Origin of the sequence: Bradyrhizobium sp. 76 (genome assembly GCF_023073025.1) — a bacterium.
Taxonomy (GTDB): domain Bacteria; phylum Pseudomonadota; class Alphaproteobacteria; order Rhizobiales; family Xanthobacteraceae; genus Bradyrhizobium.
Genome location: NZ_JADPIS010000035.1, coordinates 567,890 through 625,560 on the forward strand (window position 1 = coordinate 567,890; position 57,671 = coordinate 625,560).

Here is a 57,671-nt window from a genome sequence, read left to right on the forward strand (position 1 = left end):
GATCGGCGGCCTTGCGCTCGCGCTCGGCGGCTTCTTCATGGTGCGCTATTCGATCGAGGCCGGCCTCGTCGGCCCCGGCGTGCGCGTGTTCCTTGGCGGCGTATTCGCGCTGGCGCTGCTCGGGGCCGGCGAATGGTCACGCCGCAAGGAGAGCATCTCCAATATCGCCGCGCTGCCGATCGCCAACATTCCCGCGATCCTCACCGCTGCCGGTACGGCGGTGGCATTTGCGACCATCTACGCGGCTTACGCGCTCTATGGCTTCCTCGTCCCCGCGACCGCCTTCGTGCTGCTCGGCCTCGTTGCGCTCGGCACGCTGGCCGCGGCGCTCTTGCACGGGCCCGCGCTCGCGGGCCTCGGCGTGGTCGGCGCGTTCGTGACGCCGATCCTCGTCTCCAGCGGCAAGCCGGACTATTGGGCGCTCTACATCTATCTCGCGATCGTCACCGCCGCGAGCTTCGGCCTCGCCCGTATCCGGTTGTGGCGCTGGCTTGCAGTCACCACCATCGCCTTCGCCGTACTCTGGATCTTCCCGGGGCTCGATACCAGCGACTTGCAGGTCGCGCCGCACGCTTTCCATGTGATCGCAGGCTTCGTTCTTGCCGCTCTTCTCGTGGTCTGCGGCTTCATGTTCGGCCCGACGATCGAGGACGGCGAGATCGAACCGGTCTCGTCGGGCTCGCTCGGTGCCTATCTGTTCGGCGCGATGCTGATCGTGCTGTCGAGCGCGCATGTGGACCTGGCGCTGATCGCCTTCGCGCTACTGGTCGGCGCGACGCTGCTTGTCGCTTGGCGCGCGCCGGCGGCCACCGGCGCGCTCGGCGCAGCCGCCGCGACCGTCTTCGTCGTGTTCGCCGAATGGGCGGTGCGCGCCAATCCCGACATGCTGGTGCTGCCGGGCGGCCCCATCGCCGGCATAGCACCGACGGCGACCGATAGCGCGGTGACGCTGCATCTGGTGATGGCGGCGATCTTCGCCGCCGGCTTCGGCATCGCGGGCTTTCTCGCGCAGGGCCGTTCGAACTCGGCGATCATTCCAGTGGTGTGGTCGGTCGCGGCTGTCGCGACGCCGATCGCGATCCTGGTCGCGCTCTACGCACGCATCGCGCATCTCGACCGCTCGATTCCGTTCGCCATCCTCGCGGTGCTGCTCGCCGCCGCCTTCGGCGCTGCCACCGAGGCGCTGGCGCGCCGCGAGACCCGGCCGGGCGCCATGATCTCCACGGCCTTGTTCGCGACCGGCACGCTCGGTGCGCTGGCGCTGGCGCTGACATTTGCGCTGGAGAAGGGCTGGCTCACGATAGCACTCGCGCTGATGTCGCTCGGCACCGCCTGGATCTCGATGCAGCGGCCGATCCCGTTCCTGCGCTGGCTGGCCGCGATCTTCGCAGGCCTCGTCACCGCACGGATCGGCTATGACCCCCGCATCGTCGGCGACGCCGTCGGAACCACGCCGATCTTCAACTGGCTGTTGTGGGGCTACGGACTGCCGGCGGCATCGTTCTGGGCGGCGAGCCTGTTCCTGCGCCGACGCGCCGACGACGCCCCGCTGCGCATGGTCGAGAGCGCCGCGATCCTGTTCACCGCGCTGCTTGCCTTCATGGAGATCCGCCATTTTGCGACCGGCGGCGACGTGACGTCGGCACCGTTGCTGCTCGAATGCGCGCTGCAGGCCTGCGTCGCGCTCGCCATGGCGATCGGGCTGGAGCGTCTGCGGCAGCGCAGCCGCAGCATCGTGCACAATGTCGGCGCGGTCGTGCTCACGGTGATCGGCGGGCTCGTCGGTGTGTTCGGCCTCCTGATCCTGGAGAACCCGCTGCTGTGGCGCACTGACGTTGGCGGCGCCGTGTTCAACCTGCTGCTGCTCGGCTACGCACTGCCAGCGGTGTTGATGCTGCTGCTGTCCTATGCCGTGGTTGGCGAACGCGGCAAGGCCTACGCCAACACGATTGCGGGCGGCGCGCTGCTGTTTGCGCTTGCCTATGTCACGCTGGAGATCCGCCGTTTCTATCACGGCCCGATCCTCTCCGCCGGGGCGACGACGGGCGCCGAGCAATATACCTATTCGATCGGCTGGCTCGGCTTCGGCGTGGTGCTGCTCGGCGTCGGCATTCTCGTCAATTCCGAGCGGGCGCGGCTGGCATCGGCCGTCGTGATCGCGTTGACGATCCTGAAGGCGTTCGTCATCGACATGTCGACGCTGACGGGCGTCTACCGCGCGCTGTCGTTCATGTGCCTCGGCATCGTGCTGGTCGCGATCGGCTGGCTCTACCAGCGCATCCTGTTCCGGCGGCAGGTCGCACCGCCGCCGGCTCCGCAGACGAGCATTTGAGGATCAGGCCGCGCGAACCGATTCCAGGAATTGCGCGACCTCGACCTTGAGACGGGTGCTGTCCGTCGCCAGCGATTTCGCCGCCGACAGTACCTCGGTGGAAGCCTCGCCAGTCTCGATCGCGCCGCGCTGCACGTTGGTGATGTTCGACGAGACCTCCTGCGTGCCGACCGAGGCCTGCTGCACGTTACGCGAGATTTCCTGCGTGGCGGCGCCCTGCTCCTCGACGGCAGCGGCAATGGCTGCAGCCACCTCGGACAGCCGCTCGATGGTGCCGCCGATCTCCTGGATGGCACTGACCGATTCCTGCGTCGCCGCCTGGATGCCCGCGACCTGCGCCCCGATCTCGCCCGTTGCTTTCGCAGTCTGCTCGGCCAATGCCTTGACCTCGGACGCGACGACCGCGAATCCGCGGCCCGCTTCGCCGGCACGTGCGGCCTCGATGGTCGCATTCAGCGCCAGCAGATTGGTCTGGCCCGCGATGGTGTTGATGAGCTCGACGACATCGCCGATGCGGGAGGCGGCCTGCGACAGCGCATTGACGCGGTCGTTGGTCCGCGTCGCCTGCTCGACGGCCTCAGCGGCCATTCGCGCCGAGTCCTGCACTCGGCGGCTGATCTCGGTGATGGAGGACGACAGCTCCTCCGAAGCGGATGCCACCGCCTGGACGTTGGTCGAGGCTTCCTCGGAGGCGGCCGCGACGACGGTCGCGAGTTCCTGTCCGCGCTGCGCGGTGTTGGTCAGCGTCGAGGCGGAGGCCTCGAGCTCGGTCGAGGCCGAGGACACGGTCCCGACCACCTCGCCGATCATGGCTTCGAATTTGCGGGTGATGGCGTCGACACGGCGGCCGCGTTCGATCTTGGCTTCGGCATCGCGCGCAGCGGCCTCGTCGGCGGCCTTCTTGGCGATCAGCGCCTCCTTGAAGATCTGCAGTGCATCCGCCATCGATCCGATCTCGGTCTTCTCGCCGCGATGCGGCACCTCGGCCGAAAGGTCGCCCTCGCCGAGCGACTGCATCGGGCGGATGATTGAGGCAATGCCACGAGAAACGTCGCGCACGAGATAATAGGCGGCGCCGATCGCGATCACGACCGAGAGCACGATGATGCCGACCAGCACGCGGAAGATCATCGCGTAGCTATCGGCGGCCTGCTTCGTCTCAAGCTCGGCGCCGCGGTTGTTGAGCTCGATGCCCTTCTGAAGCAGGGGGTCAGCGGCCTGGGCCATCTTCGCAACCTTGGTCTGCAGTAGCTCGTTGGCGTCGGCCGGGAAGCGGCCGACATTCTTGCGCGACAGCGCCATCACGTCCTGCACGCCGTTCAGATACTCGGCCCACGCCGTGCTCCATTGCCCATAGAGCGAGCGCTCTTCGGCGAAGGTGATCAGCGGCTCGTAGACCTTGCGCGTCTGGTCGATACGCGCCCGGAGCGAGGCGAGGCGCTTCTCGGCGGCGTCCTTCCCCTCAACGCTGTCCTGCATCAGATGCAGACGCAGCGCGACGCGCAGCTCGTTGATGTCGGCGCGAAGCGAGCCGAGCGCGCGCACGCTGGGCAGCCAGCTCTCCGCGATCTCGACCGTATGGGAATTGATGTTCTGCATGGTGCCGATCGCCGTCACGCCGACACCGGCGAGCGAAAGGACGAGGATCGACAGCACGGCCAGAAGCTTGAAGACGATGGACAATTTCGACATCACGACAAATCCCGATGTTCACGCAAACCACCTGCGCCGCAAATCGCCACGAAGATGGCGAGACGGAGGTCAGTTCAACAATGCTGGCTGGTTCTTATCCCGTGAGATTGCACCTATAGTCGCAAGTAGGCGTTAACAGGGACCTACGTAAAATTACGGGACACTTCCGACAGTCGCAATTTCTCTTGCAACCATCTGTTGCAGCTCGCAGCCACCTCATGCTGCCACGCGCAGCCGGTCCGCTTGCGCCGCAACAAGCGACCAACGCGGCAGCGGCTGTCACGCCGCCCGTACCGATTCAAGGAAGCGCGCGACCTCGCTCTTCAGCCGGTTGCTCTCCTGCGACAGCGATTGCGCAGCCGAATGCACCTGCGCCGAGGCGGCCCCGGTTTCGCCTGCGCCGCGCTGAACGTCGCCGATATTTGCCGAGACTTCCGAGGTGCCGTGCGCGGCGTGCTGGATGTTGCGGGAGATCTCCTGGGTAGCGGCGCCCTGCTCCTCGACCGCGGCGGCGATGGTCGACGAGATCTCCGACATCCGTGCGATGGTGTCGCCAATCTCCTTGATCGCACCGACCGAGTCTTGCGTCGCGGTCTGGATCGCACCGATGTGCTGGCTGATCTCGCCGGTCGCTTTCGCAGTCTGCTCGGCGAGCGCCTTCACTTCGGTCGCGACCACGGCAAAGCCCTTGCCGGCTTCGCCCGCCCGCGCCGCCTCGATCGTTGCATTCAGCGCCAGCAGATTGGTCTGGCTGGCGATGGTGTTGATCAGCTCGACCACGTCGCCGATGCGGGAGGCGGCCTTGGTCAGCTCGGCGACGCGCGCATTGGTGCGCTGGGCCTGCTCGACCGCGACATCGGCGACACGCGCCGATTCCTGCACCTGGCGGCTGATCTCGGAGATCGAGGAGGTCATTTCCTCGCTCGCTGAAGACACCGACTGCACGTTCGCGGAGGCCTCTTCGGAGGCGGCCGCCACGACGGTGGCAAGCCCGTTGCCGCGCTCGGCGGCCTGCGTCAGCGTGTTCGAAGATGCTTCGAGCTCGGTTGCAGCCGACGAAACAGTATCGATGATCTCGCCAACCGCGCCTTCGAAATTATCCGCGAGCCGGTGCATGTCGGCCTTGCGCTGCTGGTGCCCGCGCGCCTCGGCCTCGATCTGCTCGATGCGCAGCCGCTCGGCCTCCGCCATGCTGGTCCTGAACACCTCGACGGCGCCGGCCATCTCGCCGATCTCGTCCCTGCGCCCGACGCCGGGGACGGAAATCGAAAGCTCGCCGCGCGCAAGCCGCGTCATCGCACCGACCATGCCGGCAAGCGACTTCGAGATCGAACGCCCCAGAAGGAAGCCGACCGCGGCGAGCACGACGACGGTAACGCCGAAGGCGACCATCATCCACATGCGCACGGCATCGCGGGTCGCAGCTTCCGCGACGTCGGCCTTCCTGTAGAGGTCTTCGACTGTATTGCGCACCTCGATCATGCCCGGTTCTAACCCACGGAACGTTTTCATCATGCTGGCGTCGAGGGCCGCAGTTTGCTGCGCCGTCTCCACCCACGCCGTGAACTCGGACTGGTATTTCTGCAGCTTGGCTGTGATGTCGTTCATCACTACCGTAGGGATTGCGACGACCTCTATCGCCTTGGAGAACTCGACTGCGGCCTTCTTCATCTCGGCGATGTATTTTGGGTCGCGCCGCAGCATGAAGTCCTTCTCGTGCCGGCGCATCATCAGCATCCAGCTGGTGGACCTGGGATCGTCGATCTCCTTGAGCTTGGCCTCGATGTCGTGCACGGCGGCGCGGAGCGAGCCGGAGAGGCCCAGAGTCTCGTTTAGGCCGAGCCGGGTCTCCGCGGCGACCAATGCGCCGAAGTCCGACGCGTATCGCTTGAAGCCGTCCTGGGCCTGCTTCATCCGGTCGGACAGCGCGCCCAAGCCGCCGGCCGACATCAGCCGCTCCACCTCGTCGAAATCGCGATTGATCGGCCCGATCAATTCGGCATGGGCCTTGGCGTAGCTCTCGTTGCGGCGCTGCTGAAAGTTCTTCTCGTTGCGGCGGGCCTCCAGCATCTCGATGGAGAGCTGCTTGTCGAGGTCAGCGATCGCGCGAGCGCGGTTGGCGACGGCACGGGAGGCATCCTGGGAGAGGCTGCCGATCTGGTAGATCGAGCCAAAAGCGACGAGGCCGACGAGACCGAAAAGTCCGATCGCCATGACCTTGTGGGTGAGACGGATGGAAAGGCCGCTCATGAGTGTGCTCCAATACGTCGATACGCAATACGGGAGGGCGACTCAGCGCCCGGAATATTGCGGGCATCATGACTGCATCGGTTTTCCGGAAGGTTAACCCTGCGCGGTCTTCGTCGCGGCTCCGCAATATGCACGCGCGCAAACGCCGCGCTTCTACGCGCGGCGGTTGCAGTTCTCTCATGATATGCGCCCGTCAGGCGGCGCGCACGGTGTCGAGGAACTTGCCGACCTCGAGCTTGAGGCGGTTGCTGTCGCCGGACAGCGACTGCGCGGCTGCCAGCACCTGCGACGATGCCGAGCCGGTTTCGCCTGCACCGCGCTGCACGTCGGTGATGTTGGACGAGACCTGATGAGTGCCTTCGGCCGCCTGCTGCACGTTGCGCGAGATCTCCTGCGTCGCCGCGCCCTGCTCCTCGACGGCCGCAGCGATCGTGGACGATATCTCGGACAGCTTTTCAATGGTGTTGCTGATGGCGCTGATGGCGGCGACCGAGTCCTGCGTCGCCGCCTGAATGCCGGAAATCTGCTGGCCGATTTCGCCGGTCGCCTTCGCGGTCTGCTCCGCCAGCGCCTTCACTTCGGAAGCCACCACGGCAAAGCCACGACCGGCTTCGCCGGCGCGCGCGGCCTCGATGGTCGCGTTGAGCGCCAGGAGATTGGTCTGACCCGCGATGGTGTTGATCAGCTCGACCACGTCGCCGATCCGCGTCGCCGCCCTGGACAATTCGCTGACACGCTCGGTGGTGACACGCGCCTGGCCGACAGCTTCGTTGGCCACGCGGGCCGATTCCTGCACCTGCCTGCTGATCTCGGTGATAGAGGACGATAGCTCCTCGGTCGCCGACGCCACCGCCTGCACGTTGGTCGACGCCTCCTCGGAGGCCGCAGCAACCATGGTCGTGAGCTGTTGCCCGCGCTCCGCGGTCGATGTGAGCGTCGACGCCGAGGCTTCGAGTTCGGTCGCTGCCGAGGACACGGTATCGACAATCTCCCCGATGGCGGCTTCGAAGCCGTCGGCCAGCTTCCGCATATCCGCCTTGCGCTGCTCGTCTGCCCGCCGCTCGGCCGCAGCGTGATCGCCGCGCATGCGTTCGACTTCGAGGCCGTTTTGCTTGAAGACTTCGACGGTCCGCGCCATCTCGCCGACCTCGTCACCTCGGCGGGTGCCTGGCACGACTGTCGTGAAGTCGCCATTGGCGAGCCCACCCATCGCAACCGAAATGGCTGATAGCGGCTTGAGGATCCGGCCAAAGGTGATCCAGAAACTGAGGCCAGCGAGCATCACCGAGGCGCAGAGCAACACGGCCGTGAAAGCGAAATTACGAGTGCTGCCTTCTGCCTGCATCGTGGCTTCGCGGTCAGCGGCCGCGCCAATGGCTTCACCGAGCTTCAGCACCGCATTGATGCCGGCAGTAGCCCGCGTGAAGTATTCGGGTCCGGTGATCTTGTAGTCCCCGCCTTCGCCACCGGCGAGCACAATTGCCCGCGTTTCGCCGTAGGCTCCAAAATAGGACTTCTCGACCTCCGTCATCGCCTCGCCGATCTGCACGGCGAGGTCGGAGCGCAGCCGCACCGGCAAAACCGTGTCCCATGCGAGTTCGACCTTGGCTCGCAGCGCCGAAAGGCGCTCATAGCCCTCCATCCCGAGCTTCGCGCGCGCACCGACGACCCCAGCCAGCAGGGCCCGCTCCCTTCCGGCATTCTCGGCCATCTGAGCTGTCAGATGTCGCAAGCCGATGAGCTGAGCCAGCCTTGCCACGGGCGGGCTGGTGAGCGTTTCGAGCGTCAGCCGCAAGCGGTTGCTCGCGACGTCGATCACCTCCGTAATTGTCGGCGCGAAGCCATCTACGAGGTCAGGCTCGCGTTCGACGCGCGGGCGCGACATTCCCGCATCGGCCTTCTCACGCAAGAGACGCAGCGCCTCAAATTTCGCCGCGGCGTCCGCAATCTGTCTTTGCCCCGCCGTCATTTCGGGAATCGCGCTGATATTGAGGGCGGCTTGGAGAAAGGCCTCGTCGGCCGTCGCGCGCGCCTTGGCGATTTCGGCACGGCGCTCGGGGCTGACGACATCAGGAGACTTCAGCACGGCGTTGGTCAGCCCGCGTTCAATCGCCCAATGTCCTGCGCTGCGCAGCAGCAGATGGGCAACTGCATTGACCTTCAGGAATGCCTCGGACTCTCGCCTCTTGAGGATGGCCTCATAGGCGATGAATCCAGCCGAGGCCAACCCCAGCAAGACCAGGGCAGAGATGATGATCGGCAAGATCGTGCCGATCCGAACATTTCCAAGCCGACTCCACGCGCTGGCGGCCTGAGTTCGGACCTGCTGATGATGAGCAGGGCTCAACATGCTAAGTTTCCCCCAAAGGAAACACGCAGCCAAGTCCTTGCCGGCTGCATGGACGTTGATCGCCCTTGCCGGAGAATCTACTCCTCGAGTTTCGCATTCTGGTTAACGGGAGGGCCCGGAGAAATACCGAGATTTCAGCCCAAATAATTGAAATGGAAGAGATAATTTCGCGAGCAAGTTGTAAATTTCAGCTGGAGGTCGCCGCCATTTGCTTTTGCAGCCGATGTTCGCCGAAGGCATGCGCGAGACGTTCGCGGCGACGATCAGATGCAAAAACGCCCCGCCTGAGAGAGGCAGGGCGTCTCTCTAACTGTCTGGAACGAGGTTCTTAGGCAGCCCGCACGGAATCGAGGAATTTGCCGACCTCAAGCTTGAGGCGGTTGCTGTCGCCGGACAGCGACTGCGCGGCTGCCAGCACCTGCGACGATGCCGAGCCGGTTTCGCCTGCACCGCGCTGCACGTCGGTGATGTTGGACGAGACCTGATGGGTGCCTTCGGCCGCCTGCTGCACGTTGCGCGAGATCTCCTGCGTCGCCGCGCCCTGCTCCTCGACGGCCGCAGCGATCGTGGACGATATCTCGGACAGCTTTTCAATGGTGTTGCTGATGGCGCTGATGGCGGCGACCGAGTCCTGCGTCGCCGCCTGGATGCCCGAAATCTGCTGGCCGATTTCGCCGGTCGCCTTCGCGGTCTGCTCGGCGAGCGCCTTCACTTCGGAAGCCACCACGGCAAAGCCGCGACCGGCCTCGCCGGCGCGTGCCGCCTCGATCGTGGCATTGAGTGCCAGTAGATTGGTCTGGCCGGCGATCGTGTTGATCAGCTCGACCACGTCTCCAATGCGCGCCGCCGCCTTGGACAATTCGCCGACACGGTCGGTCGTGGTTCGGGCCTGGGTAACCGCCTCGCTCGCGACCCGCGCCGATTCCTGCACCTGGCGGCTGATCTCGGTGATCGAGGACGACAGCTCCTCCGTGGCCGACGCGACCGACTGCACGTTGGTCGAGGCTTCCTCCGAGGCTGCGGCCACCACTATCGTCAACTCCTGTGCCCGCTCCGCCGTCGAGGTCAACGTCGAGGCCGAAGCCTCGAGCTCTGTCGCGGCCGACGACACCGTATCGACGATCTCGCCGACGGCGCCTTCGAAACTGTCGGCAAGCCTGCGCATATCGGCCTTGCGCTGCTCGGCCGCCACCTGGTCCTGTCGCATCTTGGCTTCCGCTTCTTCGCGCGCCTTCTGCTCCGACACGATCTTGAATTTCTCGACGGCACCGGCAACGCCGCCGACCTCGTCCTTGCGGCCGAGACCCGGCAGGACAACAGAGAAGTCACCACCAGCGAGCTTGTCCATGGCAACCGTGAGCGCGCGGATCGGCCGCGCGATGGTCAGGAAGGACATCAACCACGAACCGATGAGGACGAGCACGGCGCACGCACCGACCACCATGCCGAGACGCTCGCTCGCGGCCATCTCCTGGCTCGCGGCAGCGATTTCTTCATCGCTCTTGTGCTTGGCGAAATCGGCAATCTCGCTGGTCAAATTGTCCAGCTGTGTGGCAAGCGGCAGCGTCACCTCGCGGATCTGGCGCGCGCCTTCCTCGGAAATCTTGGCGGCGCGGACGGGGTCCGTGGCCGCAACCGCAATGGCCTCGCTGCGAACAGAGGCGTTCTGCTGCGCGCCCTTCAGGTAATCGGCCGACGTAGACTTGAGCTTCTCCATCCGCGCGCGGTTTTCCGGGGCGTGCGACAACCTGAGCATGGCATCGACAACGCCGTTCAGTGCTTCGACCGCTCCAGCAGAAGCTCGCTCGCCTTTTGCAAGTCACCCTGATTGTTGGCGAGACGCATGTCCCGTACGGCGAGTTGCAAGCCGCGTATCCCAAGCTTGGCTTCGGTGGCCTCGCGCACCAATTCCTGCTGCGCAATCGCTGCCTGGTTGGAATGACGCACGGTGTTGTTGCCCATAACCTGGCTCGCGATCATGGCGCCGACGAGAATAACGCCGAACGCCGAAGCGAGCGCGAGCTTGGTACCGATTTGCAGATTCTGGATGAGTCTCGACATGAGGGCGTTTCCCGGGTTGCGCGGCCAAGTCATTGTCGGCCGCCCTCGGCGTTGATCGCCCTTGCCTAAAAACTGAGCTTCAGGTGTGGTGATCCGGTTAACGATCGCCCCCGGACAAATACCGGACTTACCGGAAAATCCCTTGAAAAACGGCACGGTCTGCGCGCTTAACAGGTTAACCACACGCGGCGGTAGGATGCCCGATTTCTAACCAGTGCGACCAAGGGCCTTTTGGCCCTCGCCGATCAGGCTAATCCGGAACACCGGCTCCTTGTTCTCGTCGAGCAGCTCCATGCGCCATTCGGCGTTCGGCTTCAGGCTGCGCGAGATGCCGCCGAGCAGATTGGCACAGACTTCGGTCATCTCGGTCCAGGCCGCGGCGCGGTCCTCGAACTCATATGGCTGGTCGGCAGCACCGGAATAGCGGCCCGTGCTGATACGGAAGAAGTACAGCGACATCGTTGAACCCTTTTATCGGGCCGCGCCCCCGGCCGTACGCAAACTGGGGCGCGAACAGCTACCAACGCATGAAAGCCGCCGTCCGTATGACTACGGCGCGGCGGCTTCGTGTCTGATGGCAGCTCTCAACGACAAAGTGCGCGGACTGTCCCGCGCACCAACTCACTGGGTGGAGCGGCGCAGCTCCAGCGGGGCCTCGTCCCTGGCGGGCTCCGATTTGACTTGCGGCTTCACCGGCTCGAGCCGGCTACTCTCGACGCGCGGGGTCTCGACACGCGCGGCGACTTCGGTGTTGGGCGTGCCGACCGAACCCGTGTGTTCCGAAGTGCGCAGCGAGCGCGGCCGCGCCACGGCGCGCGCCATCAGCATCTGGTTGCCGCCCTGATGATGGAAGTCGCAATAGGCGAAGCCCATCCCCGATACCGAGCCGCGGAAACTGCGATCGTCGGTCTTTTCAAGGTTGAAACAGGGCTCGAACGGAATGCCCTTGATGGAGGCGCAGACGTTCTGGCCGCGGATCTGAAGCGTGTTGCCGGGCAGGCGGAGATGTTTCACCGGACCTGCACCCGAGAACTGCACGGCGCCGGCGGCGCCGAGGTCGTCCATGATGCGGCCAGCGCCGCGGGTGCCGTCAAAGCAGGTGAAAGCAAACACCTTCCCGGCGACGAAGCGGCGCGCCTCATCGGCGTTCATGCTTCCAGCAATGGCCGGCGCAAGCGTCGCTACCGCCGTGACCGCCCCCAACACAATACGCGCAAGCATGCTCAACTCCGAACCAACCCCGCAGCGGGCTATGCCTTATCTCTTTACCCGCTGCTTACCATACTAACCATGGCGACATTGAAGCAGCATGGTTGGTAAAGTCTGAACGCCGTTAGACAATTTTGACAACGGTGCGACCGCGGACCTGGCCGGCCAGGATTTTCGCGCCCCACTCCGGAACGTCGGAAAGCGAAATTTCGTGAGTAATTTCAGCTAGTTTTGTCCGATCCAGATCGGACGCCAGGCGCTGCCAGGCGGCTTTCCGCGGCTCGATCGGACACATCACGGAATCGATGCCGAGAGAGGCACACCCCGCGCAAAATGAAGGGAGCGACGGAAGACGGCAGGTCCATGCCGGCAGCCAAGCCGCACGCCGCGATCGCGCCGCCGTACTTCGTCATCGACAGCAGGTTTGCGAGCGTGGTCGAGCCGACGCTGTCGACGCCACCCGCCCAGCGCTCCCTCGCAATGGGCTTGGCGGCCGCCGACAATTCGTTGCGGTCGATCACCTCCGTCGCGCCGATCTCTTTCAGATAGTCCGCTTCGGACGCACGGCCGGTGGACGCGATGACGTGATAGCCGAGCTTTGAGAGCACGGCGGTCGCAACCGAGCCGACGCCGCCCGCCGCGCCCGTCACCACGACCGGACCGCTCTTCGGCGATACTCCGTGCTTCTCCAGCGCAAGCACGGACAGCATCGCGGTGAAGCCGGCGGTGCCGATCGCCATGGCGTCGCGCGCCGACAGGCCCTGCGGAAGAGCGACCAGCCAGTCGCCTTTCACCCGCGCCTTCTCGGCATAGGCCCCGAGATGCGTCTCGCCCATGCCCCAGCCGGTGCAGACGACCTTGTCGCCCGCCTTCCATTGCGGATGCGAGGACTGCTCGACCGTGCCGGCGAAATCGATGCCGGCAATCATCGGGAAGCGGCGCACCACCGGCGCCTTGCCGGTGAGCGCAAGGCCGTCCTTGTAGTTCAAGGTCGACCATTCCACGCGGACGGTTACGTCGCCCTCCATCAGCTCGGCTTCGTCGAACTGCGTGAGCTGCGCGGTGGTGCCCTTGTCCGCCTTGTCAATCCGGATCGCCTTGAACGTCGCCACAGCAAAACTCCCTGACTTGTTTCAGGGGATGTTTAGCCGATCAGGCAGGCTGCGCAACCGCCCGCTGGACCGGTTTCTCCACGATCGGAAGATTGATCAGCGCCGAGAGCACGCCGAACAGGATCGAGAGCCACCAGATCGGCGTGTAGGAACCGAACCGCTCGAACACGATGCCGCCGAGCCAGACGCCGAGGAAGCCGCCGACCTGATGGCTGACGAAGGCGAAGCCATAGAGGGTGGCGAACCAGCGCGTGCCGAACATAATCGCGACCAGCGCCGAGGTCGGCGGGACGGTCGACAGCCAGGTCAGGCCGGAGACCGCGCCGAACGCAATCGCCGAGAACGGCGTGATCGGGAACGAGATGAAGGCAAGCGTCGCAAGCGCGCGCGTTAAATAAATGGTCGAGAGGATGTAGCGCTTGGGCAGGCTGTTCTGGAGATAGCCGACGCTCAGCGATCCCATGATGTTGAACAGGCCGATCGCGGCGATCACCCAGCCGCCGATTTGCGTGGAGATGCCGCTGTCGACCAGAAAGGCCGGCAGATGCACCGTGATGAAGGCAAGCTGGAAGCCGCAGGTGAAGAAGCCGAGCACCAGCAGCACGTAGGAGCGATGGCCGAAGGCTTCCGCGAGCGCTTTGGCGAAGGTCTGCTGGTCCGCAGGCGGCGCGTTTGCGGTGCTTGCGACCGGCGGCGTCGAGAGCGCCAGCGCCAGCGGGATGATCAGCAGCATCAGGAAGCCGAACACGGTGAGCGCCTGCTGCCAGCCGAAATTGTCGATCAGGGCCACACCGATCGGCGCGAACAGGAATTGCCCGAACGATCCCGCCGCAGTGCCGGCGCCGAGCGCAAGGCCGCGCTTCTCGGCCGGCAAGAGCTTGGTAAAGGCTGACAGCACCAGATTGAACGAGCAGCCGGCGAGACCGAAGCCGACCATGACGCCAGCGCCGATGTTGAGGGACAGCGGCGTCGAGGAATAGCGCATCAGGAGCAAGCCGCCGGCATAGAGCAGAGCGCCGACGCACATCACCCGGAACAGGCCGAAGCGATCGGCGACCGCACCGGCGACGGGTTGGCCCAGTCCCCACAGCAAATTCTGAAAGGCAATCGCGAGGCCGAACACGTCGCGGCCCCAGGCATATTCATGACTCATCGGCTGCACGAAGAAGCCCAGCGCCGAGCGCGGGCCGAAGCCGAGCATCCCGATCGCGCAGCCGCAGAGAATAATGATCGCCGGCGTGCGCCAGGAGGAGGAACGGGAGACCGAACCGAGCTCACCCATCTGTGTCGACATGCTGTTCCTCGTGCGTCGGCGCGGTTTCGCAAATGGCAGCCGCGAGCGAGCTCGTTTAATGCATCTGCATGAAAACCCCAAGTCAAAAACGATTGCATTCCGCGAAGAGCTGGCGCGGGAGCATTGCATTTCCTCGCGGCCTCGTCGGACGCGCCAGGCGCCCGACCTGACGGAAATGTGTGCGGCGAGATCTGGCGGCTCCCAACACGACGTGTTATCTACTATTTGCTCATATCGAGCATATCGAATGGGATTCCGGCCCGTCGGCCGGATTTCTCAGGCTCTATATATACTCATGATGAGTATAAATAGACATGCACGGAGGCTTCGATGCCGCTAACTGGAATTTACGGCCCCGACGACTTTGCGAACCGGCCGCAGGGCCACGTCATCACCCCGGCACGGGCCGAGCAGGCGCGAACCGGACCTCCGCTGCCGATGCCTTCGCTGGAATGGACGCCGGAGGTCGAGCGAGCCACCGCGCCGCTTTACGAGCGCGTGAAACACGTCATCCCGCCAATCGAATGGCCGCTGATGGCCCCGACGATCAAGGCGATCAACGAGCTGAAGCAGGCCCGGGGCGCGGTGATCCTCGCGCACAATTACCAGGCGCCGGAGATCTTCCACTGCGTCGCCGACATCGGCGGTGATTCGCTCCAGCTCGCGGTCGAAGCCACCAGGGTGAAGGCCGGCATCATCGTCCAGTGCGGCGTGCACTTCATGGCGGAGACGTCGAAACTGCTCAATCCGGACAAGACGGTGCTGATTCCTGACACGCGCGCCGGCTGCTCGCTCGCTGCCAGCATCACCGGCGCCGACGTCCGCCTGCTCCGTGACAAATTTCCCGGCGTGCCTGTCGTTGCCTATGTCAACACCTCCGCGGAGGTGAAGGCCGAGGTCGATATCTGCTGCACCTCGTCGAACGCGGTCCAGGTGGTCGAGAGCCTCGGCGCGCCCAGCGTGATCTTCCTGCCCGACCGCTATCTCGCCACCTACGTGGCCTCGAAGACCGACGTGAAGATCATTGCCTGGAAGGGCGCCTGCGAGGTGCACGAGCGTTTCACTGGCGCCGAGCTGCGCAGCTACCGCGAGGCCGATCCCTCCGTGCAGATCATCGCTCATCCCGAATGCCCGCCGGACGTGCTGGCCGAGGCCGATTTCACGGGCTCGACCGCGCACATGATCAACTGGGTGCGTGAGCGGCGGCCGCGGCGGCTGGTGATGATCACGGAATGCTCGATGGCCGACAATGTCCGCGCCGAGCTGCCCGATGTCGAGATGCTGCGTCCCTGCAATATCTGCCCGCACATGAAGCGCATCACGCTCGCCAACATTCTGGAGAGCCTGCTGACGCTTCGCGAGGAAGTGACGATCGATCCCGCACTTGCGGACCGCGCAAGGCGCTCGGTCGAGCGGATGATCAATTTAAAGAATTGAGATAAAGCCATGACAAACAACATCAACACGCTCCCCCGCTCCGACGACGTCATCATCGTCGGCGGCGGCCTTGCCGGATTGTTCTGCGCGCTCAAGCTCGCGCCGCGGCCCGTGACATTGATCTCGGCCGCGCCGCTCGGACAGGGCGCGTCGTCCGCATGGGCGCAAGGCGGCATCGCCGCGGCAATGGCTGAAGGCGATACGCCGGAAGCGCACGCCGCGGACACGGTTGCAGTTGGCGGCGGCATCGTCGACGAAGCTGTCGCTCTCGGGATCGCGCGCGAGGCGGCACCGCGGATTCACGACCTTCTTGCCTATGGCGTGCCGTTCGACCGCGATCTCGAAGGCAGGCTCGCAGTCGGGCGCGAAGCCGCACATTCGGCGCGCCGCATCGTGCATGTGCGTGGCGATGGCGCGGGCGCCGCCATCATCGCGGCGCTGAGCGATGCCGTGCGGCGCACGCCGTCGATCCGACTGATCGAAGGTTTCGTTGCCGAGGCGCTGTTGACCGAGGACGGCGCCGTCACCGGCCTTCAGTTGCGCGAAGCCGACAATTTCGCCGCACGGCCGGTCCTGCTCGCCGCGCGGACGGTGGTGCTGGCCACGGGTGGCATCGGCCATCTCTATGCCGTCACCACCAATCCGCGCGAGGCTAGCGGATCCGGCCTTGCGATTGCTGCACGCGCAGGCGCGGTCATCGCGGATTCCGAGTTCGTGCAGTTTCACCCGACCGCCATCATGGCCGGCCGCGATCCCGCGCCGCTCGCCACGGAAGCGCTGCGCGGCGAAGGCGCGACACTAATCAACGGCCGTGGCGAGCGTTTCATGGCGGCGCGTCAACCGCTCGCCGAGCTTGCACCGCGCGACATCGTGGCCCGCGGCGTGTTCGCGGAGATCTCGGCCGGGCGCGGCGCCTTCCTCGATGCGCGGCAAGCGCTGGGCGCACGTTTTGCCGACAGATTCCCGACCGTTCATGCAAGCTGCATCGCCGCCGGCATCGATCCCGCCACGCAGGTCATCCCGATCGCACCGGCGGCGCACTATCACATGGGCGGCATCGCGGTCGACCATCGCGGACGCAGCTCGATCGAAGGGCTCTGGGCCGGCGGCGAAGTGTCGTCCACCGGCGCGCATGGCGCCAATCGCCTCGCCTCGAATTCTCTGCTGGAGGCCGTGGTCTACGCCGCGCGCATCGCCGACGACATCGCCGGCCGCGCGATTCCCTCGCCCGCCCACCTTTCGGACGTGGCGACGCCGCGGGGCGGCGCGCCGGATGCTGCGGCCGTGAAGCGGCTGCGGACGCTGATGAGCGCGCATGTCGGCGTGATCCGCGATGGTGACGGGCTTGCGGACGCGGTTCGCAGCTTCACCACGCTCGAACGCGAGGCCACGAGCATCGCGGTGCGCAACATGGCAACGGCAGCCCTGCTCGTGGCGGCGTCGGCCTGGAACCGGTGCGAGAGCCGCGGCGCGCATTTCCGCTCCGACCATTCCGCGGACGTTCCCGCACTCGCGCAACGCACAATGACGACGCTCGCAGCAGTGCGCGAGATCGCAGATGGCCTGACCGAACGCCCGACACCGCGCACCGCGCAACCCATGATCGCCTGACGGAGTCTGCCATGATCACCTCAACCTCTCTGCTCTATCCCGACGCCTTTCTCTCCCCGCTCGCGATCGACGAGGCCGTGCTCCGCGCGCTCGATGAGGATCTCGGCCGCGCCGGCGACATCACCGCGCTTGCGACGATCCCCGAGGCAGCGAAGGCGCAAGCGATCCTGGTCGCACGGCAGTCCGGCGTGATCGCCGGCTTGCCGCTGGCCCTCGCCACGTTGCAAAAACTCTCGCCCGACATCGAGATACGCGCACATGTTCGCGACGCCGCGCGCGTCGCCCGCGGGCAGCAGGTGCTGACGATCTCGGGGCCGGCACGCGCCATCCTCACGGCGGAGCGGACCGCGCTGAATTTCGTCGGCCGCCTGTCAGGCGTTGCGACGCTCACGGCGGACTATGTTGCGCGCACCGAGGGCACCCGGATGCGGATCTGCTGCACGCGAAAAACCACGCCGGGATTACGCGCGTTGGAGAAATACGCGGTACGCTGCGGCGGCGGCTTCAATCACCGCTTCGGGCTCGACGACGCGATCCTGATCAAGGACAACCACATCGCGGTCGCCGGCGGCATCCGCCCCGTGCTGGAGCGCGCCCGCGCCCATGCCGGCCACCTCGTCAAGATCGAGATCGAGGTCGACACGCTGCCGCAGTTGCGCGAGGTGCTCGACACCGGCCTTGCCGACGCTGTGCTGCTCGACAACATGGACATTGCGACGTTGCGCGAAGCCGTTGGGATCAACGAGGGACGCCTCGAATTGGAGGCATCCGGCGGTGTCACCCTGGACTCGATCGCAGCCATCGCGGCGACCGGCGTCGACTACGCCTCAGCCGGTGCGCTGACGCATTCGGCGCCGAATTTCGACTGCGCACTGGATATCGAGGCGTGATGCGGGGTTCCCTCTCCATCATGGCCGGGCTTGTCGCGGCCATCCACGCCTTGCAACTCTGTGCAAAGAACGTGGATGCCCGGGCCTTCGCTTCGCCGAAGCGGCTTCGGCCGCGCAGGCGGGACAAGCCCGGGCATGACGAATTCTTGTGAACAGCTACCTTCGCTCGGTCGCGCCCATCTCGGCGGAGCTCTTGGCTTCCTGGGTGAGCTCGGCGGAGAGCGCGGCGGTCTGCGCTGGCGTCCCCCAGCTCGGTTCCTCGCTGCCGTCGCCCCAGGCGCGGGGGCGATAGAAGGTGTGGACGCCGGTCTTGTACATCTTCTTCATCTCGGCGACCCAGGACGGGCGAACCCAATAGGCGTGGTAGTGCGTGGACTTGCCGACCTCGGGTAGCCAGATCTGGCCGTCGAGCATGGCCTTGGAGATTTTTTTCGCACGCTCCCACATCTCGGGCTCGCGGATCACGTCGGCATTGTTGTCGCAGGCGAAGGTGAACTGGCAAGCGAGATGGCGGTGCTTGTTTTGATAGACGGCGCCGCACACGGTGTCCGGATATTTGCCCGAGAACACGCGGTTCATCACCACCTGCGCAACCGCCATCTGGCCGCGCACGGCCTCGCCGCGGGACTCGAAATAGACGGCCTCCGCGAGGCATTTTTCGGACTTCGCGCGCGACTTGTCGTCGAGCGCGAGCCGTTCCGCCGGCGATGTGGCGCGCTGGTTGTCGACGTTGACCTCACCCTTCGGCGCGACGCTCTCGCCGCTTTCGATATCCTTCGCAATTTCCTCCGACGGCGGCGACAGCGAGGCCGTCACCTTCATGTCGGGGTCGGGCATCACGATCAGCGGCTCGGCACCCGGCTGCCAGCTCTCGATGCTCTCGACGTTGCCACCGAGCGAGGAGCTGCCGAAGAACAGGTTCGAGGTCTTGACGCGGAATGGATCGCGCGGCGGTGCGGCCGGTATGGTGGCCTGCTTCAGCGCTTTGAGCGGCTGGAGCGCGAGCGAGCGCGCAGCATCACTGGCTTGTGGTGCATTGGTGTATTGCGGCAGCGGCGGCGCGCGCAGCGCTTCCGCGAGTTCGGGATCGAGCGCGGCCGCGGACTCCGGCGACATCGCCTGTGGCAGCGCGACGGTTTTGGCGCCGAACACCGAGCTGTTCGACGTCGCGGGATCTTCCTGCGTCGGCGCTGCCGTCGGCGCACCCGCTTCGGGAGCCTGCGTCGGTGTGACCGTTGCGAGGCGATCACCCTTCATGGAGCGATCGACCTTGGGAAAATCGGCGGCCTGGTAGCGCGGCGGCGCCTGAAGCGCCGGATTGCGGCTGATCGCGCCGGTGACGTCGCGGCCGTCGAGGCTCGCGAGGCGAACCATCGCGCTCTGCGGGGCCGAAGTGCCGATCGGCCGGTAAAAACTGTAAGTGGCCAGCTGTATGGAGGACGCAGCAGAGAACACCTGCTTCTGCCAACGCTCCGCGACGCCGGGTTGCCGCGCCAGCAGCGAGGCAATGTCCTGATAGCCGGTCTCTCTCGGCATCAATGCGAAGATGCAGAGACCGATGCCGAAGGACGCGAACCGCGCGCCCTTCGGATGGGTACGCAACAAAAACATCGATACGCTCACGCTACGCTTACGCTAGAAAAATCGAGCCGCAGTACATCCGTGCAATTCGATCTTTATCGTGAGTATCCAATTTAGGTTGCCGGGGCGTTAATCGGCGTTGCGCATGCGGCACACGCAAGCAATCGCAGGTGTTTTCACGGGGTGATGATGCACCTTGGTAAATGCGCCCTCACGCGGCGAGGTAAACAATTGGTCAACGCGAATGGTGAAGGAACTCTTGCGCGCACGTCTCATTACGGGACGCACGCTGAGTTCCCGCTACTGCGATGTGCTCACACACACGCGCCTCAAGCTCGTCAATGCGAGGAGCTCTCGCGACGAAGCAATCCAGACTGCTGCCGCGGAAAGATGCTGGTTGCTTCGCTGCGCTCGCAATGACGATGTGGAAGCAGTCGAGCCTCAAAATGAAAAGAGGCGGGGTTTTGCCCCGCCTCTTTCGCTCTCAATATTTCAAGTCGCCGCTCCGCTTATGCCTGGCTCGCAACCGCCTTGCCGAGCGCGGCTTGCGCGGCGGCGAGGCGGGCGATCGGGACGCGGTAGGGCGAGCAGGAGACGTAGTCGAGGCCGATCGCATGGCAGAAGGCGACGGAGGCGGGATCGCCGCCGTGCTCGCCGCAGATGCCGACCTTGAGCGAGGCGCGCGTCTTACGACCGCGTGCGACGCCGATCTTGACGAGCTCGCCGACGCCTTCCTGGTCGAGCGCGACGAAGGGATCGATCGGCAGGATGCCCTTGGACACGTAGGTGCCGAGGAAGCTCGCGGCATCGTCACGGCTGATGCCGTACGTCGTTTGCGTGAGGTCGTTGGTGCCGAACGAGAAGAACTCGGCGCTCTCCGCGATCTCGGCCGCGAGCAGGCAGGCGCGCGGCAGCTCGATCATTGTGCCGACCTGATAGGTCAGCTTGGTGTTGGTGTCGCGCATCACCGCCTTCGCGGTGGAATCGATGCGCGCCTTGACGAGGTCGAGCTCCATCTTGGTGGCGATCAGCGGCACCATCACCTCGAGGCCGACGGCCTTGCCGGTGCGCTTCTCGGCCTCGACCGCTGCTTCGAAGATCGCACGCGCCTGCATTTCGGCGATCTCGGGATAGGCGATCGCGATACGGCAGCCGCGGAAGCCGAGCATCGGATTGAACTCCGAAAGCTCGCGCGCGCGGTCGGCCAGGCGCCGCGGGTCGGTGTTCATGGCGCGGGCCACTTCCTCGACCTCGGCATGGGTGTGCGGAAGGAACTCGTGCAGCGGCGGATCAAGCAAACGGATCGTGACGGGCAGGCCCTTCATGATCTCGAACAGCTCGACGAAGTCGGCGCGCTGCATCGGCAGCAACTTTGCCAGCGCAGCGCGGCGCGACTGCTCGTCCTCGGAGAGGATCATCTCCCGCACCGTGCGGATGCGCGTCTCCTCGAAGAACATGTGCTCGGTACGGCAGAGGCCGATGCCTTCCGCGCCGAACTTGATCGCGGTGTGCGCGTCCTCCGGCGTGTCCGCGTTGACGCGCACGCCGATCTTGCGGACCTGGTCGGCCCATTTCATCAGCGTGCCGAACTCGCCGGACAGCTCGGGCTCGATCATCGGCATGCGGCCGGCGAGCACCTGGCCGAGCGAGCCGTCGATGGTGATGACGTCGCCGGTCTTGAAGGTGCGCGAGCCGATGCTCATGGTACCGCGGCCGTAATCGACCCGGATGGTGCCGCAACCGGAGACGCAGGGCTTGCCCATGCCGCGCGCCACCACCGCAGCATGCGAGGTCATGCCGCCGCGGGTGGTCAAGATGCCTTCGGCGGCGTGCATGCCGTGGATGTCTTCGGGGCTGGTCTCGATCCGGACCAGAATCACCTTGCGTCCGTCGGCCTGAAGCTTGGCCGCTTCGTCCGAGGAGAACACGATCTCGCCGGAGGCCGCACCCGGCGAGGCCGGCAGGCCGGTCGCGATCACGTCGCGCTTGGCGTTGGGGTCGATGGTCGGATGCAGCAGCTGATCGAGCGAGGCCGGGTCGATCCGCGTCACCGCTTCCTTCTTGGTGATCAGGCCTTCATTGGCGAGCTCGACCGCGATGCGGAGCGCCGCTTTCGCGGTGCGCTTGCCGCCGCGGGTCTGCAGCATCCAAAGCTTGCCCTGCTCGACCGTGAACTCCATGTCCTGCATGTCGCGGTAGTGCTTCTCGAGCAGCGTGTAGATCCGCGTCAGCTCCTTGAAGGCCTCCGGCATCGCCGATTCCATCGACGCCTTGTCGGAGCCCGAGTCCTTCCGCGCTTCCTCGGTGATGTCCTGCGGCGTGCGGATGCCGGCGACCACGTCCTCGCCTTGCGCGTTGATCAGGAACTCGCCGTAGAGCTTACTCTCGCCGGTCGAGGGATTGCGCGTGAACGCAACGCCGGTCGCCGAGGTCTCGCCCATGTTGCCGAACACCATGGCCTGCACGTTGACCGCGGTGCCCCAGGATTCCGGAATGTCGTGCAGCCTGCGGTAGGTCACCGCTCGGGCGTTCATCCAGGATGAAAACACGGCGCCAATCGCGCCCCAGAGCTGGTCGTGCGGATCCTGCGGAAAATCCTTGCCGGTTTCGCGAGCGACCGCGTCCTTGTACTTGCCGACCAGATCGACCCAGTCGTCGGCGGTGAGATCCGTGTCGAGCGTGTAGCCCTGGCTGTCCTTGAAGGTGTCGAGGATTTCCTCGAAATGATGATGCTCGAAGCCGAGCACCACGTCCGAATACATGGTGATGAAGCGGCGATAGCTGTCATAGGCGAAGCGGCGATCGCCCGACAGTTCCGAGAGCGCTTCGACGGTTTCGTCGTTGAGGCCGAGATTGAGCACGGTGTCCATCATGCCCGGCATCGAGGCGCGGCCGCCGGAACGCACGGAGACGAGCAGCGGGTTCCTGGAATCGCCGAAGATCTTGCCGGTCAACTTGCCGACATGATCGAGCGCCTTCTCAACCTGCGACCGCAGTTCGTTGGGGTAGGATTTGTCGTGCGCGTAGAAATAGGTGCAGACCGAGGTCGGGATGGTGAAGCCCGGAGGCACCGGCAGGCCGAGATTGGCCATCTCGGCGAGGTTGGCGCCCTTGCCGCCGAGCAGGTCGCGCATCTCCGCTTTGCCCTCGGCCTTGCCGTCGCCGAACGTGAACACCCACTTGCCGGCCTTGGCCGCAACAGGCGCGGCCTTGCTTGAAGCAGCCTTCCTCGGTGCCGGCTTCACGGCAACCTTCGGCGCAACCGGTTTCGTCGATGCCTTTGCAACAGCCTTGGAAACCGACTTGGCGGCAGGCTTCACAGCCGGCTTGGCCAGCGGCTTAACAGCGGCTTTGGCCACGGGCTTCGGGGCGCGCTTGGCAAGTGCCTTGCGGGCCGCCGGCGCGGCTTTCGCCTTGGCGGAGGACTTTGATTTCGCTGGCATTTTCGCTGGAGTTTTCGAGGCGGCTTTGGCCATAGCTTGCACACAACCTGCGAGAGGAATGGGTAATTGCGGGCCTTACACCACTTTGGGCAGGTCCGCGCAAGTCGAAGAGTTCCGTAGAATGAAGGCCTAGAGATGGAGCCACTTCAACAATCCGAGCCCGATCGCACCATTTATAATGAGAAAAATCGCGACGATCAGGTTCAGGAGGCGCGGCATGATCAGGATGAGCACACCCGCAAGCAGCGACAGGATCGGCGAGATATGGGCGACGGTGATGTGCATGAATTTTCTTTCCGTGGGGTAGGGGCGAATCGCGGCGGGATCATAGCGGACTGGGTTCCGCGGGTAGAGACGCATCGGGCGCGCGCGAGTTCCCAGATCCGCGAAAACAGCCCGAAAATGCCGCGAATGCGGCGGGCGTTTTCCGGAACATCGCCAAGACGCATGCATTGGCAACCGGTCGCGCCATTGGCGCTTCCCGAAACCTTCTCGAAGGAGTTGCCCATGCGGAACAGGATTCTTGCTCTTGCAGCGCTCGCGGCCGCGATCGGCTCGCCCCTTGCGGCGCAGGCGCAAAGCGGCGTCACAGTGGGACGCGCGCCCGTCGTCGTCGACAGCGGCCCGACCATTGCCGTCGAGCAGCGGCCGGCTTTCCGCGACTATGTCGTCGAACAACGCGTACCGGCTTTCCGGATCCCGGATCGCGTGGTGGTCGGTGCCACGTTACCTGAAAGCGGCGTCACCTATTATGACGTGCCGCAGCGTTTCGGCGCCACCACCTATCGCTACACCGTCGTGAACGGCGAGACCGTGCTGGTCGAGCCGCGCTCGCGACGCATCGTCGAGGTGATGGACTAGCACTTTCACGGGATCAACTAGATGTCCGGCGCGTCACATCAATCAGGCTGACGCGAGCAGTATAGTCGGACATCAGGCCCCGCCCGGTCCTCCCCCCGCCGGGCGGGGCTTTTTTGTGTGGACACTCTTCGCGCACGGTAATGCGGCCACCAACTCCGTCGTCAAGGCCGGGCTTGTCTCGGCCATCCACGCGTCTCCACGAGAAGAAGGACGTGAATGCCCGGGACAAGCCCGGGCATGACGGTGTTCATTGCGCCCAAACCGCGCTCAATCCTGGATCTTCGAGAAATCCGCCACCGCACGCGTGGCGCTGCGGATCTCGTTGAGCAGCTTCAGGCGATTCTCACGCACCTTCGCATCCTCGTCGTTGACGCGAACCTTTTCGAAGAATGCATCGACCGGCGGACGTAGCTTGGCCATCGCACTCATTGCGGCCGCGAAGTCTTCCTTCGCGACAGCAGCACTTGCCTCCGCCGTCACCTCGCCGATCGCCTTGGCCAGCGCCTTCTCCTCGCCGAGACCGTAGAGCGCGGCACCCGGCGCCCCGTCGAACGTGCGCTTGTCCTTCTTCTCCTCGATGCCGAGGATATTGCTGGCGCGCTTGATGCCGGCGAGCAAATTCTTGCCGTCCTCGGACTCGAGGAATTTGCCGAGCGCCTCGACGCGGCGGACGATCATCAGAAGGTCATCCTGGCCACCGAGCGCGAACACGGCGTCGACGAGATCGTGCCGCGCGCCCTGCTCGCGGAGCTGAACTTTCAGGCGATCTGCGAAGAAGGCGAGCAGGTCGCTCGGAAGCTTCTGCGCATCGGCAGGCTTCAAGGACAAGGCGGCGAGTGCGGATGCCGCCATCTTCATGAGCGACAGACGTAGTCCGTTCTCGGTGATCAGCCTGATCACGCCCAGCGCCGCACGACGCAGCGCATACGGGTCCTTGCTTCCCGTCGGCTTCTCGTCGATTGCCCAGAAGCCCACTAGCGTATCGAGCTTGTCCGCCAGCGCCACCGCAATACTGACTGGATCTGTCGGTACGCGATCCGATGGGCCTTGCGGCTTGTAGTGGTCCTCGCAGGCGACAGCGACGGAGGCATCCTCGCCCTGCGCCAGCGCGTAGTACTTGCCCATCAGGCCTTGCACTTCAGGGAATTCGCCGACGACTTCCGTCAACAAATCCGCCTTCGCGAGTTGCGCAGCACGCTTCGCTTTCGCGACATCGGCACCGACGAGCGGCGCGATCTCAGCGGCGAGACGCGTGATCCGCTCAATACGCTCTGCCTGCGTCCCCAACTTCTTATGAAACACGATCTGCTCGAACTTCGGCAGCCGGTCTTCCAGCTTCGTCTTCAAATCCGTCTCGTAGAAGAACTTCGCATCCGACAGGCGCGGACGGATCACGCGCTCGTTGCCGGCGACGATGGTCTTGCCGCCGTCGGGCGCCTCGATGTTGGCGGTGAGGACGAACTTGTTCGTCAGCTTGCCCGTCTTGGGATCTTTGACGACGAAGCACTTCTGGTTGTTGCGGATGGTGGCGCGGATCACCTCGTCCGGGATCGCCAGATACTCCGCTTCGAACGATCCCATCATGACGACCGGCCATTCGACCAGGCCTGAGACCTCATCGAGCAGCACCTGGTCCTCGACCAGTTCGAACCCTTGGGCGAAGGTCAGCTCCTTGGCGTCGGCGAAGATGATGTCCTTGCGCGCCTGCGGATCGAGGATGACCTTGGCCGCCTTCAGCTTCGCTTCATAGTCCTCGAAGCGGCGCACGGAAATCGCAGCTGGTGCCATGAAGCGGTGGCCGTAGGTGGTCTGGCCGGTCTCGATGCCATCCACCGAGAATTTCACGATATCGGGCTCTTCGGTCTCGGGCCCGAACGTCGCGGTGATCGCGTGCAACGGACGCACCCAGCTCAGCGAGCCCGGCTTGCCGGAGCGCGCGCCCCAGCGCATCGATTTCGGCCAGGGGAAGGTGCGGATGATGACGGGGAGGATTTCCGCGAGCACGTCGATGGCGTCGCGGCCGGGCTTCTCGATCAGCGCGATGTAGAAGTCGCCCTTCGGGTCGCGCTGGATCTTGGCCTCGTCCAGCGACGTCAAACCGGTCGCTTTCAGAAAACCCTGCACGGCCGCATCGGCCGCGCCGATCTTCGGTCCGCGGCGTTCGGTCTTCAGGTCAGGCTGGCGCGCCGGGATGCCGTGCACCGTCAGCGCAAGGCGGCGCGGCGTCGCGAACGCCTTGGCGCCTTCGTAGACGAGACCTTCGGCGACGAGCTTGTCGGTGACCATGCGGCGCAGATCGTCGGCCGCCTTGGCCTGCATGCGCGCGGGGATCTCTTCGGAGAACAGTTCAAGCAAAAGATCGGGCATCAGGCCGCTCCGCCCGCTTCAGTATGTATCCAGGCCTCGCCGCAAGCCTTTGCCAATTCGCGCACGCGAAGAATGTAGCTCTGCCGCTCCGTCACCGAGATCACGCCGCGTGCGTCGAGCAGGTTGAACACATGGCTCGCCTTGATGCATTGGTCATAGGCCGGCAGCGACATCAAATGCGCCTCGCGCTTGCCATCTTTCCAGCCGGCCTCGAGATATTTCCTGCAAGCCGCTTCGGCCATCTTGAACTGCTCGAACAGCATCGCGGTGTCGGCGATCTCAAAATTGTGCTTCGAATATTCCCGCTCGGCCTGGAGGAAGACATCGCCATAGGTGACCTTGGCGTCACCGTCGCGGCCGTTGAAGTTGAGGTCGTAGACGCGATCGACGCCCTGCACATACATCGCGAGGCGCTCGAGCCCGTAGGTGAGCTCGCCCGCGACCGGCGCGCATTCGACACCCGCAACCTGCTGGAAATAGGTGAACTGGCTGACTTCCATGCCGTCGCACCAGCACTCCCAGCCGAGGCCCCAGGCGCCCAGCGTCGGGCTCTCCCAGTCGTCCTCGACGAAGCGAATGTCGTGCACGGCGGAATCGATGCCGATCGCGGCGAGCGACTTCAGATACAGCTCCTGAAGGTTCGGTGGCGACGGCTTCATGATCACCTGGAACTGGTAGTAATGCTGCATCCGGTTCGGATTCTCGCCGTAGCGGCCGTCCTTGGGCCGGCGCGAGGGCTGCACATAGGCCGCATTCCAGGGCTTTGGCCCGAGTGCGCGCAGCGTGGTCGCCGGATGGAAGGTACCCGCACCCATTTCCATGTCGTAGGGCTGCAGGATCACGCAGCCCTGCTCGGCCCAGAACCGCTGGAGCGCGAGGATGAAGCCCTGGAACGAGCGTTCCGGGCGCATATGGGCGGGCAAGGAGGCGTCCATCGTCAGATCGGGCTCTCGCGGGGGGTTGAATCGCGCGGGACCGTATCGACGGCAGGGGTGGGAATCAAGGCAAAGGGGGCCAATCCCGTCATGCCCGGGCATCCGCGTTTTTCGTGCGTCAGGCAAGGCGTGGATGGCCGGGACAAGCCCGGCCATGACGAGCGCAGCAGCTAACCCGGCCGATAGGCTCCGGTCACGGGATCCTGTTTCAGCGTCTGGACGGCCCCCCTATGGGCGGCCTCGGCGACGCGCGAGAGGCGCATCTCCTCCAGCTCCTGGTTGATCCTGACAGCGGTCTTGTAGGCCCAGCGGACCACGGCAAGCCCGCCCAGGACGCCCGCGAATGCGACGAACGGCGGCATCGGTCGTTCCTTGTTCACAATGCTCAGCCCCCACGCGCATTCTTGCGCAGACCGGGCCGCGCCGCAATTGGCACGGCTTCAAGTCTCCTTGGGGCCAAATGGCGCGGCAGGGCTCCGTCTAGAATCCGAATTTCGCCCAAATCGCCCGCGTCTCGACCGCGGAGATCAGCTCGTCCGGCAGGCTGGCCATTGATTCCATGGCCGAAAGCTGCCCCGCGCCGGGCGATTTCCGACCCAAAAGGCCGGAGAGCAGACCGGTCGGCTGGGCAATCACGGGGGTGAGAACCTTCTCGCCAAAGCGGGCACGAAGAGTTGAGCGGAGATCGCCGATGCTGTCGGCGAGCCCCAGCGCGATCGAACTCTCGCCGGCCCAGTATTCGCCCGTGAACAGGGTGTCGTCGGAGCCCTTCAACCGCGCGCCGCGGCTTTCCTTCACCAGCGCGATGAAGATCTGGTGGATCTCGCGCTGGAGCGCCTTCAGCTTGGCGACGTCGTCGGGGTTTTCAGGGAGAAACGGGTCGAGCATCGCCTTGTGCGCGCCGGCGGTGTAGAGGCGCCGCTCGATGCCGAGCCGCTTGATCGCCTCCTGGAAACCAAAGCTGCCGCCGACCACGCCGATCGAACCGAGGATCGAGGACGGATCGCAGATGATCTCGTCGCCGGCGCAGGCGATCATGTAGCCGCCGGAGGCCGCGACGTCCTCGACGAACACCAGCACCGGCAGCTTCTTCTCCGCCGCGAGCTGCTTGATGCGCAGGTAGATCTGGCGCGACTGCACCGGCGAACCGCCGGGCGAATTGATCACCAGCGCCACCGCCTTGGCGTTGCGCGTCGAAAACGCCCGCTCCAGCACTCGCGAAACGGTCGCGAGCGTCATGCCCGGGCGCAGCGGCGTCACCGCGCCGATTACTCCGGACAGCCGCACCACCGGTACCACGGCTGTGCCGGGACGGAAGCGCGCCGGCAGATATTGCATGAGCTTGTCGGCTAGGCCGGAATTCTCACGATCGTTCAATTGTTCGGCCATGCCGTTACCTCTGATTAACTATTTCTTATCACGCGACTGTCATTGGAAGGGCCCGGAACGTGTTTTGCAGAAACCCCGTTGAGAGGCTGCAATGGGCCAGCGGAGAACACCATGAAAATCTATCTGCTGATGCTGCTGATCGGTGCGCTGTTCATGGCGATCCGCCTGACGACTCCGCAAGAGCAGCAGTCGGAATCGCTTCCGCAATAGCTCAGCACGGTTCCACCAGGGGTAGAACTGCCCTTCCCTCCAGAATATCCATCACCTCTTTAGGCACGCGTGATTCCTCGTTGAGCACGAGGCCCGGCAACAATCGTGCCGGGGCCCTCCCGCCCTTGACCGCGCGCACCAGCACGCGGATCGCGGGCCGCCCGGCTTCAGCGTGAACCGGCAGAATCGCGAGACTGCCGAAGCCGCGAGACAGTCCCGCCAAAACCTCCGCGATCCCATCTGCGCGCCAAATCAATGTCAGCGCGCCATTCGAGCGGAGGATGCGCCGCGCCGCGTGCACCCAGGCATTCAGCGTCTCATCCGTCGCCACATGCGCGATCTGGCGCGCCTGATCGGGCGAGCCGCGATGGCGAGCGGGATCGTTGAAGGGCGGGTTCATCAGCACCACGTCGACGCTGTCCGGCGCGAGCCCGCTGGCCGCGAAGGCCTGCGCGTCCGCGGTGACGTCGAGCACGATCGTCTCGGCGGCAATCGCATTCGCTGCCGCATTGGCGCGCGCAAGCTCCGCCAGCTCGGGATCGATCTCGACCAGGCCGAGCCTGATCCCGGCAACGCGCCGCGCCAACGCAAGCCCGGCCGTGCCAATGCCGGCGCCGAGATCGACGACGCGGTCGCCCGCCCTCGCCTCCGTCGCCGCCGCGAGCAGAATGGCGTCGTGCCCCGCGCGATGGCCGGACCGCTTCTGCTTCAGCCGCAATTGCCCGCCGAGAAAGGCGTCCTCGGTGAGGTCTGCCAGTGCTTCACTCATCGCCGCGCAGTTCGTGGCTGAGGCCGGCCTCGGTCAGAAGCTGCCGGGCTTCGAGGGCGTCGTCCTCATGGACCAGGATCCGCCGCGGCAAAATGCCAAGCGAGCCCTCGATGATGCTCATGTTCTGGTCCAGCACCAGATGATGGATGTTGGCGCCGTCGAGCAGCGCGCCAATCGCCGACACCAGCACCATATCGTTAGTCCGAACCAGTTCTCGCAAAACACAGGCCTCCTGCCTGACGGGGATTAAGCGCCAAATGTCAATGGTTCCACGGCCCTTGCCGCATCCCCGTCCAGTTTCTATTGTCTTTCCATCAGAATAGCCCTTCCGGGGCAAATATTGGAGACCGGCGTGGCCGTCATCGTACCTTTCGAAACTCCCGGCGCGTCGATCGAAGAGCTGGTTGCCCTTGTCGCCGGTGACATGGAGCGCGTCAACGCCACGATCCTGTCGCGGACCGGTTCGGACGTGACCATGATCCCGGAGGTCGCCAACCATTTGATCTCCTCCGGGGGCAAGCGCCTGCGGCCGATGCTGACGCTGGCCATGGCCAACCTCGCCGGCTACACCGGCGACGGCCATATCAAGCTCGCCGCCAGCGTCGAGTTCATGCATACCGCCACCCTGCTCCATGACGACGTCGTCGACGAAAGCGAGATGCGCCGCGGCAAGCTGTCGGCACGGATGCTCTGGGGTAATGAGGCGAGCGTGCTGGTCGGCGACTTCCTACTCGGCCAGGCCTTCCGCATGATGGTCGAGGTCGGCTCGCTCCGCGCGCTCGACATTCTCTCCGCGGCCGCCGCCACCATCGCCGAGGGCGAGGTGATGCAGCTTGCCGCCGCCAAGAACACCGCGACCACCGAGGACGAATATCTCGCCGTGATCCGCGGCAAGACCGCCGAGCTGTTCGCGGCTGCCTGCGAGGTGGGACCGGTGATCGCCAACCGCGCCAAGGCGGAGCAGACCGCCTGCCGCTCGGTCGGTATGAATCTCGGCATCGCCTTCCAGCTCGTCGACGACGTGCTCGACTATGGCGGCAAGAGCGCCAAGCTCGGCAAGAACACCGGCGACGATTTCCGCGAGGGCAAGATCACGCTGCCCGTCGTGCTCGCTTTCCGCCGCGGCAACGACACCGAGCGCGCCTTCTGGATCCGCGCGCTCGAGCGCGGCGAGATCGGCGACACCGACCTCGACCACGCCATCGGGTTGATGAACAAGCATCGTGCGCTCGAAGACACGCGCAGCCGCGCCCAGCACTACGGCGCCATGGCGGTGGACGCGCTGGCGCTATTCCCGTCCTCGCCGATGAAGAGCGCGCTGGAGCAGGTCGTGGCGTTCTGTCTGGCACGGTCGCATTAGCTACTTGCAACCTTAGCGCTGGCTGGTAGCCACACCCTCAGTGTCGTCCCGGCGAAGGCCGGACCCATTACCCCGGTCAGCGTTGTCTTAGCGCCTGTGGCAACCATCGTGCACCACAACAACAGTCGTGGCTATGGGTCCCGGCCTTCGCCGGGACGACATCGTTGAGGTAGCGCCACCACTGCATCAACAGCGTCACTGCGAACGCAGCGAAGCAATCTAGAATCTTTTCGCAGGGGGACTCTAGATTGCTTCGCTCCGCTCGCAATGACGGAGCAAGGAGCGCAGGCGTCGCTCGCCAACTCGCATCCGGATCGCAGAGATAGTTTTGCAGTCCCGCACCTCGTCCTCCCGTGCGGGGAAGTTGCCCCTTGTCACTTGCATTTTGAAAGTTACATCCCTACCTTCGAACCATGCAGCCCAAATCCGCCTCCATCCAGGAATGTCCCGTCGGCCGCGCCGTGGAGACGGTCGGCGAATGGTGGAGCATTTTGATCCTGCGGGATGCCTTCCAAGGCGCAACGAAGTTCGACGATTTTTCGCAAAGCCTCGGGATCGCGCCGAACATCCTGTCGCGACGGTTGGCCCATCTCACCGAAAGCGGCATGTTCGTCCGCCGCCGCTACAATGAACGGCCGCCGCGCTATGAATATGTGCTGACGGACAAGGCGCGGGACTTCTTCCCCGTGGTCGCAACCCTGCTCGCCTGGGGCAACAAGCATCTCGCACCGAAGGGCGAAGCGATCCTGCTCGCGAACCGGCACGATCGTCGTCCATTCAATCCGGTCGTGGTCGATGCCGCCGGCATGCAGCCGATCACGCTCACCAATGCGGTCATCATCGCCGGTCCCCGCGCCAGCCGTGTCATGCGCAAACGGCTGACCTCGCTCAAAGCCATGAACCCGGCCGTCGCGCCGGCTGGAGACTGACATGCGTCGTATCGTCGTGACGGGAATAGGCGCGGTGTCGCCGCTTGGCTGCGGTGTCGAGCTGTCCTGGCGCCGGCTGCTGGCCGGTCAAAGCGGGCTGCGCCCGCTGCCGGAATGGTCGCAGGCGCTGCCCGCACGCATTGCCGGCCTCGTGCCCGACAAGGCCGATGACGTGGACGGCGGCTTCGATCCCGCGCAGGCCGCCGCGCCGAAAGACCAGCGCAAGATGGACCGCTTCATCCTGTTCGCGCTGCTCGCCACCGCAGAGGCGGTTGCGCAGGCCGGCTGGACGCCGCAGTACGCTGCGGCTTTGGAGAGGACTGCGACGATCATCGCCTCCGGCGTCGGCGGCTTTCCGGCGATGGCGGAAGCGGTGCGCATCACCGAACAGCGCGGCCCGCGCCGGCTGTCGCCGTTCACGATCCCCTCCTTCCTCGCCAATCTCGCGGCCGGCCACGTCTCGATCAAATACGGCTACAAGGGAGCGCTGGGCACACCGGTCACGGCGTGCGCCGCCGGCGTTCAGGCGATCGGCGATGCCGCGCGCATGATCCGCGCGGGCGAGGCTGATGTGGCGATCTGCGGCGGTGCGGAAGCCTGCATCGACATCGTCAGCCTCGGCGGCTTTGCCGCGGCCCGCGCACTATCGAGCGGGTTCAATGACGCGCGCGCCTCGCGCCCGTTCGATCGCGACCGCGACGGTTTTGTCATGGGCGAAGGCGCCGGCATCCTGGTGATCGAGGAGCTGGAGCATGCATTGGCGCGCGGCGCCACGCCGATCGCGGAGATCGTCGGATACGGCACGACTGCCGACGCCTATCACATGACATCGGGTCCGCCTGACGGCGACGGCGCCCGGCGCGCCATGGAGATCGCGCTCCGGCAGGCCAAGCTTGCGCCTGCCGATTTGCAGCATCTGAACGCGCATGCAACGTCAACGCCGGCGGGCGACGAGAGCGAGCTTGGCGCGATTGCCGCGCTGTTCGGTCGTCACCGCGGCATCGCCGTGAGCGCGACCAAATCGGCCACCGGCCATCTGCTTGGCGCCGCCGGAGGGCTCGAGGCCATCTTCACCGTGCTCGCCCTGCGCGACCAGATCGCGCCGCCGACCCTCAACCTCGAGAACCCTGATCCGGGCGCGGACGGCATCGACATCGTCGCCGGTGTGGCGCGCCCGATGCCGATGCAGCACGCGATCTCGAACGGGTTCGGCTTCGGCGGAGTGAACGCCAGCGTGATCTTCCGCCGGATGGGCTGAACGACGGTCCTTGCAAACGACGGGCCTTGCAATCGCGGCAAGCATCGCTACCAAAGCAGGATGATCAACACGAATTTCTGGCTGTTCCTGGCCGCAGCTTGTCTCATCGCCGCCGTTCCCGGCCCCGGCATTTTCTACGTGGCGGCACGGACCCTGTCGGAAGGGCGCGCCAGCGGTTTTGCATCGACCGCGGGCACCGCGCTCGGCGGGCTGGTTCATGTGATCGCAGGCAGCCTCGGCATCTCTGCGATCATCCTTGCCAGCGCCGAGCTGTTTGCCGCCGTGAAATTTGTCGGCGCGCTCTATCTGGTCTGGCTCGGCATCAGGACTTTTCGCAACGCCGGCCGCGCGCTGTCATTCGACAGCGAGCCCGTCGGCGACAAGCGCGCCTTTCGCGACGGCGTGCTGGTCGAGGCGCTGAACCCGAAGACCGCCGCCTTCTTCCTCGCCTTCATTCCGCAGTTCCTCGACCCGGCGGGATCGAACCCGACGCTGCAATTCATCATGCTGGGTGCGATTTCGGTGACGCTGAACACGCTCGCCGACATCGTGGTGGTGCTGATGGCCTCCGCGACACGCACGCAGTTGATCGGAAGGCCGCAGCTGATGCGGCGTCTCACCCAGGGTTCCGGCGTCTTCATCGCAGGGCTCGGGCTGTCGCTGGCGCTGGCGCGGCGGCCGGTGAATGGATAGCGCCACCATGCTCGCCCCGCAAAGCCGCATCTACGAGTCTCACGGCCTGCGGCTGCACTATGCCGACTGGGGCAACGATGGCGCGCCCGTCGCCATCCTGGTCCATGGCGGGCGCGATCACTGCCGGAGCTGGGACGTCATCGCCCGGTCGCTGCAGCCGCATTTTCACGTGCTCGCACCCGACCTGCGCGGGCACGGCGATTCCGACTGGACCAAAGGCGGCAGCTACGCGCTGACGGAGTATGTGTACGATCTCGCCCAGCTCGTCCGTGCCGTCGCGGCCCCTCAAGTCACTCTCATCGGCCATTCCATGGGCGGCATGGTCAGCCTGATCTTTACAGGGGCATTCCCCGAACAGGTCTCGAAGCTGGTCGTGCTCGACGGCGTGACGATGTTGCCGGATACACCAAAGCCGCCGGTACATGAGCGGATCGGCAAATGGGTCGGTCAGCTCGACAAGCTGCACGACCGCGCACCGCGCCGCTATTCGACCCTCGAAGACGCCGCGGCGCAGATGGTGCTTCACAACAAGCGGCTGTCCCGCGACCTCGCGCTGCATCTCGCCACCCACGGCGCGCGGCAGAACGAGGACGGCACCTATAGCTGGAAGTTCGATCCCTACCAGCGCGCCTCTGCGCCGCACCGGCTCTGGCCGGACGATCACATCGCGCTGTGGTCGCGCATCACCTGTCCGACGCTGCTCTTGAATGCCGGCGAAAGCTTTCTGGCTGGCGCGAGGGCCGCGGGCCTGGAGCGCTACTTTCCGCAGGCGCGTGTCGAGACCATCGCCGGCGCCGGACACTGGCTGCAACATGACAAGCCGCAAGAAGTGTTGGGCGAGATCCGGCGGTTTCTCGGGCTGGCCTAGCTCAGCGTCCCCGCGTGCACCCACCAACCCGAATGATCCCTGCGGATCTTCTCGGCGGCGGCATGCGCCTCGGCAAATGCGCCATAGATCGCAAAACACGTCGCACCCGAGCCGGACATGCGGGCGAGCTTGACGCCGGCGGAGCCACGCAAGGCTTCCAGCACGTCGCCGATGACAGGCTCGATGCGCATCGCGGGGGCTTCGAGATCGTTGGCGACGGTCTCGAGCGTGTCGACCCAATCAGCAATGGAGGCGCCCTCGCCCGGCCAGGCCGGACCGTCGAAGACGGACGTGGCGCCGACCAGGAGTTCGCCGTTGCGCAGGCCCAGCGCCTGAAACACATCCTTGGTCGCGACCGGCACGCGCGGATTGACCATCACGCAGGGCATGCTCGGCAACGCCAGCGGCAGCAGCTGTTCGCCGACACCGGTCATGTCACAGGCGCGCGAGAACAGACACACCGGCACGTCGGCACCGGTCGCAAGCGCAACCTTCTGGAGGCGGGCGTCGTCGAGCGACAGATCGTTGAGACGCGCCAGCAACCGCAGCGCCGCCGCGGCGTCGGCCGAGCCGCCGCCGATGCCGGCGGCGACCGGGAGCACCTTGTCGAGCGCGAAGGCGCCCAGCTTCAGGTTCGGGACGGCTTCGGCCAGGAGCTTGGCCGCCTTGAACACGAGATTGTCGGCCATATCGCCGCAGGCCGCCGCGAGCGGCCCCGTCGTGGTGAGCTTCAGCTCGCCGCCGGGCTCCAGCGTGAGCCGGTCGGCGCAGTCGGCAAAAGCGACCACGCTTTCGAGATCATGATAGCCGTCGGCACGACGGCCGACCACGCGAAGGCTCAGATTGACCTTCGCGCGCCCTTCTTCAATCAACGCCGGCATAGACGACACGCCCCCAACTTCAACTCGCTCAGCCGCCCTTGCCGTCGTCCTTCTTCTTCTCCTTCTCCGCCTGCGCAGCCGAGGAGTTCGAATTGTCGTCGGTCATTCCGTTTGCAATCTTGGCCTCGATCTTCGGAAGCTCATCCGCTTCGGGCTTGAGATCGCGGGCGTGCGCCCACTGGAACTTGGCTTCCAGCGTGCGGCCGACACGCCAATAGGCGTCGCCGAGGTGATCGTTGATGGTGGGATCCTCGGGCTTGAGGTCGATGGCGCGCTCGAGGTTCTTCACCGCGTCCTCGTAATTGCCGATGCGGTAATAGGCCCAGCCAAGGGAGTCGACGATGTAGCCGTCATCCGGGCGCTGCTCGACCGCCCGCTTGATCATCTTCATGCCTTCGTCGAGATTGATGCCCTGGTCGATCCAGGAATAGCCGAGATAGTTGAGGACGTGGGGCTGGTCGGGCTGCAGCTCGAGCGCCTTCTTCATGTCGGCTTCGGCCTTGCCCCACTGCTTGGAGCGCTCCTCGCAGATGCCGCGATAATAATACCAGACGCTGTTGGCCTTGTCGTTGCCGGCCGGCAGCACGTCGACGCCTTGCGAATAGGTCGCGCCGCATTCGCCAAACTTCTTGCGGCCGCGCTCGATGTTGCCGAGCGCCATGATGGCTTCGAGATCCTTGGAATCCTCAGTGGTGACGCCCTTGAGGATCTTGATCGCCTCGTCGGTGCGGTCGGCGGAATCCAGATCGATGGCGAGCTGAATCTGGGCGTTGCGCTTGAGCGGCGAGGACGCCGGCACGCGCTCGTAGACCTTGATCGCCATCTGCGGCCGCTTCACCGATTCATAGAGATCGGCGAGCGAGAGCAGCGCCAGGGGATGGGTGGGCTGGAGGTAGAGTGAGAGCTGGAGATACACCAGCGCCAGATCCTCGCCGCCGCGGCGGGTCAGTGTGGCGCCGATGCCGTAGAGCGCTTCGGCGGCGCCGGCTTGCGCGCTATCGACCAGCGGCGGCATCTTCTTGCCGGCCTTGGTGTCGCGCAACCCTTCCACGATCAGCGGATGGCGGGCGAGCTTCTTGTCGAAAGCCTGGTAGACGGTGGTCGCGGCGGCCGAGTCCTTGTTACGCGACAGCCAGCGCGCGTAGGCCTCTGTGACGCGCAGCATGGAATCGTCGAGCTTGTAGGCACGCTCGAACCGGTTGCCCGCGTCCTTCTCCTTGCCGGCGAGCTCAAGGATCATGCCGGCGTGGAGATCCTTGAACAGCGGATACCATTCCGGACCGGCCAGCTTGTCGATGGTGGCGACGCCGCCCTTGGCATCACCCGCACCATAGGCGGCCCAGCCCGACAGCAGCGTGGCGACAAGATCGGTGATCGGACCGCGGATCGACTGGTTGATGTTGGTCTGCGCCGTCGCGTACTTCTTGAACTTGAGATCGTGCACGCCGACGACGAGGCGCGCAACGCGGTTGGTCTTGTCGATGGTCAGGATGCGCTCGGCGAGCTTGACGGCTTCGTCGATGTCACCGTCGGCAACCGAGGAGATGAAGGCGCGGTCGAGCAGCTCGTTGTTCTTGGGATCGGTGCGCAGGGCCGAGCGATAGAACGCGGCGGCGGAGGCCGCATCGCGCTCGACGCTGGCGTGGCGGGCGGCGAGATAGCTGCCGGAAGTGGTCAGCGCCTTCAGATCGTTTCGGGTCGGAAACTGCGCCGCCGTGTCGGACGGATGATCCGGCGTCTGCGCCAGGACCCTGCCGGGGACCGTCGCGATCGCTGTGCCCATGAGGGCGATGGCGGCAACAGTCCAGCGGTTGAAACGATTTGAAAACATCAGGGCTCGCCTTGAGTTGGTAGTGCCTGGGTCTGAAGAAGGCCGTATCGCATGCGAACGCGGCCGGTGGCATGGGGACCCGGAACCGTCGGGCGAACAATGCCGCTTTTGGCGCTTCACCGCAAGGATTCGGGCCGGACGATCCCCTCCGCACGCCCCAAATCGGCCAAGTGACCGGTCAAGAGCGCCCCAAGACGCCGCCAGTATGGCCTTATCGTGACCACGGACCGCGGCCGCGGCCGGGTTCTCACGCGAACGTGCGTCGCAGGGCCAAGGTCACGCAATATTGGTCGCCTTGGGCCTTGGTAACCTGGATTGCGGCTTGCTGACCCCGCCTACATCGCCTCGTAGTTTGGACCGCCGCCGCCCTCCGGGGGAACCCAGGTGATGTTGCCGTTGGGGTCCTTCACGTCGCAGGTTTTGCAGTGGACGCAGTTCTGGGCGTTGATCTGGAAGCGCGGACCCGAACCTTCCTCGATCCACTCATAGACGCCGGCCGGGCAATAGCGATTCGACGGACCTGCAAACACGTCATGCTCGGAGGTCTTCTGGAGGTTCATGTCCGTGACCTTGAGATGGACCGGCTGGTCCTCCTCATGATTGGTATTGGACAGGAACACCGACGAGAGCTTGTCGAAGGAAATCTTGCCGTCCGGCTTCGGGTAGGTTCTCGGCGCGTGGGTCTTGGCCGGATCGAGCGTCGCGCGATCGGGCTTCGCGTGCGACTGGGTGCCGAACAGTGAGCCGCCGAACAGCGTGTTGCACCACATGTCGAAGCCGCCGAGCGCAACGCCGAGCACCGTGCCGAACTTCGACCACAACGGCTTGACGTTGCGGACCAGGAACAAATCCTTGCCGACCGAGGAGGAGCGCCAGGCGTTCTCGTAGTCGACGATCTCGTCATTGGCGCGATCGGCGGCAATGGCGGACGCAACGTGCTCGGCGGCGAGCATGCCCGTGCCCATCGCGTTGTGCACGCCCTTGATCCGGGGAACGTTGACGAAGCCGGCCGCGCATCCGATCAGCGCGCCGCCGGGGAAGCTGAGTTTCGGGACCGACTGATAGCCGCCCTCGGTGATGGCGCGCGCGCCATAGGCGAGCCGCTTGGCACCTTCGAAGGTGGAGCGGATCGACGGATGGGTCTTGAAACGCTGGAACTCGTCGAACGGTGACAGATACGGGTCGTCGTAGTTGAGATGCACGACGAAGCCGACGGCAACGAGGTTGTCGTCGTAGTGATAGAGGAACGAGCCACCGCCGGTCTTCAGATCGAGCGGCCAGCCAAACGAATGCTGGATCATGCCCTTCTGATGCTTGGCGGGATCGATCTGCCAGACTTCCTTGAGCCCGATGCCGAATTTCGCCGGTTCGCTCTTGGTATCCAGCGCGAACTTGGCGATGAGCTGTTTGGTCAGGCTGCCGCGCGCGCCTTCCGCGAACAGCGTGTACTTGCCGAGCAATTCCATGCCACGGGTAAAGGAGTCCTTGGGCTTACCATCCCGGCCGATGCCCATGTCGCCGGTGGCGATGCCCTTCACCGCGCCCTGCTCGTCATAGAGCACTTCGGCGGCGGCAAAGCCCGGATAGATCTCGACGCCTAGCGCTTCCGCTTTGCGCGCCAGCCAGCGGCAGACATTGCCAAGCGAGCCGATATAGCAGTGATGATTGTCCATCAGCGGCGGCATGATGAAGTTAGGCAGCCTAATCGCGCCGCCGCCCGTCATCCAGTAGAAGCGGTCGTCCTTCACCTGGGTCTTCAGAGGACAATCGGAATCCTCGCGCCAGTCCGGCATCAGCTTGTCGAGCCCGGCCGGGTCGATCACGGCGCCGGAGAGAATATGCGCACCGACCTCGGAGCCCTTCTCCACCACGACGACGTTGAGATCGGCATTGATCTGCTTCAGACGGATCGCCGCAGCCAGGCCCGAGGGGCCTGCGCCGACGATGACGACGTCGAATTCCATGGATTCGCGCGGGGGAAGTTCTTCGGTGCTCATCTGATCTCAGCCCTTGAGACGGTCCTTGGTCGATTGCGCCCTCTTGTTTCCGATTTTTCCGGGTAGGACAACCTCGGAAATGCGTTTCGCCGGGGTGCAAGGCGCCCCAAACTGGACTAATAGTCAGACTTTCCGATGATCCCAGAACCCGCACCCACGGTCCGAGAGCTTCTCGCCTTCTATCTGGAGGCCGGAGTCGATTGCACGCTCGCGGAGGAACCGATCGACCGCCTGGCGGAATTGGATGTTCCACCTCCGGCCCCGCGCGCGCCACCTCCGGTCGAGGCCCCACGGCCGGCCGCCGCGCCGGCAGTGTTGCGCGGCGAGGCGGCCCCCGCGCCCGACATCGCGATCGCCTCGGCGCGCGAGGCCGCACGCACCGCGCCGACCTTGGAGGCGCTGCGCGAGTTGATGCAAAGCTTTGACGGCTGCGCGCTGAAGCACACGGCGACACGCTTGGTTTTCGCCGACGGTAATCCGCAGGCGCGCATCATGTTCGTCGGCGAGGCACCGGGCCGCGACGAGGACATCGAGGGGCTGCCCTTCGTCGGGCGCAGCGGCAAGCTGCTCGATTTGATGATAGGAGCCATAGGCCTCAACCGCACCACTGCCTACATCGCCAACGTGATTCCCTGGCGGCCGCCCGGCAACCGCACGCCGACGCCGCAGGAGACGCAAATCTGCCTGCCCTTCATCCAGCGCCAGATCGAGCTGGTGAATCCGGATGTGCTGGTGACGCTCGGCAATCCCTCGACGCAGACGCTGCTGTCGACCCGCGAAGGCATCATGCGTACCCGCGGCCGCTGGTTCGATTACGAGACGGGCGGGCGCACCATTCGCGCGCTGCCGACCTTCCACCCCGCCTATCTGTTGCGCTCGCCGTCGTACAAGCGGCTCGCCTGGCAGGATCTGCGCGCGATCGCGAAGGTGCTGGCGGGCGCGTGAGGAGGCGTACGACCTCTCCCCGTCATTGCGAGCGCAGCGAAGCAATCCAGAATCTTTCCGCGGAGGGACTCTGGATTGCTTCGTCGCAAGGGCTCCTCGCAATGACGACGGAAAGAGCGAGCGACTAAGTCCCCTTCGGCCGCACGATGGCCCAGCCAATGCGCAGCAGTTGCTGACGGCCGGTCACCAGCCATTCGAAGGCGCGCGGCACTTCCGGCACGATACCCGGGAAGCGCGCGAGAATGTCCGGCGGCGGGGTGCCCGCGGTGTCGGAGGCACGCCAGACCACGACGCCGCCGGTCTCGTTGAATTTGGCCTGATTGATCCACGGCGTGCGTGAAGGCTGGGCATCGATGAACAGATGCGGCCGGCCGGAATGCAGCGTGATCAGGCTCGCAAGCTGGGTCTCGCCGGCCACCGCGCGCAGGCGATGATTGGTGCGGCGGGCAAAGCTCTCGTCGAAGAAGTCCGAAATCGCGCGCGCCGGCATCGACGTCGCGATCTCGTTGGCACCGGTCCACGGCAGGAGCAGGACGGCGAGCGCGACGCCGATTGCGGGCGCGATGACGGCGGCCGCCCAGACCATCCGCAGCATCCTCGCGCGGCGCATCGCGATGAGATCGCCGGCCCCCACGACCACGGCAAGCCCCGACAACACCAGCACGACGCCGGCGCCGCCGACGACGGCGTCGAGGCCCAGCGGGCCCGAGATCAGCACCGCGCCGAGCGCCGGCGCCAGCGCGAAGAAATAGACGAAATTGCGCGCGAGCGGCTCGACCGGCGGGCGGTAGATAATCGGCGCCTCCTCGCTCTTGGGAACGAACAGGCCGGTGTTGAGCACGGTCAGCGCCGGGATCGCCGCCGCACCGAGCAGGAGCCCCCCGAGCAGCCAAGCCGCGTGAAGTGCGCGGGCATTGAGCTCGGCAACCTGCGGCAGGGCCGGCAGGGCCGGCAGGGCGAACGCCTCGGCGCGCATCAGCCAGACGGCATAAGGCAATGCCAGCACGGCGACCACAACAAGCGCAAACAACGGGTCGAATGCGCGCAGCGTGCGGCGGCCGTCCGCGGTTGCGAGCGCGAAGACGACGATCAGCAGCAGCAGGAAGATCGCAGCCGGCGTCGTCAGCAGCAGGAGGCCCGCCTCGATCGACCAGGCAAACCAGGCGTTGCCGCGGCGCTGTCCGATGATCTGCCAGGAATGCAGCAGCAGCAGCGCCCAGAGCGGCCGCGCCAGCACCAGCGGGCCGAAGTCGAGTGCGGGCGAGGAGAAGGCCAGCAGCGTCATGGTCAGCAGCACGGCCAGCACTGCCTGCTGGGCGCCGACCACCGCGCGGGACAGATGATAGAGCGCGATGAAGGTCGCGACCCCACAGAGCTCCGCCAGGACGTAGACGCCGAACACGTGGCCGCCGGCAGCGCGATAGGCGATGTCGGCGAGCCAGACCGGCAAGGGCGGGCCTAAATCAGTGCCGACCTGGTATTCGCGGCCGAAGGCCAGCAGAGTCGCGAGGCTGCCGGGCGGGCTGCGATAAAACACCAGCGCCACGAACAGCCACATCGCGGCCTGGAGCAGCACGGCGATCCAGACGATCAGCCGCGGCCGCGCGCGAATGAGCTCGATGACCAGGGAGGTAAACCGCATGCAACGTCCGAAAGATGCAGCCAACCCGTGAAGCCGGCCCTATTCGCTCACGACTATTTTGATAGAGGGCGCGACGCGTCGTGGCAACCGAGTCTCGTCTAGAGATTTGCCGACGCGTCGATTTCCGAGCTCGTGTCCACCTGCAGCTCGATCTCGGTCACCGCAAACAGATCCTGCACCGGCTCGACCATGTGCTTGGCGCGTGCGGCGGCGACGGGGGCGAAGAAGCTGCGGTGGTGGACGGTGGGGCCGAGGCGGTTGAGCGCATCGAGGTGCTCGGGCACGGCGTAGCCCTTATGCTGCTCGAAACCGTACCCGGGGCAGTCCTGAGCCAGCGCGCACATCAGGCGGTCCCGCGTCACCTTGGCGACGATCGAGGCCGCTGCGATCGACAGGACGATGCCGTCACCGCCGATCACGGCCTCGCAATCGCATGCCGTGTCGAGCCGGTCGCGGCCGTCGACGAAGACGTGCCGGGGCTGCTCGGGCAGCGCCACGACGGCGCGCTTCAGCGCCCACAGCGAAGCGCGCAGGATGTTGTCGCGGTCGATGCGGGCGCGCGAGGCGACGGCCACCGAGACCTGGGCGGTGGCGCAGATCTTGTCGAACAGCCTTTCGCGCCCCTCGGCGGTCAGGCGCTTGGAATCGTCGATGCCGCGCGGGATGCGGTCGGGATCGAGAATCACCGCCGCCGCCACCACAGGACCCGCCAGCGGCCCGCGGCCGGCCTCATCGCAGCCCGCCACCGGCCAGACGCCGCGCTTGATCAGCGCGCGCTCGCGGCGGAAGCTTGGGGCGACGATGATGGCGCTCTTGGTGCCGGCCAGCGCCTTGGCGATTTTTTTGGGCGCAGCCTTCTCGTTCTTAGGCGCTGCCTTCTTGTTCTCAGGCGCAACCTTCTTGGGCGCGCCTTTGGCCGGCTTCTTGGCGGATTGATCCCGAATCATGGCCGGGATCGTGCGCAAGCGGCATGGCCTGCGCAACCGGGAACCTCGGACAATTCCCGTTATTCAAGTCAGTCGCCCTATTCCGCCAGATGCACCCGTCGGTCCTCGCCGACTTCGATGCCGGGCGCGACCACGACTTCCCAGGGATGGCCGTCAGGATCGGCGAAATAGCCGGAATAACCGCCGTAGTCGGTCTCATGCGCGGCCTTCAGCAGCGCGGCGCCCTTGCTGACGGCGAAGGCCAGCACCGCGTTCACCTCCTCAGGCGCGCGGCAGTTCCATGCGAGCGTCACGCCGCGAAACATCGATGGTCTCGGCTGATCCGGCAATTTGGCGTCGGCCGCGAGCTGATCCCAGGGAAATAGCGCCAGCACCGGACCGCCGGTGTCATAGAACGCCACGGCCTCGCCGGTCACCTTGAGCCGGCGCGAGAAACCAAGCGCGTCGTAAAAGGCGATACTGGCGCGGATGTCGTTCACGCCCAGCGTGATGACGGTGAGCCGCGGGATTGGAGCTGGCAGTTCCTTACTCATGCGACGCCTCTCCCACTTCGTCCCTCAGAACAGGCTGAGCTGATCGCCGTTCCGCTTCGGCTTGGCAAAATGATCCGTCGTCAGCTTGGAGCGCCTCTTGTTCAGCCCCAGCCTGTCGCAGGCGATCTCGAAGCGGCGACCGATGGTCCAGGCCATCGGGCCGGTGCCCTTCATGCGCTCGCCCCATTTCGCGTCGTAGTCGCGGCCGCCGCGCATGTCGCGGATCAGCGTGAAGACGTGGCGATAGCGGTCCGGATAGTTCGCCATCAGCCATTCACGAAAGAGATCGCGCACCTCGAGTGGCAACCGCAGCAGCACGTAGGAGGCTTCCTTGACGCCGGCATGGGCGGCAGCATCCAGGATGCGTTCGATCTCGGAATCGTTCAGCGCGGGAATCACGGGCGCGACCATGACGGTGGTCGGAATGCCGGCCTCGGAAAGCTGCTTCAGCGCCTCCAGCCGCTTCGGCGGCGTGGACGCCCGCGGCTCCATGGTGCGCGCCAGCTTCGGATCGAGCGAGGTCACGGAGATGCCGACCTTGGCGAGGTTGCGTTTGGCCATGCGCGCGAGAATGTCGATGTCGCGGGTCACCAGCGCCGACTTGGTGACGATCCCGACGGGATGGCCGGCGCGCTCCAGCACCTCCAGAATGCCGCGCATGGTTTTGCGCTCGCGCTCGATCGGCTGATAGGGATCGGTGTTGGTGCCGATCGCGATCATCCGCGGCTCGTAGCCCGGCGCCGCAAGCTCCTTCTCGAGCAGCGCCGGCGTCTCGGGCTTCACGAACAGCTTCGACTCGAAGTCGAGCCCCGGCGACAGGCCGAGATAGGCATGCGTCGGCCGCGCGAAGCAATAGACGCAGCCGTGCTCGCAGCCGCGGTAGGGATTGATCGAACGGTCGAAGCCGATGTCGGGAGATTCGTTGCGGGTGATCACCTTGCGCGAGGTGTCGATCCCGACCGTGGTCTTGAACGGAGGCAGTTCTTCAAGGCTCTGCCAGCCATCGTCGAATGCGACGCGCGCCTCGGCCTCAAAGCGGCCGCTGGCGTTGGACTGCGCGCCCCGGCCTCGCCTGCGCTGGCGGTCGATGGCGACCGCCAGCTCAGGGAAGTCAGAAGGCGCACCCGCCGGCTCGGAGGGCGCCGTGACCGGCGGGTGCTTGAGAGCATGAGAGGATGCTGGACTCATGAAGCCAAGATAGCACGTCGAAGGAACAAATCAAGAACACAAACCAAAAACGTGAAAACAACCCCATGCACAGTAGAGCTGCCCAAACTTCGCGCGCCCGCTTTTGACCTCACGCAACAGTGGCGTCACGGCGATCTCGTTTGATGCTGCCGAAGGATCGATCTCGCCGGAACTCGGTTGGTGACGATCCCGGGTGAAGGTCGGCAGGAACATGACAAATCAACAACAATTGGCCGCAGCGAGCAGCGACCTCGATCTGCTCGACCGCTATTGGCGCGCCGCGAACTATCTCTCCGTCGGGCAGATTTACCTGCTGGACAATCCGCTGCTGCGCGAGCCGTTACGGCCCGAGCACATCAAGCCGCGTTTGCTCGGCCATTGGGGCACGACGCCCGGTTTGAACTTCATTTATGCCCATCTCAACCGCGTCATCCGCGCGCTGGACCTGAGCGTGATCTATGTGTGCGGTCCCGGCCACGGCGGCCCCGGCATGGTCGCCAACACCTATCTCGAAGGCAGCTACAGCGAGATCTATCCCGATATCGCGCGCAATACCGACGGGTTACGCAAACTGTTCAGGCAATTCTCCTTCCCTGGCGGCATCCCGAGTCACGCGGCGCCGGAGACGCCGGGCTCGATTCACGAAGGCGGTGAGCTCGGTTACGCGCTGGTGCATGCCTATGGCGCGGCATTCGACAATCCCGACCTGATCGTCGCCTGTGTCGTCGGAGACGGCGAGGCCGAGACTGGCCCGCTCGCGGCGTCCTGGCACTCCAACAAGTTCCTCAATCCTGCCCATGACGGCGCGGTGCTGCCGATCCTGCATCTCAACGGTTACAAGATTGCCAACCCAACCGTGCTCGGCCGGATGCGCGACGACGAGATCCGCGATCTCTTCCGCGGGCTCGGCCACGAGCCGCTATTCGTCGAGGGCGACGATCCGAAATTGATGCACCAGGCCATGGCGGACGCGCTCGACGTCGCGTTCGCCAGCATCCGGTCGATCCAGCAGCACGCCCGCGACGGCCGCAAGAGCGTCGAACGCCCGCGCTGGCCGATGATCGTGCTACGCAGCCCGAAGGGCTGGACCGGCCCCAAGGAAGTCGACGGCAAGAAGGTCGAGGGTTTTTGGCGTGCACATCAGGTGCCGGTCGCGAACTGCCGCGAGAACCCGGCGCATCTGAAGATTCTCGAAGACTGGATGCGCAGCTACGAGCCGGAAAAGCTATTCGACGCGAACGGCGCGCTCGTTGCCGAGCTCCAGGCGCTCGCGCCCGAAGGCAATCGCCGCATGGGCGCCAATCCGCACGCCAATGGCGGCCTTCTGAAGAAGGAGCTGAAGCTGCCGGACTTCCGCAGCTTCGCCGTCAAGGTCCCTCAGCCGGGCGGCATCGTGGCGGAGGCAACCCGCGAGCTCGGCAAATTCCTGCGCGACGTCATCCGCCTCAACGCCGAGGCCCGCAACTTCCGCATCATGGGCCCGGACGAAACCGCCTCAAACCGGCTCGATGCGGTGTTCGAGGCCACCGAACGCGTTTGGATGGAGCCGACAAAACCTTACGACGTGCATCTCGCCCAGGACGGACGCGTGATGGAAGTCCTGAGCGAACATCTCTGCCAGGGCTGGTTAGAGGGCTACCTGCTCACGGGCCGGCACGGCTTCTTCTCCTGCTACGAGGCGTTCATCCACATCGTGGATTCCATGTTCAACCAGCATGCCAAATGGCTGAAAGTGACGCGGCATCTGCCGTGGCGACGCCCGATCGCCTCGCTCAACTATCTGCTGACATCGCATGTCTGGCGCCAGGACCACAACGGCTTCAGCCATCAGGACCCCGGATTCGTCGATCTCGTCGCCAACAAGAAGGCCGATATCGTCCGCATTTACTTCCCACCGGACGCCAACACGCTGCTATGGATCGCCGATCACTGCCTGCGCACCTATGACCGCATCAACGTCATCGTGGCCGGCAAGCAGCCGGCGCCGCAATGGCTGTCGATGCAGGAGGCAGCCACGCACTGCGATGCCGGCATTGGCATCTGGAGCTGGGCCGGGACGGAAGACGCGAATGGCGAGCCCGATGTCGTGATGGCCTGCGCCGGCGACGTGCCGACACTGGAAACGCTCGCCGCCGTCGACCTGCTGCGCAAGGCGCTGCCCGAGCTGAAGATCCGCGTCGTCAACGTCGTCGACCTCATGACGCTGCAACCCAGGGAGCAGCACCCGCACGGCTTGTCCGACCGCGACTTCGACGGCCTGTTCACGCGCGACAAGCCGGTGATCTTCGCCTATCACGGCTATCCCTATCTGATCCACCGGCTGACCTATAACCGGACCAACCACGCCGGCATGCACGTCCGCGGCTTTGCCGAGGAAGGCACCACGACGACGCCGTTCGACATGGTCGTGCTCAACGAGCTCGACCGCTATCACCTCGCGATCGAGGCGATCGAGCGCGTGCCGGGGCTCGCGACCAAAGCGGCGCAGGTGAAGCAGCAATTCCGCGACAAGCTGATCGAGCATTCGCGCTATGTGCGCGAATACGGCGAGGACATGCCGGAAATCCAGGAATGGGTCTGGCAGAACAGCGCCGGCGGCAACACGCCGGCGGAGGCAGGCGACTGACAGCAGCCATGTTGAACACCGTTCTCGTTCTCAACTCGGGATCGTCGAGCATCAAATTCGGCCTGTTCGAGATCTCGGCGGCCGAGCTCACCCCGCTCTGCAAGGGCCTGCTCGACGAGCACGAGACGAAGCCGCGGCTCGTCGTGAAGAGCCCCGCGGGCGAAGACCTGTTCCAGCAAGGGAGGGAATCATCGGATGCGGATAGCGATCATCTGTTCGCCGACATGCTCGGCTTCATCGAGGATCGTTTCGGCGACCATCGCTTGCGCGCCGTCGGCCATCGCGTCGTCCATGGCGGTCCGGACTATTCCGCTCCGGTCGAGCTGACAGACGATGTCACCGCAAAGCTGGAGGCGTTGACACCGCTGGCGCCGCTGCACCAGCCGCGGTGTCTGGCGCCGGTCCGCGCCATCAGCGCGATCAGGCCCGACCTGACGCAGATCGCCTGCTTCGACACCGCTTTCCACCACGGCATTGCGCCGCCCGCCAGCCGCTTCGCCATTCCGCGACGTTATGAAGAGCGCGGAGTCCGACGCTACGGATTTCATGGCCTCTCGTTCGAATATGTCGCGGGACGGCTCGCCCGAATCGCGCCGCAGCTCGTGGCCAAGCGCACCGTGATCGCGCATCTCGGCAATGGCGCGAGCCTGTGCGGCTTGCGCGACGGCCGCAGCATCGACACCACGATGGGACTGACGCCGCTCGACGGGCTGGTGATGGGCACGCGGTGCGGCAGGATCGACCCGGGCGTGCTGCTCTATCTGCAACAGCACGAGAAGATGTCGGTCGACGATGTCCAGCACCTGCTCTACCACGAATCGGGCCTGCTCGGCGTCTCCTGCATCGCGTCGGATATGCGGACGCTGCTTGCGAGCAGCGAAGCTGCGGCACGGGAGGCGGTCGAGCTCTTCACCTTCCGCGCCGCGCAGGAGGTGGCGGCGATGGCGACGACGCTTGCCGGGCTGGACTGCCTGGTCTTCACCGGCGGCATCGGCGAGCATGCCAGGGAAATCCGCAGAGCGATCGGTGAGCGTCTCGACTGGCTCGGTGTGCGCATCGATGCGGCTGCGAATGATGCGGCGCGCGAGCGCATTAGCGGTGACGATAGCGCAGCCGATGTCTTCGTCATCCCAACGAACGAGGAACTGATGATCGCACGACATTGTGCGGCGGTGCTACGAACAGCAGGTTGACCGGCGTTCATTCGAAGCCCTCGTCAGCAGCGTGATTGCACGTTTTTCCCGCTCTCGCGCTCGTCCGCTATCGCGTCCTTCCTCTTGCGGGATTGCGAACGGCCGGCCCGCCGCGCAATATTACGGCTCACCTCCGGATTAATACGGAGAGGATAGGCTGGGGCCGACACATTGGCGATATCGTGGCCCGTACGGGACAAATTTGGATGCGACAGCCGCGGCGGTTTACCATCGTATACCGAAGCACGGCCGGAAAGTTGCACTCGGCAGCGCCACATGTTTTATGACGCCCTGATAATGAGCTACGCTTCTCCCGAAGTGTGGACACTGAAGCCTCAATCATGCTGAGCGTCATCATTCCGACCGAAGGCGTCGAGCAGACGGCGGTCGCAACTCTGGCCGCGCTGGTACCCGGTGCCGCCGCAGGCATCATCCGGGAAGTGCTCCTCGTCGATGGCACCCGCAATGGGGTCATCGAGCGCGTTGCCGACGTCGCGGGCTGCCGTTTCATCGGCTTCGAAGGATCCACGCAGGGCGCCGCGCTCGCCGCCGGCGCACTCCAGGCCCGTTCGTCCTGGCTGATGTTCCTCCCCGCCGGCGCCGTCTTGGAAACCGGCTGGATCGAGGAAACCGCCCAGTTTATCCAGTCCGTCTCGACCAGCGGCCGGGATCGTGCGGCTGTCTTCCGCTATGCCCGCTCACCCTACGCCGATGCCGGCTTCCGCGATATCCTATGGGCCCTGATGCGCAAGCTCGTCGGTCCCTTCGGCGATCAGGGACTTTTGATCGCGCGTGATCACTACGACCGCATCGGCGGCTACCCGCCCCAAGCCCGCCGCTCCGAGGCGCGGTTGCTCCGGCGGCTCGGCCGCTCGTCGCGGATCATGCTGCGCAGCCGGATCGTCATGGTCGGCTGAAGCACTTCAATACTTGCCAAAGTCAAATAATTATTTGACAATGGCAAGTATCGAGGTGAGCCATGTTATTTGACGGTACCGAGAACCACGTCGCAGCGGTTCGCGCCTTCAACCGCTTCTACACCCGCAAGCTTGGCGTGCTCGACCAGCACCTTGGCAAGAGCCCGTTCTCGCTCAGCGAGGCCCGCGTGCTCTACGAGCTCGCACAACGGGACGACCTTGCCGCAAAGGAGATCGGCAACGAGCTTGGCCTCGACCCCGGCTATCTCAGCCGCATCGTGCAGAGCTTCGACGAAAAGGGGCTGATCACCCGCAGGCCCCTGCCCGCGGATCGCAGGCAATACCAGCTCAGCCTCACTGCCAAGGGGCGCCAGAGCTTTGCCAAGCTGAACCTGGGCTCGCAAAACGAGGTCGCCGCAATGCTGGCTCAGCTTTCGGCCAGCGATGCAACGCGGCTCACGCAAGCTATGGCGACCATCGAAGCTGTGCTGGAGCATCGAAGCCAGCCCGCGGCTTTCATGCTGCGCAGCCATCGCGTCGGCGACATGGGCTGGGTCATCTCCCGACAGGCCGCCGCCTATGCGGCCGACTACAACTGGGATATCAGCTACGAGGCCCTGGTCGCCGAGATCTGCGCACAGTTCATCAAGAACTATGACGCCGCGCGCGAGCACTGCTGGATTGCGGAAGTGGATGGCGAGCCGGTCGGCTCGATCTTTCTGGTCGAGGCCACGGACGAGATTGCCAAGCTGCGCCTGTTGCAGGTGGAGAAGAAAGCGCGGGGACTCGGTGTCGGCCGCGCGCTGGTCGAGCAATGCATCCAGGGCGCACGCGAGAGGGGCTACAGCAAGATGACGCTGTGGACGCAAAGCATCCTGGTCGCCGCGCGGGGCATCTATCAAAGTGCAGGCTTCAAGCTCGTGAAGACCGAGCCGCATCACAGCTTCGGGCAGGACCTGATTGGGGAAACGTGGGAGCGGGATCTCTGATGCTGCAACAGCGGGCGAGATGCGCATAAATGTGCCCTCGCCCCTTGCGGGAGAGGGCAGCGACGCTGGTAAACACAAGCTCCCTTGGGTGAGGGGTTGTCTCCGCAAGCATCTGTGCAAATGGACAGAGACCCCTCATCCGGCACCATAGCCGAAGCTTCGCTTCGGCGTTCCTTAAGAACGGCGGCCGAAGGCCGCCTATGCCACCTTCCCCCACATCCGCCTTCGCTAAAGCTTCGGCGGACATGAGGGGAGAAGGAATGTCCAACTACACCGTCGCGCCCCGCGCCTTCGTCCGGCGCAGGTGCTCGTCCAGCCGCGGCATGATCTCGACGAAATTGCAGGGACGCGTGCGGTAGTCGAGCTGGGCTTTGAGGATGCCGTCCCAGCCGTCGCGGCAGGCACCGGGCGAACCTGGGAGGCAGAAGATGTAGGTTGCGCCCGCGACGCCGGCCGTGGCGCGGCTCTGGATCGTCGACGTGCCGATCTTGGCGTGGCTCAGCATGTGGAATGCGATCGAGAAACCGTCCATGCGCTTCTCGAACAAGGGCTCGATCGCCTCCGGCGTGACGTCGCGCCCGGTGAAGCCGGTGCCGCCGGTGGTGATGACGACGTCGACGCCTGCCTCCGCAATCCAGCGGCGAATGACGGCGCGGATCGTCTCGACGTCGTCGGTGACGATCTCGCGCGCGGCGAGATGATGGCCGGCCGCAAGGAGACGGTCGGCCAGGGTCTGGCCGGATTTATCATCCGCGAGCGCGCGCGTGTCGGACACGGTGAGCACCGCGATGTTGAGCGGGACGAACTGTTTTGTTTCGTCGATGGAGGTCATTGCAACGCACCTTCTTCACAGACCACTGACGTCATCCTGAGGTGCGCGCTGTTGCGCGCCTCGAAGGATGGGCCACGGGCTCGCCATCCTTCGAGGCTCGCCAATTGGCGAGCACCTCAGGATGACGGATAACCCCTACTGTCCGCCACCAAACGTGTTGCAGGCCTGGACGGTGCCCTGCTGGTAGCCGGTCATGAACCACTGTTTGCGTTGCGCGGCCGAGCCGTGGGTGAAGGAATCGGGCACGACGCGGCCTGTGGACTGGCGCTGCAGCGTGTCGTCGCCGATCGCGCTCGCCGTGGTGAGTGCGGCGTCGATGTCGCCCGGCTCCAGGAAGTTCGGCCGCTTCTTCGCCTCGCGATTGACCCAGACACCGGACAGGCAGTCGGCCTGCAATTCGACCTTCACCTGGAGCGCATTCGACTCCGCCTTGCTGCCGGCCTGCTGCTGCAGGCGCGTCACGCGCGGAATGATGCCGAGCAGGTTCTGGATGTGATGGCCGGCCTCATGGGCGATGATGTAGGCGGTGGTGAAGTTACAGGCGGACTTGCCGGAGCACCCGCGAAAACGTGTCTCGACCTCGCGGAAGAAACCGGTGTCGAGGAAGATGGTCCTGTCGGGCGGACAATAGAACGGTCCCATCGCCGACTCCGCCCGGCCGCAGCGCCCGCCATTGGTGACGTTGCGGAACAGCACGACCTTCGGACCGGTAAAGGATTGGCCCGAGGCTTGGAAGATCTCGCTCCAGCGATCGTCGATCTCGCCGAGGATGCCGGAGATCATGCTGCCCATCTCGTCGGTCGGCGCGCCGCGCTTGGCGTTGGACGACGATTGGCGATCGGTCTGGTAGGACGGCGCCTGGCCGCCACCGGTGAGGATCTCGGCGCCGCCGATCAGGATGCGCGGATCGATGCCGAAGGCGTAGCCGACCAGGCCGAGCACGATGATGGTGCCGATGCCGAGCCCGCCGCCGCCCATGGGGAGGCCGAACCCGCCCCCTCCACCGCCGCCGCCACCATCGTCGCGACGATCCTCGATGTCGTCGCTGCGGCGGAAATCATCGTAGCGCATGGCGGCTTCCCTCGGTCCTGGCTGGCATCATTGGGCGCAAAAGGCGGCAAAGCTCAACGCACCATGCACGTAAAATTTCCATTGCGTTAATCAATATCCCGCTCGGCAATTATTGCCTAGTGCGACAGCATGGCAATGCCAGCAATTTTTTCCGGGCATCGAGCAATTTTTTCCGAGAGGAATTTTGAGTCTTTTTGCGCTCCGATCACAGCCGCAACGCGAAGAAGCACGAAATACACTGCAAAACACGGCGAATGCGCGGAGCGAACCGCGTGCAAGGCGCGATGTGAGAGCTATTCGCGAAAGCGGCGGGTTAAGTCGATTTTTACTTTGCCGCTTCAATGTAACGGTCAGTCGGTTGTTTGGTCCCGCGTCGCCGACAGCGTCGCCTGAGTCAGAGTTCTTGAGTCATGGTAGAGTCGCGTCGCGGGGCGTCTGCAAGGGCGCCCCGCACAAATTTTGAGTCTCCTTCGCACAGCATCGTCCTCGGCGATTGCGTCGCCGAGATGTCGAAGCTTCAGGCTGGTTCGGTCGACCTGGTGTTCGCCGATCCACCCTACAATCTCCAGCTCAAGGGCGATCTCAAGCGCCCCGACGAATCCCATGTCGATGCGGTCGACGACGACTGGGACAAGTTCGATTCGTTCTCCGCCTATGACGATTTCACCCGCGCCTGGCTGCTTGCCGCCCGCCGCGCGATGAAGCCGTCGGCGACGATCTGGGTGATCGGCTCCTACCACAACATCTTCCGCGTCGGCGCGATCATGCAGGACCTCGGCTTCTGGCTCCTGAACGACATCGTCTGGCGCAAGACCAACCCGATGCCGAATTTCCGCGGCCGTCGCTTCACCAACGCGCACGAGACCATGATCTGGGCCGCGCGCGACGAAAAGGCCAAGGGCTACACCTTCAACTACGAAGCCTTGAAAGCCGCCAACGAGGACGTGCAGGCACGGTCCGACTGGCTGATCCCGCTCTGCACCGGCGAGGAGCGCCTCAAGGGCGCCGACGGCAAGAAAGTGCACCCGACGCAGAAGCCGGAAGGCCTGCTCGCGCGCGTGCTGCTGTCGTCCTCCAAGCCCGGAGATCTCGTGATCGATCCCTTCAACGGCACCGGCACCACCGGCGCGGTCGCAAAGCGCCTCGGCCGCTCCTATATCGGCTTCGAGCGCGACAAGACTTATGCGAAAGCCGCACAAGCGCGCATCGCCGCGGTCGAGCCGCTGCCGGAGGCAAGCCTCGCCCCGTTCATGACGGCGCGCGAAGCGCCGCGGGTTGCGTTCTCCGAGCTGATCGAGCGTGGCATGATCATGCCCGGCACCAAGCTGTTCGACGCCAAAAAGAAGCTCGGCGCACTGGTCCGCGCCGACGGGGCCATCATGTTCGGCGACAAGGTCGGCTCCATCCACCGCATGGGCGCAGTGGCGCAAGGCGCGCAAGCCTGCAACGGCTGGACCTTCTGGCACATCGAGACCAAGAAGGGTCTCAAGCTGATCGACGAACTCCGCGCCGAAATCCGCGCCGGCATGGCGGCGGGGTAGCCTTCCTTTCGTCATCCCGGAGCGCGCCTCTTGGCAAGAGCCGGAATGACGAGACTGGTTGAACACGGCCGCCGGCGGGACTAGATTGACCGCCTGCGCCCCGTCCCGACCGGTCCTCCCATGCGACGACAGTCCGAGACATTGCTGCTGGTGCCGCTGCTGCCGATCTTTCTGCTCGGCATGTTTCCGATGTTCCTGATCGCGCTGCTGGGATTTTTCGGCCTCGCCTTGTTCGGCGTGCTCGTGGTCTGTGTCGGGCTCGCCAGCAGCAACGAGGCCCATGACGGCTTCAATCACGACGTCATCGTTCACGGCTACGCGCGCGGATCGGAGCGCAAGGCGCGAGCTTCCGACATGCATATCGCTACCCGGCTCGGGCTGCGCCTGGAGGTCGTGGGCGCGGCCATGGTCATTACGGCGGCGATCGGCCTTTGTTACGCCGGCTGATCTGCGTGGCGCGCAGATACCGCCCGGCAAACTCGCCGGTTGCCCTCCCCGATAAGGTTCAGGCAAGACAAGGCCGCTTGCGGACATGTTGCTGCCTCCACTCTCAGCCAACAAACACAGGGGAGATGCCCGATGCTCAAATTCTATTTCAATGGCTCGCCGAACCCGACCAAGGTCGCGCTTTATCTCGAAGAGTCGGGCCTGGCCTTTGAGCCGGTGAAGATCGACACCCGCAAGGGCGAGCAGTTCACGCCGGACTATCTGAAGATCAATCCGAACGGCAAGGTGCCGGCGATCGACGACAACGGCACCATCGTGTTCGATTCCAACGCCATCCTGCTCTATCTGGCCGAGAAGACCGGAAAATTCCTGCCGGCCGCCAATTTTCGCGGCGAGATGCTGTCATGGCTGATGTTCGTCGCCACCGGCGTCGGGCCGTATTCGGGTCAGGCCGTGCACTTCAAGCATTTCGCGCCGAAGGACCAGAACCACGACTACGCGCATAACCGCTATCAGTTCGAGACCGATCGTCACTACAAGATTCTCGACGGTCACCTCGAAGGCCGCCGCTACATGGTCGGCGACAGCTATTCGATCGTCGACATGGCGCTGTGGGGTTGGGCACGGATGTTGCCGTTCAAGCTCGGCGACGATGCTTTCGCGCGATACCCGAACGTCAAGCGGCTGGTGGACGAGGTCACGGCGCGGCCTGCGGCGACGCGCGCGATCGCTCTGAAGGACAAGTTCACCTTCAAGGCGGAGATGGACGACGAGGCCCGCAGCAACATGTTCAAGCACATGACGACGAAAGTCGCCTGATCGCGTCCGGTCACAACGCGAGGCCACGCGCATGCGCGTGGCCTTTTGCTTTTGAGGCTCAGGCTGCGTGGACCGAGCTCAGGAAGTTGGCGACTTCCTGCTTCAGGCGGTTGCTGTCGGCCGACAGCGAGCGTGCCGCCGAGAGCACCTGCGAAGAGGCCGAGCCGGTCTCGGAAGCCCCGCGCTGCACGTCGCCGATGTTGGACGAAACGAGCTGCGTGCCCTGGGCCGCCTGCTGCACGTTGCGGGAGATCTCCTGCGTCGCCGCACCCTGCTCCTCCACGGCGGCGGCAACCGTCGACGAGATCTCCGACAGTCGCTCGATGGTGCCGCTGATCTCCCTGATCGAGCCGACCGACTCCTCCGTCGCGGCCTGGATGCCCGAAACCTGCTGGGCGATCTCACCGGTGGCCCTCGCGGTCTGCTCGGCGAGCGCCTTGACCTCCGAGGCGACCACGGCAAAGCCACGGCCGGCTTCACCCGCGCGCGCCGCCTCGATGGTGGCGTTCAGCGCCAGGAGGTTGGTCTGGCCGGCGATGGTGCTGATCAGCTCGACCACGTCGCCGATGCGGGTTGCAGCCTTGGAGAGCTCGCTGACGCGCGCGTTGGTCTTGCTCACCTGACCGACGGCTTCGCCCGCAATGCGCGCCGATTCCTGCACCTGGCGCGCGATCTCCGTCACCGAGGAGGACAACTCCTCGGTCGCGGAGGCCACCGCCTGCACATTGGCCGAGGCTTCCTGGGAGGCGGATTGCACTTCGGTGGAGAGATCCTGAGCGCGCCTCGCGGTTGCGGTCAGGGTGCCGGCCGAGCCCTCGAGCTCGTGCGATGCCGAGGATACGGTATCGACGATTTCGCCCACCGCCTGCTCGAACTGGCTGGCGAGCCGGGCCATGTCGGCCTTGCGGCCTTCGGCCTGCCGGGCCTCGGTTGCGGTCTGCTCATGGCGCAGCCTTTCCGTCTCGATCATGTTTGTCTTGAAGACGTCGATCGCCTTGGCCATGTCGCCGATCTCGTCGGCCTTGCCGCGCGAAGGGATCTCGACGGCGAGATTGCCCCCGGCAAGCAGCCCCATTGCGCGCGTCATCGAGGTCAGCGGCCCCACGATGCTGCGGGCGGTCAGGAAGGCGACGATCAGTCCGAACAGGACGGCGAGGCCGCCCGCAATCGCCTGGAGCGAGGTCGTGCCGTCGATCACAGCATCGGCCGCGGTGCGCGAATCCTTGTAATCCGTCTTCAAGGCCGTTTCCGTGACCTTGAGCTTGGCGATGCTCGCGGAGATGAGCGGTGCGAGATCCTTGTGGTAGATCTCGTCGGACCGCAGCATCGCGGCGGAGGTCGTTTCGAACGCGGATTTGTAGATACCGAGGGCGGTCTTCACGGGCGTCAGAGACGAGCGAAGGTCGGCCGCCTGCGGGCTCCTTTCGACGGCTGCGAGCCGCTGCACCGCCCTGTCGACATTGGTTCTGAAGGCGGTGGGGCCGTTGGTGTCGCGCAGAGCGAGGAAGCGCCAGTTCGCGATTCGAACCAGCAGGACCCGGGATTCGAGGTCCGCGACGAGCGACACCGTGTCGTCGTCGGCGGCGGCGCGGGCCACATCGACCAGCTTGGCCATCTTCACCGTCAGCTCTTCGCCGCTCGGCAACAGCGTCGCCTTGCCGGTCCGCGCCTCGTTGACGGCGTCGCCGAGACTATCACGTAGGCTTTTCATTTTGGCGATGTCGGCGATCAGATCGTTGTAGAGCTTCCGCCGCTCCTCCGAGAGGGTGCCCTTTGCTCCGAGCTGTAATAGCCCCGTCGCCGCGGTCTCTCGCTCGGCAGCCTCCCGCATCGCAGGCTCGTTGGCGTCGTAAATGTAGCGCAGATTGGCCCGCTGGATGGCCTGAAAATGGGTCGATATCTCCAGGACGCGCGCCGTGCTGTCCGACAATTTGGAGAGTTTTTCGACCTGATCCTGAACGGACCGCAAATTCCAGATGGCGACCACCGCCATCACAAGACCAACCGCCACCAAGGCCATGAAACCTGCGTACAGGCGTCCCCTGATCCGCAAACGAAAACTCGGCATTCCCACTGTCCACTCAGAAGCATGTCAATTCGGGCGGACGAACAACTCCGGCGATTTATCGGGCCACCCCGGCAGCCGCGGATGGCGTTGTTCGCGACCCACGCTGCACCGCGACACAATGGGGGACACTCGTTAATTGAACCTTCAAATTTTTCGCGCGCGCATGCGTCAGACGGCACAATGTCTGCTGATTTTATCGGCAGGTGAGCAAGGTTTTGGCGAGAGGCCCGCAGCGCCATGCAGGCCGCTGCAGCTGTTCGGCCGCCAGACCGACACGCCCCTCGCCGACCGCGGCGCACGGCA

Annotated in this window: 44 protein-coding genes and 2 pseudogenes (1 of these 46 cut by a window edge); 18 read left to right on the forward strand and 28 right to left on the reverse strand. The window is 65.0% G+C overall.

Annotated elements, in window-relative coordinates; all coding sequences use genetic code 11:
- Positions 1–2,332, forward strand: the 3' portion of a protein-coding gene (locus IVB48_RS10500) for a DUF2339 domain-containing protein (protein WP_247399825.1). It extends 374 nt beyond the left edge of the window; the window shows 2,332 of its 2,706 coding nt (coding positions 375–2,706); the start codon falls outside the window, past its left edge; the stop codon is at positions 2,330–2,332.
- A 3-nt stretch (positions 2,333–2,335) separates the two neighbouring features.
- On the opposite strand, the gene IVB48_RS10505 is transcribed toward IVB48_RS10500, so the two are convergent.
- The 8 genes and pseudogenes from IVB48_RS10505 to IVB48_RS10540 all read right to left on the reverse strand — a co-directional run bounded on the left by IVB48_RS10505 (position 2,336) and on the right by IVB48_RS10540 (position 14,300).
- Positions 2,336–4,024, reverse strand: coding sequence for a methyl-accepting chemotaxis protein (locus IVB48_RS10505; RefSeq protein ID WP_247399827.1), 1,689 nt, complete (start codon positions 4,022–4,024; stop codon positions 2,336–2,338).
- A gap of 279 nt (positions 4,025–4,303) precedes the next feature.
- The gene (locus tag IVB48_RS10510; RefSeq protein WP_247399829.1) at positions 4,304–6,274 is read right to left on the reverse strand and encodes a HAMP domain-containing methyl-accepting chemotaxis protein; all 1,971 of its coding nucleotides are present in this window, start codon (positions 6,272–6,274) and stop codon (positions 4,304–4,306) included.
- Positions 6,275–6,467: 193 nt separating this feature from the next.
- Positions 6,468–8,624 (reverse strand): methyl-accepting chemotaxis protein, encoded by a 2,157-nt coding sequence (locus tag IVB48_RS10515; RefSeq protein ID WP_247399831.1) that lies wholly within the window; start codon positions 8,622–8,624, stop codon positions 6,468–6,470.
- 328 nt (positions 8,625–8,952) lie between these two features.
- A pseudogene (locus IVB48_RS10520) lies at positions 8,953–10,718 on the reverse strand (methyl-accepting chemotaxis protein).
- A gap of 174 nt (positions 10,719–10,892) precedes the next feature.
- Entirely contained in the window at positions 10,893–11,144 is a 252-nt protein-coding gene (locus IVB48_RS10525) for a hypothetical protein (protein ID WP_247291160.1), read from the reverse strand.
- A gap of 162 nt (positions 11,145–11,306) precedes the next feature.
- Positions 11,307–11,906: a hypothetical protein gene (locus tag IVB48_RS10530; RefSeq protein ID WP_247291162.1), complete on the reverse strand. Its 600-nt coding sequence runs from the start codon at positions 11,904–11,906 to the stop codon at positions 11,307–11,309.
- 112 nt (positions 11,907–12,018) lie between these two features.
- Positions 12,019–13,006, reverse strand: a pseudogene (locus IVB48_RS10535) (MDR family oxidoreductase).
- A 40-nt stretch (positions 13,007–13,046) separates the two neighbouring features.
- Positions 13,047–14,300, reverse strand: a complete 1,254-nt coding sequence (locus IVB48_RS10540; protein WP_247399834.1) for an MFS transporter — start codon at positions 14,298–14,300, stop codon at positions 13,047–13,049.
- A gap of 330 nt (positions 14,301–14,630) precedes the next feature.
- Here IVB48_RS10540 and nadA point away from each other — a divergent pair, with 330 nt between their 5' ends.
- From nadA to nadC, 3 genes are read left to right on the forward strand one after another with little or no spacing between them, the layout of a single operon-like run.
- Entirely contained in the window at positions 14,631–15,737 is a 1,107-nt protein-coding gene (nadA, locus tag IVB48_RS10545) for a quinolinate synthase NadA (protein ID WP_247291168.1), read from the forward strand.
- 9 nt (positions 15,738–15,746) lie between these two features.
- Entirely contained in the window at positions 15,747–17,348 is a 1,602-nt protein-coding gene (locus IVB48_RS10550) for an L-aspartate oxidase (RefSeq protein WP_247399835.1), read from the forward strand.
- Positions 17,349–17,359: 11 nt separating this feature from the next.
- Positions 17,360–18,238, forward strand: coding sequence for a carboxylating nicotinate-nucleotide diphosphorylase (nadC, locus tag IVB48_RS10555; protein WP_247399836.1), 879 nt, complete (start codon positions 17,360–17,362; stop codon positions 18,236–18,238).
- A 156-nt stretch (positions 18,239–18,394) separates the two neighbouring features.
- Here nadC and IVB48_RS10560 read toward each other — a convergent pair whose 3' ends face one another.
- The 3 genes from IVB48_RS10560 to IVB48_RS10570 all read right to left on the reverse strand — a co-directional run bounded on the left by IVB48_RS10560 (position 18,395) and on the right by IVB48_RS10570 (position 23,547).
- Positions 18,395–19,849, reverse strand: coding sequence for a cell wall hydrolase (locus IVB48_RS10560; protein ID WP_247399837.1), 1,455 nt, complete (start codon positions 19,847–19,849; stop codon positions 18,395–18,397).
- Between the two features lie 479 nt (positions 19,850–20,328).
- Entirely contained in the window at positions 20,329–23,295 is a 2,967-nt protein-coding gene (ppdK, locus tag IVB48_RS10565; protein WP_247399838.1) for a pyruvate, phosphate dikinase, read from the reverse strand.
- Positions 23,296–23,391: 96 nt separating this feature from the next.
- A complete protein-coding gene (locus IVB48_RS10570; RefSeq protein WP_007594951.1) occupies positions 23,392–23,547 on the reverse strand; it encodes a DUF3096 domain-containing protein in 156 nt (51 codons plus the stop codon).
- A gap of 222 nt (positions 23,548–23,769) precedes the next feature.
- On the opposite strand from IVB48_RS10570, the gene IVB48_RS10575 reads away from it, so the two are divergent.
- Positions 23,770–24,123, forward strand: coding sequence for a DUF1236 domain-containing protein (locus tag IVB48_RS10575; protein ID WP_027568617.1), 354 nt, complete (start codon positions 23,770–23,772; stop codon positions 24,121–24,123).
- A gap of 267 nt (positions 24,124–24,390) precedes the next feature.
- Here the strand turns inward: IVB48_RS10575 and glyS are convergent, their stop codons facing one another.
- The 6 genes from glyS to IVB48_RS10605 all read right to left on the reverse strand — a co-directional run bounded on the left by glyS (position 24,391) and on the right by IVB48_RS10605 (position 30,013).
- Complete coding sequence (gene glyS / locus IVB48_RS10580; protein WP_247399839.1) at positions 24,391–26,490, reverse strand: glycine--tRNA ligase subunit beta; 2,100 nt, start codon at positions 26,488–26,490, stop codon at positions 24,391–24,393.
- Positions 26,490–27,425 carry a glycine--tRNA ligase subunit alpha gene (locus IVB48_RS10585; RefSeq protein WP_027568615.1) on the reverse strand — a complete coding sequence of 312 codons (936 nt, stop codon included), beginning with the start codon at positions 27,423–27,425 and terminating at the stop codon, positions 26,490–26,492. Before IVB48_RS10585 ends, glyS begins: the two co-directional genes overlap by 1 nt.
- 170 nt (positions 27,426–27,595) lie before the next feature.
- Positions 27,596–27,787: a hypothetical protein gene (locus tag IVB48_RS10590; RefSeq protein ID WP_007607173.1), complete on the reverse strand. Its 192-nt coding sequence runs from the start codon at positions 27,785–27,787 to the stop codon at positions 27,596–27,598.
- A gap of 118 nt (positions 27,788–27,905) precedes the next feature.
- The gene (locus IVB48_RS10595; protein WP_247357001.1) at positions 27,906–28,814 is read right to left on the reverse strand and encodes a S49 family peptidase; all 909 of its coding nucleotides are present in this window, start codon (positions 28,812–28,814) and stop codon (positions 27,906–27,908) included.
- Between the two features lie 211 nt (positions 28,815–29,025).
- On the reverse strand, positions 29,026–29,793 hold the full coding sequence (locus IVB48_RS10600) for a methyltransferase (RefSeq protein ID WP_247399840.1): 768 nt from the start codon (positions 29,791–29,793) through the stop codon (positions 29,026–29,028).
- Positions 29,786–30,013, reverse strand: a complete 228-nt coding sequence (locus tag IVB48_RS10605) for a DUF2007 domain-containing protein (RefSeq protein ID WP_007594964.1) — start codon at positions 30,011–30,013, stop codon at positions 29,786–29,788. The genes IVB48_RS10600 and IVB48_RS10605 overlap by 8 nt, the downstream gene beginning before the upstream one ends.
- Before the next feature lie 132 nt (positions 30,014–30,145).
- Between IVB48_RS10605 and IVB48_RS10610 the strand changes: the two genes are divergently transcribed.
- The 5 genes from IVB48_RS10610 (at position 30,146) to IVB48_RS10630 (ending at position 34,901) form a co-directional block, all read left to right on the forward strand.
- Positions 30,146–31,153, forward strand: coding sequence for a polyprenyl synthetase family protein (locus tag IVB48_RS10610; RefSeq protein ID WP_247399841.1), 1,008 nt, complete (start codon positions 30,146–30,148; stop codon positions 31,151–31,153).
- A gap of 413 nt (positions 31,154–31,566) precedes the next feature.
- On the forward strand, positions 31,567–32,082 hold the full coding sequence (locus IVB48_RS10615) for a helix-turn-helix domain-containing protein (protein WP_247399842.1): 516 nt from the start codon (positions 31,567–31,569) through the stop codon (positions 32,080–32,082).
- A 1-nt stretch (position 32,083) separates the two neighbouring features.
- Positions 32,084–33,340 carry a beta-ketoacyl-ACP synthase II gene (gene fabF, locus IVB48_RS10620; protein ID WP_247399844.1) on the forward strand — a complete coding sequence of 419 codons (1,257 nt, stop codon included), beginning with the start codon at positions 32,084–32,086 and terminating at the stop codon, positions 33,338–33,340.
- A 60-nt stretch (positions 33,341–33,400) separates the two neighbouring features.
- A complete protein-coding gene (locus tag IVB48_RS10625) occupies positions 33,401–34,033 on the forward strand; it encodes a LysE family translocator (RefSeq protein ID WP_247399846.1) in 633 nt (210 codons plus the stop codon).
- Positions 34,034–34,040: 7 nt separating this feature from the next.
- Positions 34,041–34,901: an alpha/beta hydrolase gene (locus tag IVB48_RS10630; protein ID WP_247291430.1), complete on the forward strand. Its 861-nt coding sequence runs from the start codon at positions 34,041–34,043 to the stop codon at positions 34,899–34,901.
- Here IVB48_RS10630 and IVB48_RS10635 read toward each other — a convergent pair.
- The 3 genes from IVB48_RS10635 to IVB48_RS10645 form a co-directional block, all read right to left on the reverse strand.
- Positions 34,898–35,782 carry a 4-(cytidine 5'-diphospho)-2-C-methyl-D-erythritol kinase gene (locus tag IVB48_RS10635; protein WP_247399848.1) on the reverse strand — a complete coding sequence of 295 codons (885 nt, stop codon included), beginning with the start codon at positions 35,780–35,782 and terminating at the stop codon, positions 34,898–34,900. The two genes, IVB48_RS10630 and IVB48_RS10635, sit on opposite strands and share 4 nt — an antisense overlap.
- Positions 35,783–35,810: 28 nt before the next feature.
- Positions 35,811–37,613, reverse strand: a complete 1,803-nt coding sequence (locus IVB48_RS10640) for a tetratricopeptide repeat protein (RefSeq protein ID WP_247399850.1) — start codon at positions 37,611–37,613, stop codon at positions 35,811–35,813.
- A gap of 335 nt (positions 37,614–37,948) precedes the next feature.
- On the reverse strand, positions 37,949–39,610 hold the full coding sequence (locus tag IVB48_RS10645) for an electron transfer flavoprotein-ubiquinone oxidoreductase (protein ID WP_247357009.1): 1,662 nt from the start codon (positions 39,608–39,610) through the stop codon (positions 37,949–37,951).
- A 135-nt stretch (positions 39,611–39,745) separates the two neighbouring features.
- Here IVB48_RS10645 and IVB48_RS10650 point away from each other — a divergent pair, with 135 nt between their 5' ends.
- The gene (locus tag IVB48_RS10650) at positions 39,746–40,555 is read left to right on the forward strand and encodes a uracil-DNA glycosylase (RefSeq protein WP_027568605.1); all 810 of its coding nucleotides are present in this window, start codon (positions 39,746–39,748) and stop codon (positions 40,553–40,555) included.
- Between the two features lie 124 nt (positions 40,556–40,679).
- Here IVB48_RS10650 and IVB48_RS10655 read toward each other — a convergent pair whose 3' ends face one another.
- The 5 genes from IVB48_RS10655 to IVB48_RS10675 all read right to left on the reverse strand — a co-directional run bounded on the left by IVB48_RS10655 (position 40,680) and on the right by IVB48_RS10675 (position 45,078).
- Positions 40,680–42,197, reverse strand: a complete 1,518-nt coding sequence (locus IVB48_RS10655) for a glycosyltransferase family 39 protein (RefSeq protein ID WP_247399852.1) — start codon at positions 42,195–42,197, stop codon at positions 40,680–40,682.
- A gap of 98 nt (positions 42,198–42,295) precedes the next feature.
- Positions 42,296–43,144 (reverse strand): ribonuclease HII, encoded by an 849-nt coding sequence (locus IVB48_RS10660; RefSeq protein WP_247399854.1) that lies wholly within the window; start codon positions 43,142–43,144, stop codon positions 42,296–42,298.
- Between the two features lie 77 nt (positions 43,145–43,221).
- Positions 43,222–43,677 carry a VOC family protein gene (locus IVB48_RS10665; RefSeq protein WP_247399856.1) on the reverse strand — a complete coding sequence of 152 codons (456 nt, stop codon included), beginning with the start codon at positions 43,675–43,677 and terminating at the stop codon, positions 43,222–43,224.
- 24 nt (positions 43,678–43,701) lie between these two features.
- Positions 43,702–44,865 carry a PA0069 family radical SAM protein gene (locus tag IVB48_RS10670; RefSeq protein WP_247399857.1) on the reverse strand — a complete coding sequence of 388 codons (1,164 nt, stop codon included), beginning with the start codon at positions 44,863–44,865 and terminating at the stop codon, positions 43,702–43,704.
- A 30-nt stretch (positions 44,866–44,895) separates the two neighbouring features.
- Entirely contained in the window at positions 44,896–45,078 is a 183-nt protein-coding gene (locus IVB48_RS10675) for a hypothetical protein (RefSeq protein WP_197031178.1), read from the reverse strand.
- On the opposite strand from IVB48_RS10675, the gene IVB48_RS10680 reads away from it, so the two are divergent.
- The 4 genes from IVB48_RS10680 to IVB48_RS10695 all read left to right on the forward strand — a co-directional run bounded on the left by IVB48_RS10680 (position 45,077) and on the right by IVB48_RS10695 (position 50,590).
- On the forward strand, positions 45,077–47,491 hold the full coding sequence (locus IVB48_RS10680) for a phosphoketolase family protein (RefSeq protein ID WP_247399858.1): 2,415 nt from the start codon (positions 45,077–45,079) through the stop codon (positions 47,489–47,491). The two genes, IVB48_RS10675 and IVB48_RS10680, sit on opposite strands and share 2 nt — an antisense overlap.
- Before the next feature lie 8 nt (positions 47,492–47,499).
- Positions 47,500–48,684: an acetate/propionate family kinase gene (locus IVB48_RS10685; protein WP_247399859.1), complete on the forward strand. Its 1,185-nt coding sequence runs from the start codon at positions 47,500–47,502 to the stop codon at positions 48,682–48,684.
- A 341-nt stretch (positions 48,685–49,025) separates the two neighbouring features.
- On the forward strand, positions 49,026–49,601 hold the full coding sequence (locus IVB48_RS10690; RefSeq protein WP_247291212.1) for a glycosyl transferase: 576 nt from the start codon (positions 49,026–49,028) through the stop codon (positions 49,599–49,601).
- 62 nt (positions 49,602–49,663) lie between these two features.
- Positions 49,664–50,590, forward strand: a complete 927-nt coding sequence (locus IVB48_RS10695; RefSeq protein WP_247399860.1) for a helix-turn-helix domain-containing GNAT family N-acetyltransferase — start codon at positions 49,664–49,666, stop codon at positions 50,588–50,590.
- Between the two features lie 268 nt (positions 50,591–50,858).
- Here IVB48_RS10695 and moaB read toward each other — a convergent pair whose 3' ends face one another.
- Positions 50,859–51,422: a molybdenum cofactor biosynthesis protein B gene (gene moaB / locus IVB48_RS10700; RefSeq protein ID WP_247399861.1), complete on the reverse strand. Its 564-nt coding sequence runs from the start codon at positions 51,420–51,422 to the stop codon at positions 50,859–50,861.
- A gap of 135 nt (positions 51,423–51,557) precedes the next feature.
- On the reverse strand, positions 51,558–52,493 hold the full coding sequence (locus IVB48_RS10705) for a neutral zinc metallopeptidase (protein ID WP_027516429.1): 936 nt from the start codon (positions 52,491–52,493) through the stop codon (positions 51,558–51,560).
- Positions 52,494–52,903: 410 nt separating this feature from the next.
- Between IVB48_RS10705 and IVB48_RS10710 the strand changes: the two genes are divergently transcribed.
- The 3 genes from IVB48_RS10710 to IVB48_RS10720 all read left to right on the forward strand — a co-directional run bounded on the left by IVB48_RS10710 (position 52,904) and on the right by IVB48_RS10720 (position 55,300).
- Positions 52,904–54,034 carry a site-specific DNA-methyltransferase gene (locus IVB48_RS10710; protein WP_007607106.1) on the forward strand — a complete coding sequence of 377 codons (1,131 nt, stop codon included), beginning with the start codon at positions 52,904–52,906 and terminating at the stop codon, positions 54,032–54,034.
- A 120-nt stretch (positions 54,035–54,154) separates the two neighbouring features.
- Positions 54,155–54,481, forward strand: coding sequence for a hypothetical protein (locus tag IVB48_RS10715; protein WP_247399862.1), 327 nt, complete (start codon positions 54,155–54,157; stop codon positions 54,479–54,481).
- Positions 54,482–54,613: 132 nt separating this feature from the next.
- Complete coding sequence (locus tag IVB48_RS10720; protein WP_247291226.1) at positions 54,614–55,300, forward strand: glutathione S-transferase family protein; 687 nt, start codon at positions 54,614–54,616, stop codon at positions 55,298–55,300.
- Between the two features lie 58 nt (positions 55,301–55,358).
- Here IVB48_RS10720 and IVB48_RS10725 read toward each other — a convergent pair whose 3' ends face one another.
- A complete protein-coding gene (locus IVB48_RS10725; protein WP_247399863.1) occupies positions 55,359–57,368 on the reverse strand; it encodes a methyl-accepting chemotaxis protein in 2,010 nt (669 codons plus the stop codon).
- Positions 57,369–57,671: the final 303 nt, after the last annotated feature.

Bases quoted from the DNA above. Each gene is read 5' to 3' on its own strand.
- IVB48_RS10720 (WP_247291226.1), top strand. From the start codon at position 54,614: ATGCTCAAATTCTATTTCAATGGCTCGCCGAACCCGACCAAGGTCGCG.
- moaB (WP_247399861.1), bottom strand. From the start codon at position 51,422: ATGACCTCCATCGACGAAACAAAACAGTTCGTCCCGCTCAACATCGCG.
- IVB48_RS10630 (WP_247291430.1), top strand. From the start codon at position 34,041: ATGCTCGCCCCGCAAAGCCGCATCTACGAGTCTCACGGCCTGCGGCTG.
- IVB48_RS10550 (WP_247399835.1), top strand. From the start codon at position 15,747: ATGACAAACAACATCAACACGCTCCCCCGCTCCGACGACGTCATCATC.
- IVB48_RS10575 (WP_027568617.1), top strand. From the start codon at position 23,770: ATGCGGAACAGGATTCTTGCTCTTGCAGCGCTCGCGGCCGCGATCGGC.
- nadC (WP_247399836.1), top strand. From the start codon at position 17,360: ATGATCACCTCAACCTCTCTGCTCTATCCCGACGCCTTTCTCTCCCCG.
- IVB48_RS10725 (WP_247399863.1), bottom strand. From the start codon at position 57,368: ATGCCGAGTTTTCGTTTGCGGATCAGGGGACGCCTGTACGCAGGTTTC.
- IVB48_RS10590 (WP_007607173.1), bottom strand. From the start codon at position 27,787: ATGCCGCCGTTCGTCGCATTCGCGGGCGTCCTGGGCGGGCTTGCCGTG.
- IVB48_RS10670 (WP_247399857.1), bottom strand. From the start codon at position 44,865: ATGAGTCCAGCATCCTCTCATGCTCTCAAGCACCCGCCGGTCACGGCG.
- IVB48_RS10655 (WP_247399852.1), bottom strand. From the start codon at position 42,197: ATGCGGTTTACCTCCCTGGTCATCGAGCTCATTCGCGCGCGGCCGCGG.
- IVB48_RS10710 (WP_007607106.1), top strand. From the start codon at position 52,904: ATGGTAGAGTCGCGTCGCGGGGCGTCTGCAAGGGCGCCCCGCACAAAT.
- IVB48_RS10595 (WP_247357001.1), bottom strand. From the start codon at position 28,814: ATGGCCGAACAATTGAACGATCGTGAGAATTCCGGCCTAGCCGACAAG.
- IVB48_RS10505 (WP_247399827.1), bottom strand. From the start codon at position 4,024: ATGTCGAAATTGTCCATCGTCTTCAAGCTTCTGGCCGTGCTGTCGATC.
- IVB48_RS10675 (WP_197031178.1), bottom strand. From the start codon at position 45,078: ATGTTCCTGCCGACCTTCACCCGGGATCGTCACCAACCGAGTTCCGGC.
- IVB48_RS10640 (WP_247399850.1), bottom strand. From the start codon at position 37,613: ATGTTTTCAAATCGTTTCAACCGCTGGACTGTTGCCGCCATCGCCCTC.
- IVB48_RS10660 (WP_247399854.1), bottom strand. From the start codon at position 43,144: ATGATTCGGGATCAATCCGCCAAGAAGCCGGCCAAAGGCGCGCCCAAG.
- IVB48_RS10680 (WP_247399858.1), top strand. From the start codon at position 45,077: ATGACAAATCAACAACAATTGGCCGCAGCGAGCAGCGACCTCGATCTG.
- IVB48_RS10625 (WP_247399846.1), top strand. From the start codon at position 33,401: ATGATCAACACGAATTTCTGGCTGTTCCTGGCCGCAGCTTGTCTCATC.
- IVB48_RS10570 (WP_007594951.1), bottom strand. From the start codon at position 23,547: ATGCACATCACCGTCGCCCATATCTCGCCGATCCTGTCGCTGCTTGCG.
- IVB48_RS10585 (WP_027568615.1), bottom strand. From the start codon at position 27,425: ATGGACGCCTCCTTGCCCGCCCATATGCGCCCGGAACGCTCGTTCCAG.
- IVB48_RS10615 (WP_247399842.1), top strand. From the start codon at position 31,567: ATGCAGCCCAAATCCGCCTCCATCCAGGAATGTCCCGTCGGCCGCGCC.
- IVB48_RS10705 (WP_027516429.1), bottom strand. From the start codon at position 52,493: ATGCGCTACGATGATTTCCGCCGCAGCGACGACATCGAGGATCGTCGC.
- fabF (WP_247399844.1), top strand. From the start codon at position 32,084: ATGCGTCGTATCGTCGTGACGGGAATAGGCGCGGTGTCGCCGCTTGGC.
- IVB48_RS10530 (WP_247291162.1), bottom strand. From the start codon at position 11,906: ATGCTTGCGCGTATTGTGTTGGGGGCGGTCACGGCGGTAGCGACGCTT.
- IVB48_RS10525 (WP_247291160.1), bottom strand. From the start codon at position 11,144: ATGTCGCTGTACTTCTTCCGTATCAGCACGGGCCGCTATTCCGGTGCT.
- IVB48_RS10600 (WP_247399840.1), bottom strand. From the start codon at position 29,793: ATGAGTGAAGCACTGGCAGACCTCACCGAGGACGCCTTTCTCGGCGGG.
- IVB48_RS10515 (WP_247399831.1), bottom strand. From the start codon at position 8,624: ATGTTGAGCCCTGCTCATCATCAGCAGGTCCGAACTCAGGCCGCCAGC.
- nadA (WP_247291168.1), top strand. From the start codon at position 14,631: ATGCCGCTAACTGGAATTTACGGCCCCGACGACTTTGCGAACCGGCCG.
- glyS (WP_247399839.1), bottom strand. From the start codon at position 26,490: ATGCCCGATCTTTTGCTTGAACTGTTCTCCGAAGAGATCCCCGCGCGC.
- IVB48_RS10665 (WP_247399856.1), bottom strand. From the start codon at position 43,677: ATGAGTAAGGAACTGCCAGCTCCAATCCCGCGGCTCACCGTCATCACG.
- IVB48_RS10685 (WP_247399859.1), top strand. From the start codon at position 47,500: ATGTTGAACACCGTTCTCGTTCTCAACTCGGGATCGTCGAGCATCAAA.
- IVB48_RS10540 (WP_247399834.1), bottom strand. From the start codon at position 14,300: ATGTCGACACAGATGGGTGAGCTCGGTTCGGTCTCCCGTTCCTCCTCC.
- IVB48_RS10645 (WP_247357009.1), bottom strand. From the start codon at position 39,610: ATGAGCACCGAAGAACTTCCCCCGCGCGAATCCATGGAATTCGACGTC.
- IVB48_RS10635 (WP_247399848.1), bottom strand. From the start codon at position 35,782: ATGCCGGCGTTGATTGAAGAAGGGCGCGCGAAGGTCAATCTGAGCCTT.
- IVB48_RS10560 (WP_247399837.1), bottom strand. From the start codon at position 19,849: ATGTTTTTGTTGCGTACCCATCCGAAGGGCGCGCGGTTCGCGTCCTTC.
- IVB48_RS10510 (WP_247399829.1), bottom strand. From the start codon at position 6,274: ATGAGCGGCCTTTCCATCCGTCTCACCCACAAGGTCATGGCGATCGGA.
- IVB48_RS10715 (WP_247399862.1), top strand. From the start codon at position 54,155: ATGCGACGACAGTCCGAGACATTGCTGCTGGTGCCGCTGCTGCCGATC.
- IVB48_RS10650 (WP_027568605.1), top strand. From the start codon at position 39,746: ATGATCCCAGAACCCGCACCCACGGTCCGAGAGCTTCTCGCCTTCTAT.
- IVB48_RS10695 (WP_247399860.1), top strand. From the start codon at position 49,664: ATGTTATTTGACGGTACCGAGAACCACGTCGCAGCGGTTCGCGCCTTC.
- ppdK (WP_247399838.1), bottom strand. From the start codon at position 23,295: ATGGCCAAAGCCGCCTCGAAAACTCCAGCGAAAATGCCAGCGAAATCA.
- IVB48_RS10690 (WP_247291212.1), top strand. From the start codon at position 49,026: ATGCTGAGCGTCATCATTCCGACCGAAGGCGTCGAGCAGACGGCGGTC.